Here is a 57,671-nt window from a genome sequence, read left to right as displayed (position 1 = left end):
GGATGGCGTACGTGCTGGAATTTGTTGACGAAATGAACGATGACGACATCGTTTTTGAAAACAAAGGCGTTAAGGTGATCATTGACGGCAAGAGCCTGGTCTACCTTGACGGCACCGAGCTTGATTTCGTTAAGGAAGGCCTGAACGAAGGCTTCAAGTTCAACAACCCCAATGTCTCAAGCGAGTGCGGCTGCGGCGAAAGTTTCAACGTCTGACAGTCCGTCAAGCTCCCCCGCCGGCGCGGGGGAACTTCATCCGATAAAGCCCAGAGCACGCTATGGATTACTTTACTTTATTCGGGCTGCCAGTTCGCTATCTCGTGGACGGCAGCCTGCTTGCATCTCGCTATCAGGATCTGCAACGCCAATTCCATCCCGATCGCAATGCTCTCCAGCCGGAACGCGAACGCCTGATGGCGTTGCAACAGGCGGCGACTATCAATGAAGCCTACCAAACGCTGAAGCACCCATTAAAATGCGCAGAGTATATGTTATCTTTGCACGGTTTTGATTTGGGCAACGAGCAGCATACCCTGCGGGATACCGCTTTCCTGATGGAACAGCTGGAATTGCGTGAAGAGCTCGACGCCATTGAGCGCAAAGCGGAGGCGGAAAGCCTGCTGGCCGACTTTGGCGCGCGGGTGAACGAAACGGTCAAACAGCGCACTGCGCTGATGGTGCAGCAGCTGGATAACCAGCAGTGGCCCGAGGCCGCCGATACCGTGCGTAAGCTGCGCTTTTTGGACAAACTCCAGCAACAGGTTGAACAACTCGAAGAAAAACTGCTGGGTTTTGAGTAATTCTTTTCATTTATACCCAAAATAATTGGAGTTGCTTGTAGGCGGCAACTGAGTGAATCCCCAGGAGCTTACTCAAGTAAGAGACTGGGGTGAGTGAAGGCAGCCAACACCCAAGCAGCTTCAAGTATGAAGGATATGGGAAGCTTCAATATGGCCTTATTACAAATTAGTGAGCCCGGCCTCAGCGCCGCGCCGCACCAGCGCCGACTGGCTGCCGGTATTGATTTAGGCACCACCAACTCTCTGGTCGCCACGGTGCGCAGCGGGCAGGCGGAAACGCTGGCCGATGCTCAGGGGCGCGATTTACTGCCCTCGGTGGTGCACTACCAGGCTGACACCTTGCGTGTCGGTTGGGATGCGTGCCAGCAGGCCGCACAGGATCCCGCTAACACCATCAGCTCAATCAAACGCATGATGGGTCGCTCTCTGGCCGACGTACAGCAGCGTTACCCGAACCTGCCGTACCAGTTCCAGGCCAGTGAAAACGGCTTGCCGATGATCCTGACCGCCGCCGGACCGGTTAACCCGGTAGGCGTTTCCGCCGATATCCTCAAAGCGCTTGCCGCGCGTGCGCAAACCGCGCTGGAAGGGGATTTAGACGGCGTGGTGATCACCGTTCCCGCATATTTTGACGATGCACAGCGCCAGGGCACCAAGGACGCTGCGCGTCTGGCCGGGCTGCACGTGCTGCGCCTGCTGAACGAACCTACGGCGGCAGCGATTGCCTATGGCCTGGATTCCGGGCAGGAAGGCATCATCGCGGTTTACGATTTGGGCGGCGGCACCTTTGATATTTCCATTCTGCGGCTGAGCCGCGGCGTGTTCGAAGTGTTGGCCACCGGCGGCGATTCCGCGTTGGGCGGCGACGACTTTGACCACCTGCTGGCCGATTGGCTGCGGGAACAGGCCGGCGTGGCCGACCGTAGCGATCACGGGGTTCAGCGTCAACTGCTGGACGCGGCCATTGCCGCCAAGATAGCTCTGAGCGATGCCGACAGCGTGAGCGTGGAAGTTGCCGGTTGGCAGGGCGAAGTGACGCGTGCGCAGTTCGACGCTTTGATCGCCACACTGGTTAAACGCACCCTGATGGCCTGTCGCCGTGCGCTGAAAGACGCCGGCGTCAATGCTGAAGACGTGTTGGAAGTGGTGATGGTTGGCGGTTCCACTCGCGTACCTTTGGTGCGTGAGCAGGTAGGCGCGTTTTTTGGCCGCACGCCGCTGACTTCGATTGATCCCGATAAAGTGGTCGCTATCGGTGCCGCCATTCAGGCCGATATTCTGGTGGGCAACAAGCCGGACAGCGACATGCTGCTGCTGGACGTGATCCCGCTGTCGCTGGGTCTGGAAACCATGGGTGGTCTGGTCGAAAAAGTGATCCCGCGCAACACCACCATTCCGGTGGCGCGTGCCCAGGAATTCACCACTTTCAAAGACGGCCAAAGCGCGATGATGATCCACGTGCTGCAGGGTGAGCGTGAGCTGGTGCAGGATTGCCGCTCGCTGGCGCGTTTCTCGCTGCGTGGCTTACCGCCGCTGCCTGCCGGTGGCGCGCATATTCGCGTCACCTTCCAGGTGGATGCCGACGGCCTGTTGAGCGTTACCGCGATGGAGAAATCCACCGGCGTTGAGGCTTCGATTCAGGTTAAACCTTCGTATGGCCTTTCTGACGCCGAAATCGCCGGTATGATCAAAGACTCGATGGCCAATGCGCAGAGCGATGTTGGCGCACGCAAACTGGCAGAACAGCGGGTAGAGGCGTCTCGGGTGCTGGAAAGTCTGCAGGGCGCACTGGCAAGCGATGCTGCTTTACTGAGCGAGGCCGAAAGTACGGCGATCGCCGCTGCGGTGGACGCTTTGCAACAGGCGACGCAGGGCACCGATCCTGCCGCTATCGAAGCCGCAATAAAAACATTAGATGCACAAACGCAAGACTTTGCCGCGCGCCGCATGGATGCTTCCATTCGCCGTGCGCTGGCTGGCCATTCTGTGGATGAGGTTTAATCATGCCTAAAATTGTTTTCCTGCCCCATCAAGATTTATGCCCGGAGGGGGCGGTACTGGAAGCTGAGCAAGGGGAGTCAATCCTCAACGTTGCACTGCGCAACGGTATCGAAATTGAGCACGCCTGCGAGAAATCCTGCGCCTGCACCACCTGTCACTGCATCGTGCGCGAAGGCTTTGACTCTCTTGAAGAGAGCAGTGAGCTGGAAGACGACATGCTGGACAAGGCCTGGGGTCTGGAGCCGGAAAGCCGCCTGAGCTGCCAGGCGCTGGTGGCCGACGAAGATTTGGTGGTCGAAATGCCGCGTTATACCGTTAACCATGCGCGTGAGCATTAATTGCTAGCCGCGGCGCAGAGCTGGAGATAATAATGGGACTGAAGTGGACCGATAGCCGTGAAATCGGCGAAGCCCTGTACGACCAATACCCGGATACCGATCCGAAAACCGTACGTTTTACCGACATGCATCAGTGGATTTGCGATCTGGAAGATTTTGACGACGATCCACAGGCTTCCAATGAGAAAATACTGGAAGCGATCCTGCTGGTCTGGTTAGATGAAGCGGAGTAAATAGCGTAACGGGCTGCCATAGGCGGCCCGTTTATTTTGTATCCGACACGATTAATAAAAGAATAATCCGGAGTAAGAAGGCTATGACAACTGAATTCATGCAGGTAACGCTGTCGAACCAACCTGCCGACGCTCGCTGGGGCGAAAAAGCGCTGCTGAGCACTGATGATCGAGGAATGACCATTCACCTGACCGGCAACGATAAGCTGGGGGGCATCCAGCGTGCTGCCCGCAAGATTGACGGCCAAGGTGTCAAAAACGTCAAACTGGCCGGCGATGGCTGGGATCTGGAGAACAGCTGGGCGTTCTGGCAAGGTTTCCGCGGGCCAAAAGGCAAGCGCAGCGTCGAATGGGCAGAGCTGCCGGAAGCGGAACGCAAAGAGCTGGAACAGCGTCTGAAGATTGTTGACTGGGTACGCGACACCATCAATATGCCGGCGGAAGAGCTGGGGCCGGAACAACTGGCTACGCGCGCGGTTGATCTGATGTGTGACGTTGGCTGCGATGCCGTCAGCTATCGTATTACCAAGGGTGAAGATCTGCGCGAGCAAAACTACGCCGGTATTCACACCGTGGGCCGGGGTTCCGATCGTTCACCGGTGCTGTTGGCACTGGACTTCAACCCGACCGGCAACCCGGAAGCGCCGGTATTTGCTTGCCTGGTGGGCAAAGGCATCACCTTTGACACCGGTGGCTACAGCCTGAAGCAAAGTGCATTTATGGATTCCATGAAAGCGGATATGGGCGGGGCGGCCACCATTACCGGCGCACTGGCGCTGGCGGCGGCACGTGGTCTGAAACAGCGCGTGAAACTCTATCTGTGCTGCGCCGATAACATGGTTAGCGGCAACGCCTTCAAACTGGGTGACATCATCCGTTATCGTAACGGCAAAACCGTTGAGGTTATGAACACCGATGCGGAAGGGCGCCTGGTACTGGCTGACGGACTGATCGATGCTTCTGCACAAAACCCTGAGTTGATCATCGACTGCGCCACCCTGACTGGTGCGGCGAAAACCGCGGTGGGTAACGATTACCATGCGTTGTTCAGCTTCGATGATGCTTTGGCACAGGAACTGCTGACCAGCGCGGCTGCCGAGCAAGAGCCTTTCTGGCGCCTGCCGTTGGCTGAGTTCCACCGCAGCCAACTGCCGTCCAACTTTGCTGAACTGAACAATATTGCCGGTCCGGCCTACACTGCCGGTGCCAGCACCGCGGCTGCATTCCTGTCGCATTTTGTGCAGAATTATCAGAAAGGCTGGTTGCACATTGACTGCTCCGCCACTTACCGTAAGGGCGCGGTGGATCAATGGTCTGCCGGTGCGACCGGTCTGGGTGTGCGTGCCCTGGCCAACCTGTTGCTGAGCAAAGCCAAATAATGGCATGCCCGCCTTGGCGGGCGGCTTGAACGTCGTTTTATTGTCGGGGCCCAGCATGCTGGGCCCCGTTATTTGATTGCTGGAGTTTGTCATGAGTTCTCACCATCACGATACCGCCACAGGCGAAAACGAACTTGAACGCCTGCTGAAGCTGGCGGTGACGGAGCCGGCCCATCGTCCGGCGTTTTTCCGTGAGTTGCTCGACGCGACGGTGTTGATCCTCGGTGACAGCGAACAGGTACAGCATGGCGGTGACATCACGCTGAACGCCGATACGCCGGTGAATATTCAGCACTGGGAAAAACAGGACGGCGGCAGCATCATTCCGTTTTTTAGCTCGGTAGAAGCGCTGCAAAAGGCCGTTGAAGACGAACAGCCGTTTATCGCCATGCCGGCGCGGGTATTGTTCGAAATCACTCAGGGCGCGGATCTGTTTCTCAACCCTAAGGCCGAGTACGGCAAAGAGTTTTATCCTGAAGAAGTGGCAATGCTGCTGGCTACCGGTGGCGTAGCCAAACCGGCGGAACGTTATATCGACAAGGATACCCAGATCCTGTTGGGTCAGCCGGAGGAGTACCCGTCGGCGATGGTCGATGCCTTGACCACGCTTTTCAGTCAACGCAAGCCGGTACGCCGTGCGTTTTTGGCGCTGATGCACGATCAGGCGGTCGACGAAAAACCAAATCTGTTGGTCGGACTGGAAGTGGACGGTGAGCCGGCGGAAATTGAAGCGCTGATCAACGAAGCAGGAAGCGTTGCCAGCGAAACTGCGCCCAACGACGAGCCGGTAGATTTTTGTCTGGTCTCTGAAAAGGAGCGTGGGGTCAGCCATTACCTGATCACCCATACCCAACCCTTCTACCAGCGCCGCTGGGGCAGTTGGCTGCGTAATATCATTCCTTCGACCGATAAAACCCAGTAATCCTGCTTTTCGCTACCGGCGCGCATTCTGCCGGTAGCGCTTGCTTTTTCCTGCTGATCAAAGCGACGGTTTTAATCGCGCGAGCCCTGCAATGGCGCTTTCAAGATATTGACGCGGGCAGCCGAGATTGAGGCGGATAAATCCTTTTCCCTGTTCGCCAAAGCTGACGCCCATGGAGGCAGCAATTTTTGACTGGTGGATCAGCGCCTGTTGAAGCGCATTGTCATCCAGGCCCAAAGCGCGACAATCCAGCCAGGCAAGATAGGTGCCTTCGGCCCGGGTCATTTTGCACCAGGGGGCGGCATAGGCTAAGGCCTGTTCAAACCAGCGCCGGTTGTCTGCCAGATATTGCTGCAGAGCATCAAGCCAGGTTTCCCCTTGCTGATAGGCGGCCGTGGCGGCGGTCATCGACAGCGCATTGAAGACATCCAACCCATGGGCATTGAGGCGTTCGACAAACGCATTTCGGGTTTGATCGTTGGGGATCAGGAAGTTTGAGATGCGCAGTGACGACAGGCCAAAGCTCTTGCTGGCGGAAGTCGCAGAAATCACATGGTCTTGCCAGCTCTCGTCCAGATGCAGCACGGAGGTGAAGGTCTCGCCAGGCAGCAGCAGATCGGCCCAGATTTCATCGGAGATAACCGTTACGCCATAGCGGCTGCACAGCGTCATCAACTGCGTCAGTTCGTCGCGGGTCCAGCACCGGCCCGTTGGGTTATGCGGATTGCACAGCAGCAGCAACGGGGGCTTGCGCTGTTCAAAACACGCCTCCAGATGATCGAAGTCGAATTGATAGCCTTGCGGGCCGAAGGCTAAAGGATTTTCAAGCACCTCTCTGCCGTTCAGGGTAACGATCTTGGCAAAAGATCCGTAGTACGGCCCCTGGATCACGATCGGATCTCCGGGCTGGCTTAGCAGTTGGATCAGGATCGCCAGACCGGGAACCACGCCTTCGATGGAGGTGAACCACTCCCGCTGCAAAGGCAACTGATGCCGTTTTGAGAACCAATCCATCACCGCCTGGTAATACTGGTCATCGCGTTCGCTGTAACCGAATATGCCGTGTTCAACGCGGTGATGCAGCGCCTGTCGGACTTCCAGCGGACACTGAAAGTCAAAATCGGACACCCACATCGGCAAAAGATCGGTTTCATCGAGCTGCAGATAGCGGTCGATAAAGTCCCATTTCACCGAGCCGGTGTGGTGGCGGTTGATGATCTGGTTAAAATCGGTTTGTTTCACGTCAGGCTTCCTTACGCTGTAAATCTTGCTGTGGCTGTATCTTGGCAATGCCGAAACCGGTAAATCCGTAAATCAGGGCGAATACCACGGCGGCGTAGCATTGAATGGCCCAGGGCAGTAAATCCAGCGTGCTGACCCCCAGGGTGGTCGCCATATAAATGCCTGCGGCGGTCCACGGAATTAACGGTTCGATGACGGTGCCTGCATCTTCTACGGTCCGCGACAGGTTTTTATTGTCCAGGCCCATGCGGCGATAGGCGCCTTTGAAGAGTTCAGCGGGGATCAGCAGCGCCAATTTGCCGTCGCTGGTGGCGCCGGTGACCAGAATGGTGGTTGCAACCGTTGCGGCGATCAGTTGGCCGGTAGTGTGAACCACTTTCAGCAGCCGATTGATGATGACGGTCAATGCCCCGGTCAGGGTTAATGCGCCCGCAAAGGAAAAGGCGCAGAAGACCAGCAGGATGGTGCTCATCATCGAAAACATACCGCCCCGGTTGAGCAGGCGAGGCACATCTTCGACGATACCGTTGATGCCGTGCCCTTGAGTGGCAAACATTGAAAGGTTAAAACCATCCATCAGCGCATTTAAGCCTTGTTGCAGACTGAACCCCTGCAGAAGTACGCCGATGGCGATAGCCAGCGCACAGGCTGCCAGCATGACCGGGATCACCGGGCGTTTGGTCACCGCGCCCCACAGCACCAAAACCGGGGGCAGGATTAGCAACAGGTTGAAGTGATAAAGGCTCTCTAGCGCCGTCACGATCTCGGTGACTTTTTCTGGTGTAGCCACGCTGCCGACGGCGCTGGTGTGTCCGGCAATAAGATACACCACCGCCGCTAAAATGAAGCTCGGAAGCGTCGTATACATCAGGTGCTGGATATGGCTGTAAAGGTCGGTGTCCGCAACGATGGCCGCGAAATTGGTTGAGTCAGACAATGGGGAGATTTTGTCGCCAAAATAGGCCCCGGAAACGACGGCGCCCGCGGCGGCGGCCAATGGCACATCCAGCCCGGCGGCTACGCCCATCAGCGCGACCCCGACGGTGCCTGCTGCCCCCCAGGATGTACCGGTACACACGGAAATCACGCTGGTAATGAAGAACGCGGCGATCAGGATATATTGAGGGCTGATCAGTTTGAGCCCCCAATAAACCATATAAGGAATGGTACCGCTGAACATCCAGGTGCCGATCAGCCCGCCCACACAAATCAATATCATAATCACCGGCATGGCTTTGGCCAGCTTGGCGACGATGGAATCAATGATGTCGTCCCAGCGATAGCCCTGCCAGTAGGCCAGCGCAGCGGCAATGCCGGCGGAAGCCAGCAGCAGCGGTTCGATCCGCAGACCCAGTTGGCCATAGCCTATGATAAGCAGCAACAGCATGGCCACAATGGGGAGCATCGCTAACCCCAGGTTGAGCTTCTTTTTGTCATTCATTTACAACTCCGGTTAAGGATGGGGAAGTGACGCAAGCCTAATGAATTTGCAGTGAATGAGGTGTGAGCGCGGGCCATTGGCGATGTAATCGATTACATGAAGGCGCGTTATGTGAGTGATCTCTCACTTGGCGGCCTTGTTTTCTTCAAATGGGGGATTTTTTTCCATAAAGGCCACCGAGTCCCGCAGGATCAGCTCAGCGGAAAACCGATTGTTCTGCGGCGTAACGGCGGTGCCTGAATTGAGTTGCAGCGCCAAATTGGCCGCGCGTCGGGCCATTTTCTCAATCGGATAATGCACGGTAGTCAACGGCGGGTGGAGGTATTTTGCCAGGGCTACGTCATCGAAGCCGACAATCGAGATATCTTCGGGCAGGTTCATCCGCCGCTGGCGAAAGGTGCGCATCATGCCGGCGGCCATTACGTCGTTGAATGTCAGCGCGGCGGTAAAAGCCTGCTTACTGGCGAGGATTTTCTCTGCCGCTGCTTCGCCCCCTTGCTCATTGAAGGGGACGCTGATGATCCAGTCACCCGGCACCGCAATCCCGGCTTCGGCCATCGCGGTTCGATATCCCTCGAGACGCTGTTTGCGGTCATCGATCGGCAGATCTGTGGTGATGCAGGCAATGTTGCGGTGTCCGCGCTCGATGAGCATTCGGGTGGCAGCCTGAGAAGCGCTTACGTTGTCCAGCCAGATGCAGCGATTGGCGATGGCGGGCAAATAACGGTTGATCACCACCATCGCCGGAGTGTGGGCGGCATAGCGCAGAATATCGGCATCGCTCATGCGGGTGACGTGGGCAACAATCGATTCGCAGCCTTGATTGATCAGAAAATCCAGGCCGTTTTTCTCCAGTTCGGCCTGATGGCCACCGCTGCAGACCATCAATTTTACACCGTCTTTGCGCGTGATATCTTCCACGCCTCGGGCCAGTCGCGAGAAAAACGGATCGTCGAGGTTACCGGTCAGCAACCCCAGCATATTGCCGCTGCGTTTCGCCAGCGCCAGCGCGGCGGCATTTCGATGATAGTTAAACTCGCGCATGGCTTTTTCAACGCGTTCACGGGTGACGGGTTCAACATAAGCGGTGCTGTTGATCACCCTGCTGACGGTGGCGGTGGAAACGCCAGCGCGTCGGGCAACGTCTTTCATGGTGGCCATATCATTTCCTGCTGGTTTCGCGGCTGCCGAAATGGGCGGGGCCAAGTCTGGATGATTTTTATTATCTTTTTGTTTTAAAAGAATATAGTCATAAACTCAACCCAGAGTGTCACGCACTGTGATCGGCATGGCAGTTCGTTGTGAAGCAGGGAAGGGTCGGTAACGGCAGCGCGTTTTGAGACTCGGTCCGTATGAGTTCGTACAACCTGTGCTCTGGGCCGCAAAGTGAAGAATCAGGATAATAATTTTTTAATGAAATGTTGATTTTCCCGTAGGCAAGCGTTAACGGCACACATATAATCTGCGCCACTTGAGAAGGCCGGCACCTGTTTTCAGACCGGCCTGTTTTGGAAGTTATACAGAGGCCATCATGACCGTAGAACGTACCTTTTCCATCATTAAACCAAACGCTGTAGCTAACAACGACATCGGCGCAATCTATGCTCGCTTTGAGCGTGCCGGTTTCAAAATCATCGCATCCAAAATGCTGCGTCTGACTCGCGAACAAGCCGAAGGCTTCTACGCTGAGCACAAAGGCCGCCCATTCTTCGATGGTCTGGTTGAATTCATGACCTCTGGCCCGATCGTGGTTCAGGTTCTGGAAGCGGAAAATGCAGTACAGCGCAACCGTGACATCATGGGCGCAACCAACCCAGACAACGCTCTGGCCGGCACCCTGCGTGCTGACTACGCGGACAGCTTCACTGCCAACGCCGTACACGGTTCTGACGCAGTAGAATCTGCTCAGCGCGAAATCGCTTACTTCTTCAACGAAAGCGAAATCTGCACGCGTTAATTGCTGTCATTTCGACGCTGAAGTATGGCATTCACTGGCTGAAACAATAAAAATGCCCTGAATGCCTTTCAGACGTGGAAAGCTACTACTAAAATTTGTACAATGCCGCGCCCCTGATGAGTCATCTTGTCAGGGGCGCGCTTTTAGCGCCGTCGCCCGATTTTTATGGGCTGAGCGACGCACTTACTTTCCACTCTTTCGCGCCATAAAGTGTAACAACGAGGCCAGAGATCAATTATGTTAGAACCCATCACGTCCGAGCACATCGTGTCTGAAAATAATTCGCTGACTACTCAATCCGTTAACGCGGAAAAACCGGCTGTGGCCAAAATTAATCTGCTGGATCTGAACCGTCAGCAAATGCGTGAGTTTTTCGCCAAAATGGGCGAGAAACCCTTCCGTGCCGATCAGGTGATGAAGTGGATGTACCACTACTGCTGCGATGATTTTGAGCAGATGACCGATATCAACAAGGTCCTGCGCAATAAATTGCAAAGCGTCGCCGAAATCCGTGCGCCAGAAGTGGCGGAAGAACAACGCTCAGCCGACGGCACCATTAAATGGGCTATCAAGGTGGGCGATCAGCAGGTCGAAACCGTGTATATCCCGGACGGCGACCGTGCGACCCTGTGTGTTTCTTCCCAGGTGGGTTGCGCGCTGGAATGCAAATTCTGTTCGACCGCTCAGCAGGGCTTTAACCGCAACCTGCGCGTGTCGGAAATCATCGGCCAGGTGTGGCGTGCGGCGAAAATCATCGGTGCACTGAAAGTCACCGGCGAGCGCCCGATCACCAACGTGGTGATGATGGGCATGGGTGAGCCCTTGCTCAACCTGACCAACGTGGTGCCGGCGATGGAAATCATGCTGGATGATTTCGGTTTTGGCTTGTCAAAACGCCGCGTGACCCTGTCGACCTCGGGCGTAGTGCCTGCGCTGGACAAGCTGGGTGATATGATCGACGTCGCGCTGGCGATCTCGCTGCATGCGCCGAACGACAAGATCCGCGATGACATCGTGCCGATCAACCGCAAATACAACATTGAGACCTTCCTGGCTGCGGTACGCCGCTATCTGGAAAAATCCAACGCCAATCAGGGCAGGGTGACGGTCGAGTACGTGATGCTGGATCATATCAACGACAGCACCGACGACGCACACCAGCTGGCGGAAGTCCTCAAGGACACGCCATGCAAGATCAACCTGATCCCATGGAACCCGTTCCCGGGCGCACCTTACGGCCGCAGCTCCAACAGCCGCGTGGATCGTTTTTCCAAAGTGTTGATGGAATACGGCTTTACGACTATTGTTCGTAAAACCCGTGGTGACGATATCGATGCCGCCTGCGGGCAACTGGCGGGTGAAGTGATCGACCGCACCAAGCGTACCCTGAAAAAGAAAATGGCCGGGGAACCTATCACCGTGCGTGCGGTCTGAATCCTATAGCATGATTTTTGTTATCTTACAGTCTGTTATGTGAAAAGACGTCAAGGTAACATCTGACAAGGAAATGAATGCAGGCATGAAGCTGATTCTGTGGGGTACGTTGCTGGCGGCCGGGTTACTGGCCGGTTGTTCCGGTTCAGCGCCGGAAGAAAAAGACGCGCTGCCTGAAGCCGGTCAGACGCGATTGCAACTGGGGCTGGAATATCTGAAGCAGGGCGATTTAAACGCCGCGCGCCAGAATCTGGAGAAAGCGGCAGACGCCGCCCCACAGGATTACCGTACCCAATTGGGTATGGCGCTCTATGAGCAGCGGATTGGCGAGAACAGCGCGGCTGAACAGCGTTATCAGCAGGCGCTCAAACTTGCGCCGAACAATGGCACGGTGCTGAATAATTACGGTGCGTTTCTTTGCAGTTTAGGGCAGTATGTACCGGCACAACAGCAGTTTAGCGCAGCAGCCGTGGCACCGGATTACGGTCAGGTTGCCGACAGCCTGGAAAACGCAGGTTACTGTTTTCTCAAAGCCGGACAAAACGACGAGGCACGTATTTTGTTAACACGTGCTTTGAAGATCGATCCGGACAAGGGCACTCCACTGTTGGTGGAGGCGGAAAAGCAATTTGGAGAAGGGAAGCGCGCACAGTCGCAACTTTTATTGGATAGTTATCAACATGTTCTGCCGGCCAGCGCCGACAGCTTATGGTTACAGATTCGTTTCGCCGCGTTAGCCGGGCGCCAAGATAGCGTGCAACGTTATGGCAAGCAGTTATCGCGAAGTTTTCCACAATCCAAACAGTACCAGCAGTTCTTAGCTAATGAATACTGAAGCCTCCCAAGATAAAACCGTATCAATGACGACAGGCGAACGTCTGCGTCAGGCCCGTGAACAACTCGGGTTGAGTCAACAGGCCGTTGCAGAACGCCTGTGCCTCAAAATGTCTACCGTGCGCGATATTGAAGAAGACAATCTGTCCGCAGACCTGGCTTCAACCTTCGTGCGTGGTTATATCCGCTCTTATGCCAAGCTGGTGCGTTTGCCAGAGGATGAACTGCTGCCGATGCTGGCCAAGCAGGCACCGTTGAAGGTCGCGAAAGTGGCTCCGATGCAAAGCTTCTCTCTGGGCAAGCGCCGTAAAAAACGCGACGGCTGGCTGATGAGCTTCACCTGGTTGATCGTATTCGTGGTGGTCGGCTTGACCGGTGCCTGGTGGTGGCAAAATCACAAGGCCCAACAGGAAGAGATCGCCACGATGGCCGATCAATCTTCTGCCCAGCTTTCACAAAACAATGAAGGCCAATCCGTACCGTTGACCGACAGCAATGCCGACAACAGCGCACCTTTGGCCGACAATGGCTCCACACCGGTTGACACCGGTGCGGGCGCAGCAGCACAGCAATCACAGACTCCGGCCGTGACCGGCAGTGCAACCGCGCAGCAGCCTGCGGTGGTTTCACCAAGCCAAACCACGTTGCCTGAGACAACGCCTGCGGCGCCAACCGCACCGTTGCCGACGGCAGATGCGGGCGTAGCTGCACCGGCGGTTGATCCTAATGCGCTGGTGATGAACTTCACCGCCGACTGCTGGTTGCAGGTGACTGACGCCAGCGGCAAAACGCTGTACAGCGGTAGCCAGAAGAACGGCGGTAAGCTGAGCCTGGCGGGCACCGCGCCTTATAAACTGACCATTGGCGCACCGGCCGCAGTACAGATTCAATATCAAGGTAAGCCGGTTGATTTAAGCCGGTTTGTTAAGTCAAACCGTGTTGCTCGTCTGACCGTTGCCGCGCAGTAATTGCGCGGCCATTGTCGTTAAGTCAGAGCAACAATGGAGAGTAAGTAATGCATAACCAATCGCCCATCATCCGTCGAAAATCAACGCGAATTTACGTCGGCAATGTGCCTATTGGTGATGGTGCGCCGATTGCTGTGCAGTCGATGACTAACACCCGTACTACCGATGTCGAAGCCACGGTCAATCAGATTAAAGCGCTGGAGCGCGTCGGCGTCGATATCGTCCGCGTTTCAGTCCCCACCATGGATGCCGCCGAGGCATTCAAGCTGATCAAGCAACAGGTCAACGTGCCGCTGGTCGCCGATATCCACTTCGATTACCGCATTGCGCTGCAGGTGGCTGAATACGGCGTAGACTGCCTGCGTATCAACCCGGGCAATATCGGTAACGAGTCGCGTATCCGTTCAGTTGTGGACTGCGCACGCGATAAAAATATCCCAATCCGTATCGGGGTAAACGGCGGCTCGCTGGAGAAAGACATCCAGGAAAAGTACGGTGAACCTACGCCGGAAGCCCTGCTTGAATCCGCCATGCGCCACGTTGATATCCTCGATCGCCTCAACTTCGACCAGTTCAAGGTCAGCGTCAAGGCTTCCGATGTGTTCCTGGCGGTGCAATCCTACCGGCTGCTGGCGGCGCGTATCGATCAGCCGCTGCATCTCGGCATTACCGAAGCCGGTGGCGCACGCAGTGGTTCGGTCAAGTCGGCGATTGGCCTGGGTCTGCTGCTGTCGGAAGGCATTGGCGATACCCTGCGTATCTCGCTGGCGGCCGATCCGGTGGAAGAGGTTAAGGTCGGTTTCGACATTCTGAAGTCACTGCGTATCCGCGCTCGCGGCATTAACTTCATCGCGTGCCCGACCTGTTCACGTCAGGAGTTTGACGTTATCGGTACGGTGAACGCGCTGGAACAGCGCCTGGAAGATATCATCACGCCGATGGACATTTCGATTATCGGCTGCGTGGTCAATGGGCCGGGCGAAGCGCTGGTGTCCACGCTGGGCGTTACCGGCGGCCATAAAAAGAGCGGCTTCTACGAAGACGGCGTGCGCCAGAAAGATCGTTTCGATAACGAGCAGATGATTGACCAGTTGGAAGCCAAAATTCGCGCCAAGGCGTCGATGATGGATGAGAGCAATCGCATCTCGGTCAACCTGCTGGAAAAATAAGCATTATACCGATACGGCGGGCTTTTTAGCCCGCTTGTTTATGAACCCGGGAGCAGAACTCTGCATTCGCGTTGAATACGGGACGGCAAAGTCCCTATAATCGGGTTCATTTTTATAGACAACGGACAGAGAACTCACGTGGCAAAGAACATTCAAGCCATTCGCGGCATGAACGACTACCTGCCGGAAGAAACGGCATTATGGCAGCGTATTGAAGGCATCCTCAAGCAGGTGCTGAGCGGCTACGGTTACAGCGAAATCCGCTTGCCGATTGTAGAGCAGACCCCGTTATTCAAACGCGCGATCGGCGAAGTGACCGACGTCGTAGAAAAAGAGATGTATACCTTCGACGATCGCAATGGCGAAAGCCTGACGCTGCGTCCGGAAGGGACCGCTGGTTGCGTTCGCGCCGGCATCGAACATGGTCTGCTGTACAATCAGGAGCAGCGTCTTTGGTACGTCGGTCCGATGTTCCGCTACGAGCGTCCGCAAAAAGGCCGCTACCGTCAATTCCACCAACTGGGTGCCGAAGTGTTTGGCCTGCAGGGCCCGGATATCGACGCCGAGCTGATCCTGCTGAGCGCCCGCTGGTGGAAAGCGCTGGGCATCGCTGATCACGTTAAGCTGGAGCTGAATTCCATCGGCTCACTGGAAGCTCGCGCCAATTACCGTGATGCTTTGGTGGCGTTCCTGGAACAGCATCAAGACAAGCTGGACGAAGATTGCAAACGCCGTATGTACAGCAACCCGCTGCGCGTGCTGGACTCCAAAAACCCGGAAGTGCAAGCGTTGTTGAACGATGCGCCGCGCCTGTCCGAGTATCTGGATGAAGAATCCAAAGCCCACTTCGAAGGTCTGTGTGAACTTTTGGCCCAGGCAGGTATCCCATATACCATCAATGAACGCCTGGTGCGCGGTCTGGACTATTACAACCGTACGGTATTCGAATGGGTGACCACCAGTCTGGGCGCTCAGGGGACGGTGTGCGCCGGTGGCCGTTATGACGGTCTGGTCGAGCAACTGGGCGGGCGTGCAACGCCGGCAGTCGGTTTCGCGATGGGCCTGGAGCGTTTGGTGCTGCTGGTTCAGGCGGTCAACCCAGAGTTTAAAGCTCCGGCGACCATTGACGTGTACGTGATCTCTTCCGGTGCCGGTACGCAGAGCGCGGCGATGCAGTTGGCTGAACGCGTTCGCGATGCCGCGCCGCAGTTGAAACTGATGACCAACTACGGCGGCGGTAACTTTAAGAAGCAGATCACCCGTGCGGATAAATGGGGCGCGCGCGTTGCCTTGATCCTGGGCGAGAACGAAGTCGCAGCCGAGCAGGTGGTCGTCAAGGACCTGCGCAGTGGTGAACAAGAAACGCTGGCGCAGAGCGAAGTCGCTGTGCGTCTGGCTTTGATGTTAGGTTAAGGAGAAGGACACCGTGGAAGTCTATACCACTGAAAACGAACAAGTCGACGCCGTGCGTCGGTTCTTTGCCGAAAACGGCAAAGCGCTGGCAGTGGGCGTGGTGCTCGGAATTGGTGCCCTGGTCGGCTGGCGTTACTGGCAGAGCCACGAGAACTCCAACATGATGATTGCGTCCCAATCTTATCAGGAAGCCAGCGATCGTCTGGCGGTCGGTAAACCGGACGACGTGGCCGCTGCGGAGAAGTTCGCCCAGGCCAACAGCAACAGCTACGGCGTGCTGGCCTCGCTGGAACTGGCGAAGCATTTTGTTGAGCAGAACGACTTTGCCAAAGCGGACCAACAGCTGGTGCTGGCTCAGGGCCAGACCAAAGATGAAAACCTGCTTTCGATGATTAACCTGCGTCTGGCCCGTGTGCAGTTGCAGGAGAAAAAGCTGGATGAAGCGCTGAAAACGCTGGATGGCGTGAAAGGCGAAGGCTGGGCGGCGATGGCGCAGGATACGCGCGGCGACGTGCTGTTGGCCAAAGGCGACACCAAAGGTGCGCGCGAGGCGTACAGCAAAGGCATTGAGTCTAACGCTTCTCAGGCGCTGCAGGTTCTGCTGCGCATGAAATTGAATAACTTGTCCAGCTAAGGGGAATTCCCATGCAATTGCGTAAAACACTCTTGGTCGGACTGGTTTCCGTTGCCTTGTTGAGTGGTTGCTCACTGTTTAACAGTGAAGAAGACGTGGTTACCATGTCGCCGCTGCCGAAAGTTGAAAATCAGTTCACGCCAAGCAAGGCGTGGAGTACCTCGGTCGGCGACGGCGTCGGTGAGTTCTATTCTCACCTGCGTCCTGCTTTCCAGGACAACACCATTTATGCTGCCGATCGCCACGGTCTCGTGAAAGCGATGGATGCCGACAGCGGTAACGAAAAGTGGAAGGTTGATCTCTCCGAGAAGACCGGCTTCTTCTCCAGCAACCTGCCGGCGCTGCTGTCGGGCGGTATGGCTGTTGCGGGCGACAAAGTTTATGTCGGCAGCGAGAAAGCCGTCGTTTACGCTCTGAACACCGCTGACGGTAAGGTAGCCTGGCAGACCAAGGTGGCCGGTGAAGCGATTTCGCGTCCGGTAATCAGCGACGGCATGGTACTGATCCATACCTCCAACGGTCAATTGCAGGCGCTGAATGAATCTGATGGCGCAGTGAAGTGGACGGTTAACCTGGATATGCCTTCGCTGTCGTTGCGCGGCGAGTCTGCTCCGGCCGTTGCCTTTGGCGCAGCCATTGTCGGCGGTGATAACGGCCGCGTCAGTGCCGTGCTGATGCAGCAAGGTCAGTTGATCTGGCAGCAGCGTATTTCCCAGCCGAGCGGCGCGACCGAAATCGATCGTCTGAACGATGTCGACACTACGCCGGTGATTGTTGAAGGCGTTGTCTACGCATTAGGTTACAATGGCAACCTGACGGCGCTGGATCTGCGTTCCGGCCAGATCTTGTGGAAGCGTGAACTGGGCTCGGTAAACGACTTTATCGTTGATGCAGGCCGCATTTACCTGGTCGATCAGAACGATCGCGTGGTCGCGCTGAGCACCGAAGGTGGCGTCACCGTATGGACGCAGAGCGAGCTGTTGCACCGCAACCTGACCCCGCCAGTGATGTATAATGGTTACCTGGTGACCGGTGACTCCGAAGGTTACCTGCACTGGATTAACACCACGGACGGCCGTTTTGTTGCCCAGCAGGAAGTGGATAGCTCCGGCTTCCTGTCTGCGCCGATGGTAGCCGGCGATAAGCTGGTCATCCAGGCGAAGGGCGGAAAAGTTTACGCTTTCACCCGCTAACGCCGCTCGTCGTGACCCTTCTTGCACCCGAAAGCTTTCGGGTTGCAGCCAGGCGGCAAGCGCATGAGTCCTCGGGAGCTTAGTGAACTAAGTGACCGGGGCGAAGGTGCGCAGACAACGCCGCTGTGGCGCGAAAGATGAAGGGGAAAACGGCTCCTGAGTGTTCAGGGGCCGTTTCGTATTTTATAAGCTGCACTTCTGGTGTCTATCCATAGTGCAGTAACGCATTGATTATTAAGTAATGAGGCTTCACAATGATACCTGTCGTCGCGCTAGTTGGGCGCCCGAATGTGGGTAAATCCACCTTGTTTAACCGTTTAACACATACGCGCGATGCGCTGGTGGCGGATTTCCCCGGGCTAACGCGAGACCGCAAGTATGGTCGTGCAGAAGTTGAGGGCAATGAATTCATCATCGTCGATACCGGGGGTATTGACGGTACCGAAGACGGCGTTGAAACCCGCATGGCTGGCCAGTCGCTATTGGCGATCGAAGAAGCAGACATCGTGCTGTTTATGGTCGATGCCCGCGCCGGTCTGATGCCTGCCGATCAGGGCATCGCCCAGCATCTGCGCAACCGCCAGAAAGCCACCTTCCTGGTCGCCAACAAAACCGACGGCATGGATCCAGACATGGCCACCGCCGATTTCTACTCGCTGGGGCTGGGTGACGTGCATGCGATTGCCGCTTCACACGGTCGTGGCGTGGCGCAGCTGATCGAACACGTGCTGGTGCCGTTTGTCGGTGAAAAACCGGAAGAAGTCGAGCTGACCGAAGAAGAGGCTAACGCTGCTTATTGGGCCGAGCAAGAAGGTGAACTGCCTGAAGACGAGGAAGAAGAGCCGGAAGACGACTTCAACCCGCAAGATTTGCCGATCAAGCTGGCAATCGTTGGCCGTCCTAACGTTGGTAAGTCCACACTGACTAACCGTATCCTCGGCGAGGAGCGTGTGGTGGTGTACGACATGCCGGGCACCACCCGTGACAGCATTTATATCCCGATGGTCCGCGACGAGCGCGAATACGTGCTGATCGACACCGCCGGGGTGCGTAAACGCGGCAAGGTAACGGAAACCGTAGAGAAATTCTCGGTAATCAAAACCCTGCAGGCGATCGAAGACGCAAACGTCGTGCTGCTGGTCGTCGATGCGCGCGAAGGCATTTCCGATCAGGATCTCTCGCTGCTCGGCTTTATCCTCAATAGTGGGCGCTCACTGGTGATTGCGGTCAACAAGTGGGATGGCATGAGCGAAGAAGATCGCGAGCACGTCAAAGAGATGCTCGATCTGCGCCTGGGCTTTGTCGACTTCGCCCGTGTGCACTTCATTTCCGCTTTGCACGGCAGCGGCGTGGGTAACCTGTTCGAATCGGTACAGGAAGCTTACGAGTGCGCGACGCGTCGCGTGAACACCTCGATGCTGACCAAAATCATGCAGATGGCTGCCGATGACCACCAGCCACCGTTGGTGCGTGGCCGCCGCGTGAAGCTGAAATACGCGCACGCCGGTGGGTACAACCCGCCGATTGTGGTGATCCACGGCAACCAGGTAACCGATCTGGCCGACTCGTACAAACGCTATCTGATGAACTACTTCCGTCGTTCTCTGAAGGTGATGGGTACGCCAATTCGCATCCAGTTCAAAGAGGGTGAAAACCCGTTCGCCGGCAAGCGCAACCTGCTGACGCCGAACCAGATGCGTAAACGTAAACGCCTGATGAGCCACCTGAAGAAAAGCAAATAATCAGTACGAGGGGCGCGGTAACCATACCGCGCCCCTTTTTTATTGCGCCAAAATCGTTTTATTATCTGAAGATTACCGCCGTCAGCCTGAAGGAACACCATGTCCTGGGAAACCTGGAGTTTTGCGTTCAGCGTCACCGTACCCAATCTGTTAATGATGTTGCTGGGCGTGCTGCTACGCCACTGGCGGATGATGGACGACCGCTTTATTGATGGCGCCACGCGGTTGGTGTTCAATCTGGCGCTGCCTTGCTTGCTGTTCTTCAGCATTGCCACCAATCATCCGCAGCTGCTGGGTAACCTGTCGCTGGTGATTTACGGTGCGGTCGGCACCGTCGCCACTTTCCTGTTGCTGGAGATAGCCGCCGTCTGGCTGGTGAAAGAACCGCGTGAGCGCGGCGTCTTTGTTCAGGGTGGTTTCCGTGCCAATACCGCCATCGTCGGCCTGGCTTATGCCATGACCGCTTATGGCAGCGAAGGGGTTGCGTTGGGGTCGTTATACCTGACGGTCACGGTGATCCTGTTTAACGTATTGTCGGTGGTGACCCTGACCCGCAGCCTGCAGGGTGGAGAGGGTAAGAAGATCAGTCGGCTGTCGCTGTTGCGCAGTATCGTCACTAACCCGCTGATTATCGGCCTGGTGTGTGGGTTGCTGTTCGCCCAGACCGGGCTGGAAATCCCACAGGTTATCCGGCAAACCGGCAGCTATATCTCAGGGTTGTCGTTGCCACTGGCGCTGCTGTGCACCGGTGCCAGCCTGGATTTGCGCGCCATGTTCCGCTCGTCCAATGTGGCGGCGCTGTCCTCCAGCGCCAAACTGTTTCTGGTGCCGATATTGATGACGTTGGGTGGCTGGCTATGCGGTTTCCAGGGCGCGGCATTGGGGATTATCTTCCTGTTCTCGGCCACGCCAACCGCCTCCGGCAGTTATGTCATGACGCGCGCCATGGGCGGCAATGCCACGCTGGCGGCGAACATTATCGCCATCACCACCGTCGGGTCGTTTTTCACCACCGCGCTGGGGATCTATTTCTTACGCTCATGGGGCGTAATTTAACTCGGGAGAGTCTATGGAAGCACTATGTCCGCAATGTCACCAGGCAATGCAGTGGGTGAAGGGTCACTATCATTGCGAAGCCTGTCACAGCGATTATCGCCAGTTGGCCGAGTGTCCGGAATGCCGGCAGCCGCTGCAAGAATTGAAGGCCTGCGGCGCGGTAGATTATCTGTGCCAAAATGGCCATGGGCTGATATCGAAAAAGCGTGTGTTGTTCAGCTATACACCTTGGGTAGAGGGCGAATAAATTCGCCCCGATTAACTCGCCGTTGCGTCCCTCACTTTAGAACGGTTCACTCATCGACCTGACCGGTTTTCCAAAGGTCGATCAATGCCTGCGGGGCGCCTTCCCAGGAAAAACCACCCAGTGCGGCGGCCTCAGATAGGAGGCGCGCTTTGGAATGCCGGAGTTAAGTTGTACGCCGCCGTTATCCTCTTTGGTCTTTAAATCAGTCTACAGGTCTACGTTGTTGGTTGGCTTAGCAAGCACATAAAGCCGAGTCGGTGGCTGATTGATAGGAACCGCTGTGAGAAGTTTGGGTGCCCAATCAGGCAGTCGCCTTACGGCCTCTTGATCCCTCATGATTGATAAAAAATAAACTACTAGACTTTTACTGACAAATATTTACACTTTGCAACCATTACAATTTAATGGTAGTGAGTCTCATTTGCATATCAACAAGGAATGTTGGTTATTGGTTACCTGGCTCGGGCTGTCTGGCCTGGCCCAGGCGGCATCAACCCTTAACCCTGCCGACCAGGATATTATCGAGCGCCGACAGAAGAATTTGTTGGAGCAGGCGCAGCAGCAGCGTGACGACCTGCAAAATACCACCGACCTGCCGACTCTCCCTCTGCCCGTGCCGGAGATGGAAGATAAAACTTGCCATCACGTCAACCGCATCGTCTTTCAGGGCGCCGAACATCTGTCCTGGTCGGTGAAAGATAAACTGGCGTCTTTCTATCAGGGCCGCTGCCTGACGCTATTGCGCATCAATAATCTGGTTCGGGAGACCACCAACGCCTATATCACGCGAGGCTATGTCACGTCGCAGGCCTGGCTGCCGGAACAGGATATCGCCGGTGGTGAACTGACCGTCGCCGTCAGTGAGGGGCGCGTTGAAGGTATCAGTCTGGACGGACAGGAAACGCTGGCACTGAAAATGGCGTTCCCCGGACTGGTCGGCTACGTGCTTAACCTGCGTGATATCGAACAGGGCATGGAGCAGCTCAACCGGTTGCCCTCGCAGCAGGTCGCCATCGACATTCAGCCAGGCAAACGGCCGGGCTATTCCTCGGTGGCGCTGCGCCGGACGTCGACACGTTTGCCCGTCTCGGTGTCCTTCGGCGCCGACAACGGCGGCCAGAAAAGCACCGGAACCGGGCAAATGAATGCCGGCGTGGTGCTGGACAACCCGCTGCGCCTGGCCGACCAGTGGTCGCTGTCAGCCTCACGGGATGATGCATTTCATCATGACCGCCGCAGCCGCAGTCTGAGTGGCGGCGTCACGTTGCCTTACGGTTACTGGCTGTTCAGCTATCAGGCCGCCTGGAACGACTTTTATCAGCACATTCCCATTCAGGATGCACGCTATCGCTATGCGGGCAACGCCGTGGTGCAGCGCCTGGGCGTTAACCGCACCCTGTTGCGCGACGGCCGGCAGAAGCTGGCACTGGACCTGGGGGTATCGCGCCGGCGCACCGAGAACAAGCTGGCCGGGCAGCGCCTGACCAACAGCAGCGTGACGGTGGCCAGCCTGTCCGCTGGCCTCAACTACAGCCGCACGCTGAGCGGCGGTTACCTGACGTTGAACCCGACTGTGTCGCACGGCCTGAGTGGGTTGGGTGCAAGCCGGGACGACCCCGCAGCTCCTTACGCCGCGCGCAGCAAATTTCGCAAACTCAGTCTCAGCGCCAGCTACTTTTATCCGCTGACGCCGTCGCTCTATTACCTGACCTCCGCTTACGGGCAGACCAGCGCCGACAACCTGTACAGCGGTGAGCGCATTTCCCTTGGCGGGCAGTATTCGGTGCGCGGCTTCAAGGAGCAGTACCTCACTGGCAACCGCGGCGCTTACTGGCGCAACGAACTCAACTGGCAACTCGGCCCCGTGCCGGTTATAGGCGACGTATCGTTGACCGCCGCGCTGGACGGTGGCTGGCTGCGCAGCGAGACGCACCAGGTGGACGGCGGCAGCGTGGCCGGTGCCGCTCTGGGGTTGGCGATCAACAACAGGTGGTTCAACCAGGCGTTCACCGTCGGTAAACCGTTGGCACACCCGAACAGCCTGCAACCGGACCGCTGGGTGGCTTACTGGCAGGCCGGTATCACCCTGTAAGGTAAACGATTTATTGCAGTAACCGACACACGGCACGGACGTCAGTGCGCGACTGAATTTTATATTAAGAGAACGGACCTTCCTATGGACAAGCCTCTTCATCCGCTGGCGCGCGCCGTCAGCTACCTGCTGATTTACACCACGGCGCTGACGCCGCTGCATCCGGCCTTCGCTGCCGGCATCAACGCCGCCAACGGCAACACCCAGGTGCACATGAAACCTGGCAACGTGCCGGTGGTGAATATTGCCACGCCGAACAGTGCGGGAATTTCGCACAACGTCTATAAGGACTTCAACGTCGGCACGCCAGGCGCTGTGCTCAACAATGCCACCCAAGGTGGCAAGACCCAACTGGGCGTAATTATAGAGAATGCCAAAGGCAACCCGAATCTGAAGGGGAAGGCGGCGGAGCTCATCATCAATGAAGTCACCGGCGGTAGTCGCTCTGAGCTGCAGGGTAAACTCGAGGTGTTCGGCAACAAGGCCAACGTGATGATTGCCAACCCCAATGGCATCACCTGCGACGGCTGTGGTTTTATCAATGCCCCGGGCGTGACGTTGACCACCGGCAAGCCGCAGTTCGACAAGCAGGGCGCACTGGAGGCGTTGGAGGTCAAAAAAGGCGGCGTCACCATCGGGGGCAAGGGACTCGATGGTAGTGGCGCCGACTACGTCGACATCCTCAGCCGTGCCACTGAACTCAACGGCAAAATCAACGCCAAAAACCTATCGCTGACTCAGGGGACCAACCGCATCAGTTTTAAAGACGGCACGGTAAAACCCATTGCCGGCGACGGGGCCAAACCGCAACTGGCGGTCGATACCAAGGCGCTGGGTGGCATGTACGCCAACAAAATTCGCCTGGTGGCCACCGAGGACGGTGTCGGGGTGAACCTGAAAGACCTCACCAGCCAGCAACGCGACATCACGCTCAGCGTCAACGGCAAGATTGCACTTAACGGCACCACCCACAGCAAAACCGACCTCAACGTTAGCGCCCGGGAATTGCATATTACGCCAGGCTCGGTGGTACAGGCAGACGGCAACGCTACGCTGGCCGCCACCAAACTGGTGAACGATGGGCAAACCAGCACCAGCGGCGACATGCGTATTTTCAGCGACCATGTGCGCAACGCGGGTAGCAACGCCAAACTTCACGCCAACAAAAACCTCTGGATACAAAAGGATGCGCAGGGCAACAAGGCCAACTACGTCGAGAACCGCTCAGCCACCATCAAAACCAACAGCGGCGACCTGGTCATTCGTACTAACAAACTCGATAACGTGCGTCAACAGTTCGCCATTTCCTCGACCAAGGCACCGAAAGACAACAAAGATATTGATCGTTGGCTTGCTGACGGCGTTTATCAGGACCAATTCGACTACCGATTCTTTGACTACCTGGCCGAGTTCGAAGACAAGAGCTTCACATGGCTGGGGCATATCGATTTCAAAAAAACGCCCTGGGTCAACAGTGAACGCGCACTTTTTACCGTGGTGAGCGACAGCAAACCGGCTGAAATCATTTCAGGTAAGAGCGCCTATATCAATGCGTCGGAGCTTTGGAACCACGTCAGTACAATAAAAACGGCCAACGATCTGATTTTAACTGGCAATAATCTAAGCGTCCGTAGTGAGACCATTGGCAACCTGAATGATTTCGCCTTGCTCGAACAGAAAACCCCCAATCCGAACATCGTACTGGGGCATAAATGGCAGGATGCAAAAACAACGACGCCGGAATACATCCTCTACGTCAGGAAAGGCACACAGAAAAGTTGGACTACAGAAGGATACCCTTCGTCTTTGCTGCAGGCTGGCGGCAACTTGGTGGCTGATGTCAAAAAACAGATTGAAATCAAAACGCCAACGCCCAACGAAAGTCAGCTCAATGACGTCAAAACGACCGGTCGCCCGGAAACTGTCAGGGCGCAGAATGTGCTGCTGCACGCGGCCAATATCGTCGATACCGATGCCATAAACGCGACAGGCAACATCACCGCCATTGCTGAAGACCGCATTGTGCTGGGGCAGGGTATTTTGTCCGCCGGCAAAGAGCTGAGTTTGAGCGCTGGGAATACTATCGATGCCTGGCAGAGCAAACTAAAAGGGCAGGATGTTACTCTGACCGCCCGTACCGGCGAAATAAAGGTGCACACCAGCGAGAAACCCCACTATTACCATCCTGACGGGGTGCGCTGGCTGGGCAGCCTGGAAGCCTCGCGCGACTTGACGCTGACGGCGGGCAGCACTATAACCCTGGTCAATACACTGCTAGCGCAGAGTCGTAATATCAGCATGACCGCCCCCGGCAGCATCGGCATCATCAATAATGATGCTGTTTTGGTACGTAACCGTCCCGGCGAAATTCTGTCGGCAGAGAAGCGGTTGCAGTACTTCAACAACCTGCTCCAGGCAGACACCGTGAACGCGACCGGGTCGATAACGATGAACAGCGGCAGCGGCCTGTCGCTGAACGGCATCAAAATGACGGCAGGGGGGAATATCAACCTTAACGCCGCACAGAATATCGACCTTAACATGCGCCCCCTGGGTGATGCCTACCGTTCACTGTTTGTGGCGACCCGCACACCCGAATTACGCAGCCAGGTCAAGGCGAACGGCAACCTGCTGATTAACTCGGGGCGCGATATCGGCCTGCAGGGCAGTGAGGTGTGGGCAGGCAGCAATGCGACGCTGATTGCGGGACAGACACTGTGGCTGGCAGCTGTAGGTTATTCCGCTATCAATGCGGCCAATGACAACAACAAGGACGACCGCCAGTGGGCCACGCGCCTTCACGGTGGTAAGTCACTGACCCTGTCCGCCAATCGCGATATTCTGACCTATGGCTCACACCTTTCGTCTGACGGCAATATGACCCTGACCTCTGGCAGGGACATGCGTTTCGAGGCGGTGCAGAACCACACCTATCGCGAGGGCGGCAACGAGTTCACCGAAACGCACTCCCAGCAGGGCACAGAATTGAACGCCGGCGGCCTGATGACGGTGATTGCCGGTGGCAGCATTCTGTTCCAGGCGACCAAATTGGTGGTCAAGGGGCTGGGTGCCAACTGGAAGCCGCCGGTCGCGGTGACGGACTGGGGCGGCCGCATCGCCGTTGCCGAGCAGCAACTTCAAAATGCGCAGCAGCGTATCAATCAGGCCCAGCAGGATAAGAATCGTGCTGAACAAGCGAAAAACGGTAAAAGCAATGAGTTAAATACGCTGCAGCGTGATATTAACGCGCTAAAACAAAGACAGGCAGAGAACCTCAGGAAGGTTCAGGAGTTTTCCGCCAAGCATGGCAAGTTGATGGAAATTCGCGATTGGGGGTTGTGGCAACAAAGTGCTGACCTCGCTGCAGAAGGTATCGGCATCACCCATGAACTCCTGGAAAAAGAAAATCGCGCAAACCCACTGCCTAATGAAATCAACGTAGAGCAGGCGGCATACAATGATGCGCAACAGCGTTTGTCGCTAGCCACTAGTGATAGAGATGGCGCACAAACTCGCCTTACTGTCGCCCGCCAAGAAGCTCAGAGCAAGGGGGCGGACGAGGCCAAACAAAAGGCCCAGGTCGACGCTCATAATCAGGCTGAAGCCATGCGTGCCGGCAATATGGATATCGCCGCCAAGGGCGGTTATCTCTACGCCCAGGCAATGGAAGAGTCCAGCCACTACGAGAAAACCGAGAAGAAACGCAAATGGTGGGGCAAAAAAACCGAGGTCAAGCAAACCCGCCATGACGTGACCAACAAGGTCACCGAATTTAGCGCCGCCGGCAACATCACCCTGATGAGCCGTGACGACAGCACCTATGAGGCGAGCAAGATTGAGGCCGGCAAGAATGCGAAGCTGACCAGCACCCATGGTCAAGTCAACTTCAAAGCGGTGAAGAACACCAGCTTCGAGCAGACCGTCACTAATTCAAAAGGCTTCTTCATCAAGCAGGCCAATAAAGGGTACGAAGACAACAAATGGGTGCTGCCGAGCATTCATGCCGGCGGAGCATTGACGGTCGATGCCGCCAAAGGCGTCAGCGCCGACGTGAAGGTGAAAAACGGCCAGGTGCTGCAAAGCGCCATCGATGCACTGGGTAACACGGCGGGCACCACCTGGGTCAAAGATCTGAACAAGCGCAATGACGTGCAGTGGAATAAGGTCAAGGACGCCTACGACAGCTGGGATTACAAGAGCCAGCATCTGAACCCGGCGGTGGCGGCAGTGATTGCCATCGCGGCAGCCGCAGTGACGGCGGGCAGTTCGCTAACGGCGCTGGCGGCCAGTAATGTCGCCGGGGCCATCGGCGGCGGCGCCGTTACCAGCGGCGCGGTCACGGCTGGTATGTCATCGTTGGCCTCTCAGGCGGCGGTGGCGCTGGTCGAAAACAGAGGCAATCTGTCAAAAACCCTGAAAGTGCTGGGCAGTAGCGAGAGCGTGAAGGCGACGGCCACGGCAATGGCAGTGGGGGGCGCGCTCAACGGCTTCGACAGTGCGATGGGCTGGAGCAAGGACGCGGCGGGCAAACCGCTCAACCCGAACAACGTCAAGCTGCCACAGCTGAGCAATGGCGACTGGAGCAAGGTGGCGCAGCGTGTGGCTGGGCAATCGGTCATCAGCTCTAGCCTGAATACGACCATCAATGGCGGCAGCTTCAAAGACAATTTGACCAATGCGCTGCTGGTGAATATTGGCAGCCAGGTTCAGGCTGAGGGTGCCAACCTGATAGGGGATAACGGTCAGGTTCTCGGTGTACCGGGCCGGGCCGTGAGTCATGTGGTGCTAGCGGGAATCAGCGCGGAAATCGGCAGAGGAGACGGTAAAGGGGCCGCTGCCGGCGCATTGGCGGCGGAACTGGCCGGGGTGATCATCAACGATAACCTGGTAAAAACCGAAGGATGGCAGGAGCGTCAGTCACAAATCAGCCGTGTTGCAGGTGCCTTCGCGGGAGCTATAGCTACCGGCAAAGCCTCGGGTACCAACAGCGGTGCAAACGCGGGTGAATTTGTTGAACGCTTCAATCGCCAGCTGCATCAGGAAGAACTCAACGCTATTAAAGTGCTGTCGAAGGGCGACAAGGAAAAAGAAGCGCGTCTGATGGCAGCATCTTGCCGAAAAGTAGCCTGTACTACGCAGGAAGCGTTAAACTCGGAAGAGCGCAAGCAGTTTGAAGACCTGATGAAGAAATACCCGTCAACGCGGGACGAAGATGGGCTTATTGCCAACTACTGGGTGCAAAAAGAGCGTCAGCGCTTCGGCAACTACCCGGCGTTTGCCGGTTATGACAGTGAAAAGTTATTCACGTATGACTTGGGTGACCAGATAACCGACGGCCAGCTGTTTGCACGAAACCAACAGATAGAGCAAATCAGCAAGCTGACCGGGTGGTCACCGAACTGGGTGAATGCCTCGGTGATGGCAGTTTCTATCGCCAGTACGTTTGCCGGTATGGGTAAAGCAAATGTCGGCAACCAGTATCTGTCATCAAAACTGGTCGGGCCAACCAACGCCTGGAAAGGGTATTTGGTCAATGAGAAGACCATTCAGCAGGCGGCTACCTTCAGACAGCAGGTGTTGGATGCCAGGGCGCCGTTTTCACAAAATATCAGGAAGACGGGGAATGCCGCCGTTGCAAAAATCGATGTTCCTGGTATGCCGAAAACACTCGCTGCACACAGCCGTGTCGACGTAGCAGACAAAGGCTTTATAGGGAAAGGTAGCGGCAATTTTAAATTTAACACCATCAACAATTCAAAGGGTGAACCAATACCTCGAAATACAGACTCGGAGTACAAAATCCTGGACAACCTGGCTGATAAACTGGGTAACAATGTGGCAGCCAAGGGAAAAGTCACCATTTTTACTGAACGTACTGCATGTGGGAGTTGTTTGGGCGTCGTGGATCAATTTCAGAAAAAATACCCCGGGATCAAAATAGATGTCCTTGACAACAACAATGTAATGTTAATTCCTGGGAGGTTGAAGTAATGGACGAAGAACGTATGACTTACGGTGAAATACGAGAAATGATATTAGGATGTTTCTATGATTGCTGTAGAAACATACTTTACATTAATAAAAAGACTGGTGAAAAATCATCTTATGATGGCCTGGAAATTGGGTATGCAAGCTATCAATGCGAAAATACCCCTTTTTCGCCGATAGAAAAGCTAATGTTCGAGGTATTTACTCTAATTTTAAGGGCCGGAAGAGGGCCGAAGAAAGCAGAAGACATCACTCGTGATGGTATCTATTTGATTATAAACGAAACGCCTTTGAGTATTCTCATTAAAGACATCTCTGATGACGAAAAAAGGGACTTGCTTTATGATATGGAGTTGCTTGGATTGCTTGAGAAGCCTGAGTAACTCCCTGTTCCCAAAAGTATGAGATTAAGCACGTTTTGCGCATGCTGGTGCTAGCGAAGGTAACCAAGTAACACTGCAGGCCAGGATTGTCGTAAATCTAACGTCCTTACGAACGGCTCTTTGGAGCCGTTTTTCTTGATTTTGTATTCCACATAAACGTCGACATATCTCACCGAGCGATGGCCATCCTCGGGTAGCTGGCGCACCAACTGGAAATTTACTCTATCCATGAAGCCTTTTTGTGGCCTTACCGGCGTCCCCGCTGCGCAGTTGAGGCCTCGTCTGCCAGCTGCGTGATGAAGTACGGTACCGCGCCTCCTTCGCAGACTCTGTACGTGGCTTAGGGTGAGTTTTGGCGAATACAAACCTAAACATTATTACTGCCGTTATCCATTAGTTCACGCCAATACGCGATGAACCAAAAAATTGCCCTCAATAAATGAACGGGGTGCCACTAAGTGTAGTTCAGACATCGTAAAGGCGGTGGTCATGGGTGCTGACCGCCGGGCTGGTTTTATGGGGACTGATGCGTTTGACCGAGGCGCGTACCGCCAGTTTGCCGTGCAGCAGCAGGTTACAAGGCGGTGCATCGGCGCGCAGCATGCGGCGTTGCAGCAGTTGGATCGCCTCATAACCCAGTTCGTCGCGCGGTACCTGCACCGAGGTGAGCGGCACGTCGTGAATTTCCGCCAGATTGAAGCCGTCGGTGCTCATCACCGAGATATCGCCCGGCACGCTCAGCTGCAGTTTATTCAGCGCCTTGACTGCGCCGACCGCCATGTAGTCGCCACCGGCAAGAATGGCCGTTGGCAGCTGCGAGCGGTGGCTCACCCGGTTGATAAAGGTGGTAAGCGCCTGTTCGGCCTCTTCGCTGCCGAAGCCGGAAGTAGTCACCAGATGGCGGCCGTCGTCAAAGGCGATATTGTGCCGCGCATAGGCTTGTTTAATACCCGCCAGCCGCAGTTCCATGGTGTGGCGGCGCAGGCATTGCAGATTCAAAATATGGCTGTGCCCTTGTTGCATCAGATAGTTGGCGGAGAACTCGCCAATCAGTTGGTGATCGGGTGACACGCTGTCGAGCCGCATCTGGCGGTCGGTGCAGTTAATCAGTACGCAGGGTTTATTCAGGTCGGCGGCCAACTGGTGAATGTGTTCGTCGTCGATGCCGATAATCAGCGCCGCCTGAGTTTGCGGATCGCTCATTTTTTCCAGAAACAACGCGCCGTCGCTGTGCAGTTCTTCCAGCCCACAATAGCGGATCCGAACTTCATGCTCAGCTAATGCGGCGGAGATCCCCTGGATCACCTTGTAGTAGAAGATATCGGTGCGCACATCAAAAGCGCGCTGGGGGGCGAAGACCATCACGTTATTGAGCATCAGCCTGCCGCTGGAAATGCCCTGCAGAATGCCGTTCTGTTGAGCGCAGGCCAACACCTTTTGGCGAGCTTCGACGCTGGTATTGGACTTACCGGCTAATACACGTGAAACGGTGCTGATCGACAGCCCGGTTTGCCGGGCAATTTCCTGTATTTTCAGCTTTCCGTTCATTCTGTGATCTCCTTCAAATTCGGTAATGAAAATATTTTCACGGTGTTTTTTCATCGTACTGTCAGGCTTCTGTCGCCATTATGGCGAGCTTTTATTCTATGCATGAGAATTTTTGCAAAAAACCTCGTTTCGCTCACGCTTCCGGCTGGTTAGTCTGAATTGGTATATCAACTTTATAGATTTATCAGTCCAATTAATGGACTGAATTATAAATAAAACGAAAATAAATCATGTGGTTGTGATCGTGATGCGTTGGTCTTTGTCAGACATACCGCAGTTTTCCACGGCCCATACCTTCGATACCAAAACGTACCCTACCAAAAGGCGCGCTGTTGCACCGGGCAGCCGTCGTGGAGAGAAGACAGATGAGTGTTGAAATTAATCAAAGGGTCGCCGATACCGGCCGGCGCAAGTTCAAATCGCTGCGCTGGTGGATGTTGGCGCTGTTTTTACTGGGCGTAACGGTCAACTACATCACCCGTAATTCGTTGGGCATTCTGGCACCTGAACTGAAAACCAGCCTCAACATGACCACCGAGCAGTACTCCTGGGTGGTGGCGTCGTTCCAACTGGCCTATACGGTATTTCAGCCGATCTGCGGCTGGCTGATCGACGTTATTGGCCTGAAGATGGGTTTTCTGATCTGCGCCAGTATCTGGGCGGTTGTTTGCATGCTGCATGCCGGCGCGGGCAGTTGGCTTCAACTGGCTATCCTGCGGTTCTTTATGGGCGGGGCGGAAGCGGCGGCCACGCCGGCCAACGCCAAGGCGATTTCCGACTGGTTCCCTAAAAAGGAGCGGCCGATCGCCGCCGGTTGGGCGGGCGTCGGTTTCTCTATTGGCGCCATGCTGGCTCCGCCCATTATCGTGATTGCCCACGTTTCCTTTGGCTGGCAGGGCGCTTTTTTGTTCTCCGGCGCGCTGGCGTTGATCTGGGTAGTGTTGTGGTGGTTGTTCTATCACTCGCCGCAGCAGCACCCCAATCTGAGCCAGCAGGAACTGGATCTGATCCGCGAAGACAATGAGCCGGAACTGCCCAGATTGCCGTTTCTCAAGTCGCTGGCGATTTTGTGCCGCAACAAAAAGTTCTATGGCATCGCCATTCCGGCCTTTCTCGCTGAACCGGCCTGGGCGGTGTTCAGTTTCTGGGTGCCGTTGTACCTGGCCACCGAGCGCGGCATGGACTTAAAGCACATCGCCATGTTTGCCTGGCTGCCGTTTTTGGCGGCGGACATCGGCAGCATCGCCAGCGGCTATCTCACCACCCTGTACCGCAAATGGTTCGGCTGCAGCCGCGTCAACTCGGTGGTCGCCAGCTCGGTGACGGGCGCCTTTATGATGGTTTCGCTGGCGTTTGTGGCGATCACCAAAGATCCCTACGTGGCGATCGCCCTGATCTCGATCGGTGGCTTCGGGCACCAGGTGATCTCCTGCATGCTCAGCGCGCTGGTGGTGGAGTCGTTCGATAAAAACCAAATGGCGACCGTCAACGGCATGCGCGGCTCCAGCGCCTGGATCGCCAGCTTCCTGTTTACGTTGCTGATCGGTGCGGTCTCCGACACCGTCGGTTTTAACCCCTTATTCATCGCCATGGGCTTCTTCGACCTGATCGGTGCCCTGTTCCTGATTGCTTTGATCGCCGAACGCGGCGGTAAAAAAACACTCAATAGTTAAGTTGGATGCCTATGAAAACCTTAAAAAACTGGACGCTGGCAGGACAGTATGCCGATCGTATTGAACTGTTGGTCGATGAACGCCATCTGTTTTGCCTGTACGTGTTGGAAAACCACCTGTGTCGCGTGTTGATCAAGCGCAGCGGAGAGCTGGCGCTGGACCGCACCTGGAGCATTGCGCCACAGACCGACGTGCCCTGGGAAGGGCGCGACCGGCTGAGCGTCGCCGGTTTCAGCCTGCCGGGTTACCACTTGCAGCAGCATGAGGATCGGTTGGTGCTGACCACCTCTACGCTGCGCGTGACCGTGCATCAGCCGCTGTGGCTGGAATGGGAACACTGTAACGCCGCCGGTGAATGGCGTCCGCTGGCAGCCGATCGGCCCACCAGCGCCTATTTGCTTAACCCGCACGGTGACGGCGTGGCCCATTATCAACGTCGCCATGCCGCCGAGCGCTATTATGGACTAGGCGAGAAGGCCGGTGATCTGGAACGCAGCGGCCGCCGTTTTGAAATGCGCAATCTGGATGCAATGGGTTACAACGCCGCCAGCACTGACCCGTTGTACAAGCACATTCCTTTCACCATCACCCGTGGAGAAGAGGCCAGCTTTGGGCTGTTTTACGACAACCTGAGCAGTTGCTGGCTGGATTTGGGTAACGAGATCGACAATTACCACCTGGCCTATCGCCGCTATCAGGCCGAGGCGGGGGATTTGGATTATTACCTGTTCCTCGGGCCAAAGGTGCTGGATGTCACCAAGGCGTTTGTGCGCCTGACCGGCAAGACACACTTCGGGCCAAAATGGAGCCTGGGCTACAGCGGATCCACCATGCATTACACCGACGCGCCGGATGCTCAACAGCAGCTACGGCAGTTTATTGAGCTTTGTCACCAACATGACATTCCCTGTGACTCCTTCCAGCTGTCCTCGGGTTATACCTCGATCGGCAACAAGCGTTACGTGTTCAACTGGAACTACGACAAGGTGCCGCAACCCAAGCAGCTGAGTCAGGCTTTCCACGATGCCGGATTGAAATTGGCGGCCAACATCAAGCCGTGCTTGTTGCAGGATCATCCGCAGTATCAACAGGCGGCGCAGTTAGGGCTGTTTATCCGCGATTCAGAAAGCGATAGGCCGGAGCGCTCCAGCTTTTGGGACGACGAAGGCTCACATCTGGACTTCACCAACCCGGCGGCAGTGCACTGGTGGCAGCAGGGCGTGACTCAGCAACTGCTGGAGATGGGCATCGATTCCACCTGGAATGACAATAACGAATATGAAGTGTGGGACGGCGAGGCGCGTTGCCACGGTTTTGGCCAGCCGATCGCCATCAAACATATTCGTCCGGTGATGCCGTTGCTGATGATGCGCGCCTCGATGGAGGCGCAGCAGCGCTTTGCCCCTGAGCTGCGGCCGTACCTGATTTCACGCTCCGGCTGTGCCGGTATGCAACGTTATGTGCAGACCTGGAGCGGCGATAACCGTACCAGTTGGCAAACCCTGCGTTACAACATTCGCATGGGGCTGGGCATGAGCCTGTCCGGTTTGTACAACCTCGGGCATGACGTGGGTGGTTTCTCCGGCGACAGGCCGGACGCCGAACTGCTGGTGCGTTGGGTGCAAAATGGCGTGATGCATCCGCGTTTCACCATCCACTCCTGGAACGACGACGCCACGGTTAACGAACCCTGGATGTACCCTGCGGTGACGCCGGCAGTGCGCGAGGCGATTGCTTTGCGTTATCGGCTGATGCCGTATTTCTACACCTTGCTGTGGCAGGCCTGCGTCGACGACGAACCGATGCTGCGCCCGACCTTCCTCGACCACGAGCATGATGAGCGCACGCTGAACGAAACCGATGATTTTATGATGGGTCGCGATCTGCTGGTGGCCAGCGTGGTGGAGCAGGGGCAGCGTCAGCGGCCGGTGTATCTGCCGGATAACGGCGACGGCTGGTACTGCTTCTACAGCGGCCAATGGTTCAGCGGCGGCCAGGAGGTGCTGCTGGAAGCACCGCTGGAGCGCTTGCCGCTGCTGGTACGTGCCGGTGCCGCGATACCTTTGTCGTCGCGATTGGCGCATGTTGACGTGACGGCGGACGATCGGCGCGAGCTGAAGCTGTATCCGCTCAAAGGCTGTGGCAGCGCTTCTGGGCTGTTATTCGAAGATGACGGGGAAAGTTATGGCTGGCAGCAGGGCGATGCGCTGTGGCTGCGCTGGGAGATGCTCAGCGACACTCAACGCATCATGCTGAACATCACTGCCGAAGGCCGGTTCAAACCGGCGTGGCAGACGTTGGCCTGCAGTTTGCCAACTGGAGAGACGCGAGAACTGTGGATTAACGGCGTACCGGGCAGCCGTTTTACGCTGGAGTAGTAAAAGTTATACCCTAAATAATTGGGGGGGTATCAAGGCGGCAAGAACGCTCATCCCGACGAGCTTACTCAGGTAAGTGATTCGGGTGAGCGGGTGAAGCCAACACAGATGCGGCTTCAAGTATGACGGGATTATTCGGCCGCGCGTTTCTTGCGCGGCTTCTTGGCCACGGTGATGGTTTTCACCTCGCTTTCCACCCAACCATCCTGCAGGCGGGTTTTCAGCAGTTCGCCAACCTGAGCCTGCTTAGTGGTTTTCAGCAGTTCGCCGCGCGGGGTTTGCGTCACGCTGTAGCCTCGGGCCAGCGTCGCCAGCGGGCTGACGGCCTCGAGTTGGCTGCAGGCGACGCCGAAGCGCTGGCGCAGGCCGTTAAGCTGGCGATCCCATGCCTGCTGCAAACGGTATTCCTGTTGCTGCACGCGTTGTTGGTAGCGGTGAATACGCGCCTGCGGTTGCATCTGCGCCAGCCGTTGCTGAACCCGCTCGCTGCGACGCGAAGACAGACGCAGTTGGTTTTGCATGCCGTCTTCCAACCGACGTTGCAGTTTGAACAACAGCGTTTGTTGGCGCGCCAGACGCAGGTGCGGGTGCTGCTGCTGCAAACGGTGGTTGATGCGGGTGAACTGCTGCTGGCGCTGCGCCAGGTAGTAGTCCATCGCCATTTCCATCCGCTGTTGCTGTGATTGCAACTGACGCAGCAGTTCCAACTGATTGCGACTGACCAGTTCGGCAGCGGCAGAAGGGGTTGGCGCACGCAGATCGGCGACAAAGTCGGCAATGGTGACGTCGGTTTCGTGGCCGACGGCGCTGACAATCGGAATGCGGCTGGCGAAAATCGCCCGCGCAACGCGTTCGTCGTTAAAGCTCCACAGGTCTTCCAGCGAACCCCCGCCACGGCCGACGATCAGCACGTCGCACTCGTCACGGCGGTTGGCCGTTTCGATGGCACGTACAATCTGCAGGGGGGCTTCCGCGCCCTGCACCGAAGTAGGGTAGATAACGATGGGCAATGAAGGATCGCGCCGTTGCAGCACCTGCAGCACATCGTGCAGCGCCGCGCCGCTGGCGGAGGTGACCACCCCGACGCGTTTGGCCGGGCTGGGCAGCGGCTGTTTGAACTGTTGGTCGAAAAGGCCTTCGGCGCTCAGTCGCTGTTTTAACTGATCGAACTGCTGTTGCAACAGGCCGTCGCCGGCGGGCTGCATGCTTTCGGCGATCAGCTGATAGTCGCCGCGCGGCTCATACAGCGTGATGCTGGCGCGCACCAGCACCTGTTGGCCATTTTGCGGGCGGAAGGTAGTACGACGGTTAGTGTTGCGGAACATCGCGCAACGCACCTGCGCGCGGTCGTCTTTCAGTGTGAAATACCAATGACCTGAAGACGGCTGGGAGAAGTTGGAGATCTCGGCGGAGAGCCAAATCTGGCCCATTTCCATTTCCAGCAGCTGTCGAACCGTCTGATTCAGGCGGCTTACGGTAAAAATGGAAGGCGAAACAGGTATCGACATGTGACCCAGATCAAATTTCAAAACAAGCACTTAATTGGTCGATACTACATGGCTGAAAAAGGTAATCAAGAGTTTTTGTGAGAAAGTGCTGGAGGCAACCGATTACGCTCTGTATAATGCCGCGGCAATATTTTATCTTTTTCACAGCCCACTCTGGTGAGATATTGCCCATGCTACGTATCGCGAAAGAAGCACTAACGTTTGACGACGTTCTCCTGGTTCCAGCTCACTCTACGGTTCTGCCTAATACCGCTGAGCTCGGCACCCAACTGACCAAAAATATCCGCCTGAATATCCCTATGCTGTCCGCAGCCATGGATACCGTTACCGAATCCGGCCTGGCCATCGCGCTGGCGCAGGAAGGCGGTCTGGGCTTCATTCACAAAAACATGTCTATCGAGCGTCAGGCAGAAGAAGTCCGCCGCGTGAAAAAACATGAAAGCGGCGTGGTAACCGATCCACAAGCCGTAACCCCTGCCACAACCCTGAAAGAAGTGAAAGAGCTGACCGCACGTAACGGCTTCGCCGGTTACCCTGTCGTCACCGAAGAGAACGAACTGGTCGGTATCATTACCGGCCGCGACGTCCGCTTCGTCACCGATCTGAACCAGCCTGTTACCGCCGTGATGACGCCGAAAGAGCGTCTGGTTACGGTGAAAGAAGGCGAAGCGCGTGAAGTCGTGCTGCAGAAAATGCACGAAAAACGCGTTGAGAAAGCGCTGGTAGTGGACGACAGCTTCCACCTGCTGGGCATGATCACCGTAAAAGACTTCCAGAAAGCGGAACGCAAGCCAAACGCCTGTAAAGACGAGCATGGCCGTCTGCGCGTTGGCGCAGCGGTGGGTGCAGGTGCAGGTAACGAAGAGCGCGTTGATGCGCTGGTCGCCGCCGGCGTTGACGTGCTGCTGATCGACTCTTCGCATGGCCATTCCGAAGGCGTATTGCAGCGTATTCGCGAAACGCGCGCCAAATACCCGGATCTGCAGATCGTGGGCGGCAACGTGGCTACCGCAGCCGGTGCCAAAGCGCTGGCTGACGCCGGCGTCAGCGCGGTCAAAGTAGGTATCGGCCCTGGCTCCATCTGTACTACTCGTATCGTAACCGGCGTAGGTGTACCGCAGATCACCGCCATCGCCGATGCGGTTGAAGCGCTGGAAGGGACAGGTATCCCGGTCATCGCCGACGGCGGCATTCGCTTCTCCGGTGACATCGCCAAAGCTATCGCGGCCGGCGCATCCTGCGTAATGGTCGGCTCCATGCTGGCGGGTACCGAAGAATCACCGGGCGAAATCGAGCTGTATCAGGGCCGTTCGTTCAAATCCTACCGTGGTATGGGTTCACTGGGCGCGATGTCCAAAGGCTCTTCCGACCGTTACTTCCAGACCGATAACGCCGCCGACAAACTGGTGCCGGAAGGTATCGAAGGCCGCGTGGCTTACAAAGGCATGCTGAAAGCGATCGTACATCAGCAAATGGGCGGCCTGCGTTCTTGCATGGGCCTGACCGGCTGCGCCACCATCGACGACCTGCGTACCAAGGCTGAATTTGTTCGCATCAGCGGCGCCGGTATTCAGGAAAGCCACGTGCATGACGTGACCATCACCAAAGAGTCACCGAACTACCGCATGGGTTAATTTCAGGGGCTGCGGCCGGCGCATTTGTTCGCCGTCCGCTGCTCGCATTGCTCATTGACTTTATGTCAACTGCGCATGCTGTGCTGCGGGCGACCACCAACTGTTTGGCCTCGCCGACTGAAACTGTCCTAACGTTTTAGATTTTCCTTTTTCTCTGTTGCTGGAATTCGCCTCACATGACAAAAAATATCCATAAGCATCGCATTCTGATTCTGGACTTTGGTTCGCAATACACCCAACTGGTCGCCCGCCGCGTGCGCGAAATCGGCGTTTACTGCGAGCTGTGGGCCTGGGACGTTAGCGAAGAGCAAATCCGCGAATTCAATCCGAGCGGCATCATCCTGTCCGGCGGCCCGGAAAGCACCACCGAAACCAACAGCCCGCGTGCGCCAGAATACGTGTTCACCGCCGGTGTACCTGTGCTGGGCGTATGCTACGGCATGCAGACCATGGCAATGCAGCTGGGCGGCCATGTGCAAGGTTCCAACGAGCGTGAATTCGGTTACGCGCAGGTGGAAATTACCACCGACAGCGCACTGGTTCGCGGCATCGAAGACGCGCTGAGCCCAACCGGTAAACCGCTGCTCGACGTGTGGATGAGCCACGGCGACAAAGTGACCGCTATCCCGTCCGACTTCGTGACCGTTGCCAGCACCGATACCTGCCCGTTTGCCATTATGGCCAACGAAGAAAAACGCTTCTACGGCGTGCAGTTCCACCCGGAAGTGACCCACACCCGTCAGGGCCAGCGCATGCTGGAGCGTTTCGTGCTGGATATCTGCCAGTGTGAAGCCCTGTGGACCCCGGCGACCATCATCGAAGATGCGGTAGAGCGCATTCGTGAGCAGGTGGGCGAAGATCACGTGATCCTCGGCCTGTCCGGCGGCGTCGACTCTTCCGTGACCGCAATGCTGCTGCATCGCGCCATCGGTAAACGCCTGACCTGCGTGTTCGTCGATAACGGCCTGCTGCGTCTGAATGAAGCAGACCAGGTGCTGGAAATGTTTGGCGACCACTTCGGCCTGAACATCGTTCACGTGGCGGCGGAAGATCGCTTCCTGAGCGCGTTAGCCGGCGTTGACGAACCGGAAGCCAAGCGCAAGATCATCGGCCGCGTGTTCGTGGAACTGTTCGACGAAGAAGCCTGCAAGCAGACTGAAGTGAAATGGCTGGCGCAGGGCACCATCTACCCGGACGTGATCGAATCCGCCGCTTCCGCCACCGGCAAAGCACACGTGATCAAATCGCACCACAACGTGGGTGGTCTGCCGAAAGAGATGAAGCTTGGCCTGGTCGAGCCGCTGAAAGAGCTGTTCAAAGACGAAGTGCGCAAAATCGGTCTGGAACTGGGCCTGCCGTACGACATGCTTTACCGTCACCCGTTCCCGGGCCCAGGTTTGGGCGTGCGCGTACTGGGTGAAGTGAAGAAAGAGTACTGCGATCTGCTGCGCCGTGCCGATGCAATCTTCATCGAAGAGCTGCACAAAGCCGATCTCTACAACAAAGTCAGCCAGGCATTCACCGTGTTCCTGCCGGTGCGTTCGGTTGGCGTGATGGGCGATGGCCGTAAATATGACTGGGTTGTTTCACTGCGCGCAGTGGAAACCATCGACTTTATGACCGCACATTGGGCGCACCTGCCGTACGATTTCCTCGGCCGCGTCTCCAACCGCATCATCAACGAAGTCAACGGCATTTCCCGTGTGGTTTATGACATCAGCGGTAAGCCACCGGCTACCATTGAGTGGGAATAATGAACCGCTAATCACTGACTATCAGTGATGATTTTAAAACCCCCGTTGCGGCTATGCTGTACGGGGGTTTTCTTTTTTCCGACGCCCACGAAATATTCCCTTTGCGCACCTCCTTGTATTCATTTTGGTTATACCAAAGATCCCTTTTTTGATTATTCCCTGATATCAGCACAGCCCTATACTCGGTCAATCCCTGCTCTCTGGAAAACCTGCCCCTGCAGCGCTACCCAGTAAAACACCAGGGTATGCATAAGCTTCGGAACTGGCAGAAGGTAAATTATTACTAATCAGTATGTTGATGCCATTTCATTCACCGGTTAATCCCGGGCCGTGCTGCCGGTGGTGGCGTGCTTTTCATGATGCAAGGTAATACAAAAACAAGAAAAGAGGATTTTTGCCATGAACAAACAATCCGTCACCGACATTGTCGATCAAAGCCCGCTTGGCGGTTTGCAGATAATGACGCTGCTCTTGTGTTTTATTGTATTAATGATTAATGGTCTGGATGCCAGCGCGATGGGTTATATCGCCCCTGAATTGGCTCAAGAATGGGGGGTTGATCGCGCCGAGTTGGGCCCGGCTTTCGCTGCAGGTCTGTTCGGCATGTTACTCGGCAGTTTTATTTGTGGCCCCGCGGCGGACCGTTATGGGCGCAAAACGGTGTTGCTGATCTGCTCGGTTATCGTCGCTTTAGGCACCCTGGGTTATGCCTTTTCCTCATCGATTAGCGTGCTTGTGGCACTGCGGTTACTGACTGGCATGGGACTAGGCGGCGTATTGCCCGGTTGCATTACTCTGGTGTCAGAGTATTCGCCCATTCGCTGGCGCATGTTGCTGGTCACCTTGAGCTTTTCCGGTTTTACCTTGGGTATGGCGCTCGGCGGCTGGGTGGCCGACTTGCTGCTGCCGGTGCTGGGCTGGAGAGGCCTGCTCTTTGTGGGCAGTATCGCTCCTTTGGTGATGCTGCCAGTGCTGTATTTCATGCTCCCTGAGTCGATCTGTTTCCTGGCCAACAGGCCGCAACAGAGAGCTAAATTACTGCGGATCGTCGAGCGGATTGGCGGCCATAGGAAGTGGCAGGACGTAATCTTTACCGACGGTATGGACAGAAAGCCCGGCGAAAAAAACCTGCAGCTGTCTCCCGTGGCGGCGCTATTTTCTGAAGGGCGAACCGAGCGTACGCTGCTACTCTGGCTGACCTTTTTCTGCTGCTTATTCTCGTTCTACCTGTTGAGCAATTGGCTACCCACGGTATTGCGCAGCAGCGGCTTTGACGCTCGGATGGCCTTACATGTTGCCGCAATGCTGCCGCTGGGGGGCATGATCGGTGGCATCATCACCGCACTTCTCATCGATCGAATCGGTATCGCCAAAATACTCCCTCCTTTAGCCTTATTGGCCTCGGTCGCGCTGCTGGTTACCGGCAGCCAGCTCGGCAGTTCTACCCGTTTATTGGTTTGCGTTTTTTTCGTGGGTTTTACCCTCACGGGAGCATTGAACAACATCAGTATTTTGAGCGCTGGCCTTTATCCCACCACGGCACGTGCGACCGGAGTGTCATGGGGGATCGGCGTGGGTCATGTGGGTTCCATCACGGGGGCTTATCTTGGCTCTTGGCTGTATACCGTGGTTGGTGATTTGCAGAATTTTTTCTACTGGATGGCGATTCCCGCATTAATTGCCGCTTTGGCGTTGTTCTGCATGACCAGGAGAAAGGATCTGTTTGCGGTACAGGCGGGTTCTTAACGACGGGTACGATCAAAACAAACGGGGCTGAGGAGAGGGTATGAAGCAACTGCATGCAGAAATTGCTGGGGCAGGTATCGCCGGGCTTACGGCGGCGGCGGCGCTGGCTCAGCGTGGCTGGAGCGTGAGAGTGCATGAGCGTTCGGCAAACCTGCGCACCTTTGGTGCGGGCATCTATATCTGGAGTAATGGGCTGCGTGTGCTCGAGGCGATTGGAGCCTATGACGAAGCTATGGTGGGGGCACACGAAGGGGCCGTATTCCAGACCCGGGATCACGGCAACGCAACGATGGAGGATATTCCGATCAACAGCAGCGGTGCCCCACGTCTGGTTACCATCCTGCGCGAGCGGCTGCTGCTGTCTTTGCTCAATGCGGCTCGCCGCGCCGGTGCTGAAATTGTCAGCGATTCCGAGGCGGTGGGGGCGACACCGGATGGAAAGCTGCTGATGGCGGACAAGCGAATGCTGTCAGCCGATTTGGTGATCGGCGCTGACGGTATCAACTCGCGGGTGAGAGAATCTCTGGACCTGCTGATGTACCGCAAGCCGCTGCACTATGGCGCGGTCAGAATGATGTTGAAGCGTGATGACGATGACGTACCGCCTGCAGATCGTTCGAACTACATTGAGTACTTTTCAGGCACGAGGCGGATCCTTTATACGCCCGCCAGCGCGACCGATCTTTATGTTGCACTGTGCTGCGCTGAGGACGATGTGGGTGCCTATCAGCTTCCGATTGCCCCGGAACTTTGGCGCAAATCCTTCCCACACCTTTCCGGCCTGATCGCACGTTTTGGCGAGGCCGGCCGCTGGGATGCGTTTGAGGTGCTGAAACTCAAGGCCTGGAGCAAAGGGCAGGTGGCGATCCTCGGCGATGCAGCCCATGCGATGCCGCCTTACCTCGGCCAAGGGGGCGGTTGCGCACTGATGAATGCTCTTGGATTGGCGGTCAGTCTGGAAAATAACCGGGATATTCCGGCGGCGCTGGCAGCCTGGGAAGCGCAGGAAAGGCCGTTGACCGAACATACCCAAGACACGGCGGAACGCATGGGGCATATGAACCTGTGGCCAGACGACGTTCGATCGGCCGTTTTGCGTATCACCGGACGTTGCGAGCAGATCGGCGCAGAGCGTATGAAAACGGCATTAAGCCTGCCGACGGGCACTTTGGCCTGATCATTGCTCCGGCCCGAGAAACGGGGCCGGGAGTAACCACTTTTTTAGTCCGCAGCCGCTGGGATAAGGCGGTGTTCATCAGGGAGGTTGAAAAATGACGCTTTTGGCAGACGAAGTGTTTATGGATCCGGCACGCCTCAATGAGGATTACGATGCACGCGCTACGGTAGGTGTCGACGGCTTCGCCAAAGAAATGGCGCGTTATCGCTCGCAGTCTGAAAAGATGAAACAGGCTTATGGCCTCCATTTTGATATCACCTATTGCCAGAAAAGTGGCCAGGCTCTGGATATTTATGGGCCAACGGTGAATGGAAACGGGCCGCTGCTGCCCGTTTTTCTTTTTATTCACGGGGGATACTGGCGAGCGCTGTCGAAAGAAGATTCCGCGATGATGGCGGGCACATTGGCGGCAAATGGCATTGCCACGGTGGTTATAGATTATCCACTCGCGCCGGCAGCCGGCATCGGTGACATCGTCCATGCCGTACGCAGTGCGGTGGCGTTCATTTGGCGGCGGGGACATGAGTTTGGGCTGGATCCGCAACGGATCTCGCTGGGTGGCAGTTCTGCTGGTGGCCATTTGCTAGCAACGCTATTAGCACCAGGCTGGCATGCTGCCTTTGGCGTGCCGACCGATGTGGTGAAGTTTGCTTTTCCCATCAGCGGGCTTTTTGAACTCGCACCTTTGATGAAGACGCCCGTGCAGGCATGGCTGGCACTCTCCGACACCAGCGTGGCCGATTACAGCCCGATGCGTCACATCCCTGCGCCGGGGTGCCCCATCACCGTTGCCTGGGCTGAAGGCGATCCCCCCGGCTTCAAGCGGCAGTCCGAAGCCTTTGCCGCTTTGTATAAAGCGGCCGGTGCGGAAACGGATCTGCTCGAGGTGCCCCATTGCAACCATTTCGATGTGCTGATGGAGTGGGCTGACCCGACTTCTCTGCTTTCCAGAATGCTGATCTCGGGAATATTCCGCAACCTCTGATCGCCTCCCACTCATTTCTAGAGTTTCGGTTATCGCCGGGTGATTACTGGATGTACGCGGCCATTCATCGCAAGGAAAAGTGAGGCAGGAGCCTCACTGTTCAAGCTGCTGGTTTTGCTCATCATATCTGCGCCGGCAGTCCTGAATAGCCTCCATATTCCCCATCGTCCACTCAAACAGAATAGAGAACGGCCCTTGCAATGACTGGCCGAGCGGCGTCAGCGAATACTCGACGCCGAGCACCCGCCCATCCAAAACCTTGCGGTTCACCATGCCGTTACGCTCCAGCTTGCGCAGCGTCTGGGTGAGCACACGTTGAGTGACGCCATCAAGGCGACGCTTGATCGCATTGAAGCGCCTCGGCTCACGCAGCACCTCCAGCACCATCATTGACCATTTGTCCGCGATCTGGTCGAGAATGATTCGGCTCGGGCAGTCGGCGCGGTAGACAGTTTCATTCGTCTCCATCGGTATCCTCCAGCATCCCTGGGATGCTTCAAGTGCGTAATTGACGCCAGGTATGCAAAGTATACCATTCGATCGGCGGCGCGAAAGTCCAGCGCCGATACCCTGACAAACAAGGACATCGACATGAAAGATACCGATTTCAGCAAACTCAGCTTGTCTCACGCAAAGGGGGTCATGACGACCACCCTCAATAATCCGCCGGTCAACGTGCTTGATGTGGCTTTGATGTCGGAAATCAGCCGCTTACTGCGTGCCGTGCGTGACGACCCGGATACTCGCGTGCTGGTTTTCCAGAGTGCGGATCCGGAGTTCTTCATCGCTCATGTCGACATGACCTTAATCGATGAACCGCACGCTTTTGATGAGCTGGCGCGTAATGCGCCGGAAGGGCTCAACCCGTTCCAGGCATTCGGTGAGTTGCTGCGCAGCCAGCCCCAGGTGACTATCGTTAAGCTTGCCGGGCTGGCGCGTGGGGGCGGTGCAGAATTCGTTGCGGCGGCCGACATGGCTTTTGCCGCCGAAGGGCGGGCAGGGCTGGCCCAATGCGAAGCCTTGATGGGCATTACGCCCGGTGGCGGCGCGACGCAATACCTGACGAACCGCATGACGCGTGGTCGCGCGCTTGAAGTGGTCCTGGGAGCCGATCTTATCGACGCGGCGACCGCAGAGCGCTATGGCTGGATTAACCGCGCCTTGCCCGCATCCGAACTCGACGACTTTGTCGAACGCCTGGCGCACAACATTGCGGCACTGCCCGAAGGGGTTATCGCGGCGGCCAAGCAGGCGATGCCGGCGGCAGATCTGCGGGAAGGTTTTTATCGTGAGCATGAGGCCTGGGCGGGGCTTTTTGAACGTCCCGCAGCGGAGAGACTCATTCGGGGCGGACTGAAGGCGGGCGCCCAAACCAAAGTGGGTGAGCGCAACCTCGAAGGCCTGCTGCGCAATCTTGGTGCCTAAGCGGCAGTCTCAGCCGCAATCTTGCCGATGCCGGAAATGCAACGTCGGCAGGGTACAGCCCCGAACAGGCCTGGCGCCGGCTAGCAGGATGACCACTGCGACAGCAAGGCATGCAGCTTCGCGGGTTCCAGCGGCTTTCTTAATACCAGATAACCTTCCTGTTCGGCCTCTTGCAAAATGGGGGAGTTAAATTCCCCGCTGACCATGGCGCCGCTGGTGTCCGGCAGGCGTTCGAACAGCGCTTTCAATATATCGAAGCCGCTTTCACCGGAGCGGAGCCGTTGATCGCAAAGTACGGCGAAGGGGGTGAAGCCTGCGTCGATAATCGCAAAAGCCTCCTCGGCGGAAGCGGCGCAACGCACGGTGATCCCCCAGGTACTCATCAAACTCGACCAGGCGGAGGTGACCAGCGGATCATCATCCACCACCAGGCAGGCGCCACTCAATGACTCATAGCGGGTAGGGATCTGGCTGTGGGTATAGGCGTTGAGGTTTTCTGGCGTTTTGACTTCGCCGGTATAGAGGGCAAAACGCATCCAGAAATGCGATCCCTTGCCCTCCACGGAGCGCATGCCGTATTTCACCTTCATCAATTTGGCGCAGCGGGCCACTACCGCAAGGCCTAACCCATGACCGGCGCTATCGATTTTCCACGCCAGTTCGGGACGATAGTAGGGGGAGAAGATTTTGCCTTTCTCTTCGTCGGCGATGCCCACGCCGGTGTCCCAGACTTCGATCAGGCATTCTCCCTTTTGTGGGCGGATGGCAATCAATACGCCGCCTTTCTGGGTGTAGCGCAGCGCATTTTGTATCAGGTTAATCAGTGATTGTCGGATGAGCAATTGATCGCCCATCACGGCAATGCGTCGCTTGGGGCGCCATGTCCGCAGGGATAATCCCCGGCTGTTCGCTTCTTCACGGAACAGGGTAATCACCGAGTCAAGCAGGGTTCCAATATCGACATGGGTGGTCGCCGTACTGACGTTGCCGGACTCAATCTTGCTGAGATCGAGCAAAGAATTGAACATCAGGTGCACGGAGCGCACGCTCTGCTGCAGATCCAACAGCTGGGGGGTTAAAGAGGCATCGCGATTTTTATGGATGATGGCCTCGATCAGGAAACCCATGGCATGTACCGGTTGGCGCAAGTCGTGACTGGCGGTGGTCAGAAACTGGTTTTTATCGAGCAGGGCTTGTTCCGCCTCCTCTTTGGCCTGGCGGAATTGCTCCGCAAGGCGAGAGCTCTTCTCTTCGAGACGGGCTTGCTGAATAAAAAACTGATGAGAACTCAATGCGTGGCGGTAGATGGCGAACCCGTAAAGCAGGTTGAGCATCAACACAATGAGCATGACGTCGTTTAAACGCCAAATGATGCCAACGTTAAGCATGCCCCAGCAGGCAAAGAAAAACAGGGTAAAGGTACTGATGATGGGCGTCAAATGGGTCGCATTCGCCGCGACGATGGCCGCGATGCTGATATTTAATAACAGGAAAAAATCGAAATTATTTATTTGTGGGGTTATTAAATATAATGAGGATATACCTATCCCATGTACGAAGGCGACTTTGTTGATATGTGGGAGCCAGCGGTTAAGAATAACGCCCGCATCCTCTTTCTCCGCTTCGCGTTGATATCTTTGGTGCCATAATCGGATAGCCAAAGCGCAGAATAAATACACTATTATCCAGCTGATTATCGGCCACAGCGGTTCACCCAGTAAATAAATCCAAATAGCAAAGGGGATACCGACGCAGGGCACAGCACTGAAACTAAAGACCAATCGAATAAACGTATTGTTCAATAATCGGATTTGCGCGTGCGACGAAATGCCATCATCTTGTAAAGATTGAAGTAGTTTCATTCGGACGGCCCCTGCCTGCCATGCAGTAACGTAATAGCTTCTACCCGACTGTTTACGCCTATTTTTTTAAGGATGTTGCTGATGTGCTCTTTAACCGTAGGTTCGGAAATAGCAAGCTGAGAGGCTATTCTCTTATTGGGAAAACCGCGCATCATCATGGTCAAAACGTCAATTTGTCGCGGCGTTAAATTGAAGTTTTGAAGATGGTTTTTGGCACTGGAAGCCTCCAGTAGATTATCCATAGGAAACCAGCTTTGATTTTCTAACAGCGCAGCAACGGCTTTGGCGAATAATTCTGGCGGCTCATTTTTGAGCACGAAACCATGGCCTCCGGCATCACGTACCTTTTGGCCTATTTCATTATTTTCATCGCCGCTGACCACTAATAATCTTACCTGTGGGTAAAGCTGTCTGAGCTCTTTGAGTAATTTTAATGCCGTGCCGTCGGATAACCAAAAGTCGATGACGATTAAACGCGGGGCGCCATTTTCCAGAATATGTCGATAACAACTCTCCTCGTTTGTCATCACGTAGGCGTGTTTAAATCGACAGTGCGTATTCAGGAAATTGGCGATGCCACTTGCCACCAACGGATGGTCATCAACGACCAACGCATAATCCTGCCCCAAGGGTATCTCCTTTTGCTAAAACCTATCAGATTGGTCTGACGACTTGTTATTTTCTACCCTCCCTACTTTAGGAGGGTTTTTTCGGTTAGGAAAGGGAAATATATTATTCAGGGATTTTGATAAGGTAAAACATAAAGCCATTCAGCATTTGGAACTGTTTGGTTACAAAGGACAATTTATGAGAAAACCACTTATCGCATTAACCGTTACGCTTCTGGTAGCTGGCTGTTCCACATTGAAAACCGATCAGGCAATACCGTTGCTGCAGGCGGAAACGGCCAAAATGCTGGGCCTGGGTTCATCGGATGAAATTACCGTCACCAATGTTAATGGTGCCCAACCCGACGCCCTTGGCGGGCAAAAACTTTCTTACCGTGCCACTACGGAGAAAGGACGAATCTTTGACTGTTCCTCGATGATGATGCCGGGTATTTTAGGTTCGGCCCCGTCGTTAAGCACACCAAGCTGTACCCCGGTCGTTACGCATAAATAATTCACCTGACGCGTTTAGCGAGGGTGGATGATCAATACCGATCCGCAGTCCCCATAATTTTGGCATCGAGACGTTAGCGCTGGGGGGCAATAAGCTAGTGTCTCGATGACAAATCAGCCTGTGTTCTCGCAAAACGCGCCGCGCATCCTCTAATGCATTGAGTTTTTCATATAAATAATAACTTTGATGGCATCAAGATAATTGGGCCGGAGAGAAAACATGAAAGATAAAACATCGCATAACTTAGCGGTAAGAAAACCGCTTTCGAAAGTTTACCTCGCACTTTTTTCCGCACCGTTGATATTGATTGGCCCAGCCGACGTGGCGCGTGCCGATGATGCTATTTTTGATGGTGAATCACGTATTACCGAATCTTTGACTTACACCGGGGATGTTTACGTCGGCCGTAATCAAAGCGGAAAGCTGTTGATCGATAATGGCCAAATCAATGCCTATAACGTCAATATTGGCCGTCGTGCTAATGGCCAGATATACGAAAGCCTGGTCACGGTCAAAGGGCCGAATGCCGTATTAAATGCGATCAATGACCAATCCGTTATGCACGGCAGTCTGAATCTGGGACTGGGGACGTTACGGGTAGAAGAGGGCGGATTGGCGACGGCGGAAGAGATTATCGTCGGCACCACCGGGGGGTATGACAGCCATCTTAATGTCAAAGGGGCCGGTTCCCAGGTGATCAGTGAGAGACTCGGTCTCGGCTTCGGACAGGGCGCACGTTCAACCTTGCTGATTGAAGATGGCGGGGGAGTGACCACCACGGCCGCCGCCAGAATCGACAGCGGTTTTCGCCCCGACGAGGCTGACAAGCTCAACCCCAAAGCCACGGTGACCGGCAATAACTCTCTGTGGAATATCACCCAGTCGCTCACCGCCAATGGCGATGTGGACGTGCTGAACGGCGGTGCGGTCAACGTTGGTAGCGCGGAGATTGCCGGTGTTTCAGGCTCAAGAAAAACCGCAGAGCTTTACATCGCCGGCAACGGCTCACGCTTTACCAGTGCGGGCAATGTCAACGTAGGGGATTATGGCAACGGGGTGCTGTCGGTTGTTGATGGCGGCTCATTCTCTGCCGGCAGCAACGAATTGCGGCTGGGGGATACCGGGTCCGGCTCTAACCGCGGCGCGTTGATTATCGGCAGCCGCGGCAACATGGATACCGGCACCGGCTTGACCGAACCTACGCTCGGCGCGGCGGGTGGTGCGGGTACTGTCGATGCCCAAACGGTGGTCAATCTGCGTGGCGGGTTGTTCGGCAGCTACGTTTACTTTAATCACAACTCAGATAACTACGACTTCCGCAACAAGATGGTCGGCGAAGGCGAAGTCATCAACACGGCCGGCCAGACGACGTTGAGCGGCGACCTGACTCAACTCCAGGCGAATGTCACCGCACGCGGCGGCAAAATCACCATCGCCAGCGACATCAATACGCAGCAAGAAGACAACGTTTTCGATGTGCAGACGCTGAGCGCCGAGAATGGCGGCACGCTGATCCTGAACGCCACTGCCGGTTCTGACGTCAGCAATGGTCTGGGTTACAGCAGCGCCGCGTCAATCAAAGCCGGCGGGACGCTGGGCGGCAACGGCACCTTGGGGCAGACTGAAATCCAGTCCGGCGGCCATATTTCCCCTGGCGACGGCAACATAGGTACCCTGACGCTGAAACGCTATCTGAATTTCCTGGGTGAATCCTTCTATGATGTCGATATCGCCGGTGATGGCAGCAGCGACAAACTGGTCGTTTCAGGCAAAACCACCATCAGCGATCAGGCCAAGGTGCAGGTGACCGCGTTGGATCCGCAAACCAGCTATCAAACCGGCCAAAGCTATCGCATTTTGACCTCGGATGGCGGGATTGACGGTCGGTTTGCTGAAGCCGTCTCAAAATCTGCATTTTTGGACGTTGCGCTTAACCACAGCACCAACGCCGTGGATCTGACGATTGCACAAAAGGACGGCAACCCAGGTGAGGGCGGCAACCCAGGTGAGGGCGGTAACCCAGGTGAGGGGGGTAACCCAGGTGAGGGCGGTAACCCAGGTGAGGGCGGCAACCCAGGTGAGGGCGGCAACCCAGGTGAGGGCGGCAACCCAGGTGAGGGCGGCAACCCAGGTGAGGGCGGTAACCCAGGCGAGGGCGGCAACCCAGGCGAGGGCGGCAAGCCCGGTATTTTCCAAACGGTCGCGCAAAGTAGCAATCAGTGGAATACCGCCGGTGCGCTATCGACGTTAACGCAAAGCGGTCCTTCGCTGGCCTTGTATAACTCTGTGCTGCTGTTGAGCGCACCGGAAGCGCGCGAGGCGTTCAATCAACTGTCCGGTGAAGTTTATCCGTCCATTCAGTCTAACCTGATCGCCGGCAGTAGCATGCTGCTCAACGTGTTGAATCAGCGCATGCTTCGCGTATTTGATAATGATGCGCTGCCTGTTCCACCGATGGCGATGACGTTGGTTCAACCGGCTCAGGCTGAAAATAACGGCGTTTGGGGGCAGACGTTCGGCTCCTGGATGAGAAACAGCGGTAACGATAACGTTGGGAAATTGGACGGCCACACCAGCGGTTTCCTGTTGGGCGCCGATCGTAAACTCGCTGACCACAGTATCCGCGTTGGGGGATACGTAGGCTATAGCCGTGGCGACTATGATGTCGATAGCCGTCGCTCCAGTTCCGACAGCGATAATTACCACCTGGGTCTTTACGCTGCTGGGCAGCAGGATGCCTTCTCCCTGCGCGGTGCGCTGGGCTATACCTGGCACCGGCTCGAAAATGAGCGCAACGTTAATTTCGGCAATTACTCGGATCGGCTCAAGGCGGACTATGACGCAGACTCGCTGCTGGCGTTCACCGAAGCAGGTTACCGTTTTGGTCAGTTGGATGCGAATATCGAGCCATTCGTCAACCTGAGTTATATCCGTTTGCATACCGATAACTTCCAGGAGAAAGGCGGGGCAGCGGCGCTGAGCGTCCGTAATGAAACGATGAATACGTTCTATTCAACGTTGGGCGTGCGGGGATCTACCGAACTGCCGAAAAACGTCAGCCTTTACGGTTCATTAGGCTGGCAGCACGCTTACGGCGATAAAAATACGTCATCGCGCATGGCATTTGCCGGCAGCGACGCATTTATCACGCAGGGACAGGCGGTAGATGACAATCTGCTGGTGGCGGATGTGGGGGTGAGCGTGAAGCTGTCGCGTTCCACTACGTTGGCTCTCGGTTATCAGGGGCAGTACGGTTCTGATACCCAGGTCAATTCGGTCAATGCCAATATCAGATGGTCGTTCTGATTCACTGAGGAAAAGGGCCTTTGGTCTTGAGATGTCGTTGGGCAACTTGCAGTTTTACCTGGTTGCCTGGCGATATCTCTGCTCCAGAAAACCTTCACTCCGTGTCGAGATTTTCGCTGACATCAGGCGCTAGCGAAACGGGCAGGCGAACATCCTCGCAAGATGAGTGCTCAATCAGCTTAAACAGCACGTTCTTTTCGTCACCGGTCAAATCTCGCCATTCGCCCAGCGGCAATCCTGTCAAATCGACGTTCATAATGCGCACACGCTCAAGTTTGGTGACGTGATAACCAAAGTATTTGCTCATACGGCGGATTTGGCGGTTAAGGCCCTGAACCAGCGTGATGCGAAACATCTGCGGCGCGATTTTCTCCACCCGGCACTTTTTCGTCACCGTATCCAGGATGGGGACACCGGCGCTCATCCCCTGAATAAACGCGTCGGTCAGCGGCTTATCGACGGTAACCAGATACTCTTTTTCGTGGTTATTGCCGGCACGAAGGATCTTATTGACCAGTTCGCCGTGATTGGTCAGGAAAATCAGCCCCTGGGAATCTTTGTCCAGACGGCCTATAGGAAAGGTGCGCTTGCTGTGATTGACGAAATCACCGATGTTATTTTGCACGTGCTTTCCCATGCTGGTGATGATGCCCACCGGCTTGTTCAGCGCGATAAGCACCAAATCTTCCGCATTACGTGGCTCAATCCGCTGGCCGTTAACTTGCACTACGTCCCCGACAAATACCTGAGCGGCCACGGCGGCTACGTTGCCGTTGATGAAAACGTTGCCCTGTTTGATATGACGATCGGCACTGCGGCGTGAACAGATGCCGCTGTCGCTAATGTATTTATTAAGGCGAATGGATGATTGAGTCAGCATGATTTCCCCGTAAAACGCGGACTATACAGTAACCCTTAAGGCCTTGCGAAGGGGCATATGGGGTAATGCGTAAACCGAAAGATCGCCCCCAATAAAATCGTGTGAATAATTTTTGCTCAAGAAATCGAATGAGCGAATCGAACGATTCAGTCGAAAGGTAATGAAAATGCATATTCTGACAGCCAATGAAGCCAAAACCCAGTTTGGCGATTTGCTGCTTAAGGCTCAGCGTGAACCGGTACAAATCACCCGTAATGGCAAGCCCGTTGCGGTTGTGGTGTCTGCCGAAGATTACGAGCAAATTGAAGCGATGAAACTCCAACTGTTACAAATGAAGATTCAGCGTTCCCAGCATGATATGGCGATCGGCAATGCCGTTGATGGCGAGACGTTTTTCTCTGAACTGCTGGAGCAGGATAAAGGATAAAGGATAAATGGCCAGTTACCGACTGACCGGTGAGGCGCAAAACGATATCCGGGAGATTCGCGACTACACATTGAGCAACTGGGGCATGCAGCAATCCAGAGATTACCTCGTAAGACTGCGCCAAGTATTAACCAACCTGACGGAAATGCCAGGCATTGGGCAGCATCGAGTCGAGGATCCAGGGAACGGTGTTTATAGCTTTCCCTACCTCAGCCATATGATTTATTACGCTACAGCAAACAGCGAAATTACCATTTTTGCAGTTTTGCTCCAAAGCCGCGTTCCAGCCAAACATCTGCCTCAGCGGCTGTAGGTTCAACTAATGTGATTTTACTCTTCACCCACCTTTACCACCCGGGTATTCAGCGGTGTGAGCGTTTGCCCGACGCTGCCGGTCGGCGTCATGCGCGGGATCGGTTGGCCGCTGTCGCTTTCGACTAAGGTTGAATGCGCCTCTTGCTCGGCAAACAGATGGTCTTCCCCCCATTGGCGCAAGCCGACGATCACCGGGAACAGGGCTCGGCCCTTGTCTGTGAGAATATACTCCTGATAGGCGCTGCCGTCTGAGGCCGGTGCGATCTCCAGAATGCCCTGTGCCACCAGGGTGCGCAGACGGGTGGAAAGGATATTTTTCGCCATCCCCAGCCCCTTTTGGAATTCACTGAAGCGGCGCACGCCGTCGAACGCGTCGCGCACAATCAACAGTGACCACCAGTCGCCAATCACATCCAAAGTGCGTGCCACCGGGCACGGTGCATCTTCCAGGCTTTTACGTTTCACGTTATCCCTCCTGCCACACTATCTGGTTGCATTATAAAACCTCTACGCGTAATGTCCATTGGGTTTAATAATGAAACCACTTTGGAGAAAACGATGAGTGACAAAACGCTGGATCCGATCTGCGTATCTCAGGCGAGGGGACTGAGTCGGCTGCCGGCTTCGCTGGTGTTGTTGCTGGCCGGCGCCAGCGCTTTTAGCGTGGCTAATGTCTATTACGCCCAGCCGTTGTTGGATGCCATAGCCCAGGAATTTGCTATCAGCGTGGCGTCGGTGGGTATGGTGATCACTGCCACCCAGCTTGGTTGCGCGTTGGCGCTGTTATTGGTAGTACCGCTGGGGGATCGCATTAATCGCCATCGGCTGTTAGCGGTACAGCAACTGTTGTTGATTGCCGCATTGTGCATGGTCGGTTGGGCAAACAGCAGCCTGCTTATGCTGATCGGCATGTTGCTGGTGGGATTATTGGGCACCGCCATGACGCAAGGACTCATCGCTTTTGCCGCCACGCTGGCGGCACCTCATGAGCGTGGGCGGGTCGTGGGGGCGGCGCAGGGCGGTGTGGTGCTGGGTCTGCTATTGGCGAGAACCCTGTCCGGCGCGTTGGCAGACGCAGGAGGTTGGCGCACGGTGTATTTTTTTTCCGCCGGAGTGACGCTGATCTTGCTGCCGATTCTGGCACGTTTGCTGCCTGCACCGAGCACGCCGCCTTCAACGCTTAGCTACACCGCCTTGCTGCGTTCGATGCTGACGCTGTTGCTGCGCGATCGCACGTTGCAAATTCGCGGCATGCTGGCGCTGTTGATGTTTGCGGCATTCAGCATCTTCTGGAGCGCATTGGTGCTGCCGCTGAGTCAGGCACCGTTCAACTTTTCGCATGCGGTGATTGGCGCCTTTGGCCTGGTGGGCGCGGTGGGGGCGCTGGCGGCGGTAAGAGCAGGGCACCTGGCGGACCGCGGCTTGGCGCAGGTGGCGAGCGGTATCTGCCTGCTGCTGTTGGTGCTGGCCTGGCTGCCGCTCGGCATGCTGGGTTATGGCCTAGGGTGGTTGATTATCGGCATTGTATTGCTCGATTTGGCAGGCCAAGCCATTCATGTGTTGAATCAGAGCCTGATTTTCAGCGCACATCCGCAGGCGCATAGCCGGTTAGTGGGCGTCTACATGCTGTTCTATGCCATTGGCAGTGGGCTCGGCGCTTTTGCCAGCACTCACGTATTCGCCCTGGCAGGTTGGCAGGGGGTGTGCTGGCTGGGGGCGGGCGTCAGCTTTATTGCCCTGGTGTTCTGGGGGCTGACGCTGCGTGCGATGCCGACGGCGCCGGGAAAATGACGGCGTTCTTGATTCTGCCTGGCCCCTTGCTTAATCCGCAGTAAGAGAGGACCGGAGGGGGGATCTTGCCCAAGGTTGCCAAGATCCCTTCTGTTCTGGGACCGAAGTCACACATAAAATCCAATACCCCCATTGTTTGTCATAATTCACCGCGATACTGTTGTGCAATCTGGTTTAAACCAATTAGGTGTGGATATGGAAAACAGCTCAACCGTTGAATTGGCAAAGGCCAGGTTGAATGACTGGCTGAGCCAGGGGGCAATCGCCCCCGGTGACAAGCTTCCTTCGGAGCGAGAACTGGGAGAATTGCTGAACATCAAACGCATGACGTTACGTCAGGCGCTGTTGTTCCTGGAAAGCGAATCGAGGATCTTCCGCAAGGATCGACGGGGTTGGTTTGCGGCACTGCCGCGTTTTAACTACAACCCCAATTCCTCTACCAGTTTCAAACAGGCGGCTATCGAGCAGGGCCGTTGTCCCTCCTGGGACTATATGACCAAAGAGTGCGTATTGGCAGCTCCGGGGTTTATCAAAGAGTTATTGCAGGTCGACGCGGCGAGCGAGATCTACAAGATTTCTGGTTGGGGAGCGCTGGATCATCACATCGTGTTTTATCACGAAACCTTTATCAGCCCGCGAGTGGCACCCGGTTTTATCGAACGCCTGGGTGAGAACTCGTTTGCCGAGGTCTGGGAACAGGCTTATGGCACTTCCACGCGAACCCGTCATCTGGCCTTTAAACCCACCCGGTTATCCGGAGAGGCCTGCAAGGTGATGGGCGGAAATGCCAGCACGCCTGCGATTTTGGTCGAAAAGCATCGTGCCGATGCCGAACGCCGTATCGTGCAGGTGGATATCGAGCACTGGCGCTTCGAGTCGGTAGATTTCTTTATTAACTTATAGGTGAATATCATGGATCGCTTAACGGCGGAGAAAGTCCTTCTACGGGCACATAACTTGCCCCTTTACCTGCATGCTTACGCCTTTCATCTCAATATGCGTATGGAGAAGATCCTGCCAGAGGATTTGCTGATCATCGCCCATCAGCAGCGGCTGCGAGGGGTGAAGCTGCATGTGCTGGATGGGGAAAGTCAGGCGCTTTGCCATGCTGATGATGCCCGGCTGCGCCGGTTTGGCGAACAGGCTCGGCGCTATGGATTGGATATTCATATCGAAACCAGTGCCTCCGACTCGCAAACTATCGATCAGGCGGTGAATATCGCGCTGAAATGTGGGGCCAGCTCAGTGCGTTTTTATCCGCGCTATCAGGGCCCTTTGCTAGAGGTGTTGGCGCGCATCGGTACGGATATTCAGTACATCAAACAGCGTTATCAACACAGCGGCCTGAGTTTTACTCTGGAACAGCATGAAGATCTCAAGAGCCATGAATTGGTCGGCCTGGTCCGGGCGGCAGATTTCCCTCAGCTTTCCCTGCTGTTTGATTTCGCCAACATGATTAACGCCAATGAAGAGCCGCTGCCGGCACTGGCGGCAATGAGTGGGGAAATCACCCAGGTGCACATCAAGGACGCAATTATTGTGCGAGAGAACAAGGGGATGGGGCATCGCGCCTGTATTTCCGGACAGGGAGATCTGCCATTCCGAGAACTGTTATTGGGGCTGATCTGTCTGGGTGAAGATCAACCGCAGGTCACCGCCTACGGGCTGGAGGAAGAGGTGGATTATTACGCACCGCCGTTTCGTTTCAGCGACGAAGGGAATAATCCTCCCATTCCATGGCGAGAAATGAGTGAAACAGCGTTACCGGAGCAAGGGTTGGAAGCGCGATTAAAGAAAGAAACTCAGGATGCTTTAAATCAAATTCACTATGTTCGCACCATCATTGACAGTTTAACGCAGCAAGCTCAGGAACTGCTAAATCCGGAATAATATAAAAATAAATCTATAAATCACATATTCTCGCTGATGAGCGATCAACGCTCGCCTCATTATCGGGTAAACAACACCGCTTATTAATTATTGGCTGTGAGGGGACTATGTTAACTAAAAAAAGATGGGCATTATTTAGCTTGTTGGTTTTATGTGGAGGGACAATCTATAAATTGCCTTCCCTTAAAGATGCTTTTTATGTTCCGATGCAACAATATTTTCACTTGAGTAACGGCGAAATAGGCAATGCCATGTCGGTTAACTCGATTGTGACGACCATTGGCTTCTTCTTATCAATCTATTTTTCCGATCGTCTGCCGCGACGTTTTACCATGTCGTTTTCGCTGATTGCTACTGGCTTGCTTGGTATTTACCTGTCCAGCATGCCGGGGTACTGGGGCATACTGTTTGTCTGGGCGCTGTTCGGCGTGACCTGTGACATGCTGAATTGGCCGGTGCTGCTCAAATCGGTGAGTATGCTGGGGGATAATACTCAGCAGGGGCGTTTGTTCGGCTTTTTTGAAACCGGGCGCGGGGTTGTCGACACGGTGGTGGCCTTTTCTGCGCTGGCGCTGTTTACCGCATTTGGTAGCGGCTACCTGGGTTTTAAAGTCGGCATATTGTTTTATTCGGCCATCGCTATTTGCGTAGGGGTTATTATTCTGTTGGTGATGAAAGAAAGCCCAGAGGAAAAATTACCCGCTAAAGAACAACCCCTCGTCAATAAAAAGCCTGGCATGGGCAGCGTATTGAAAAACAAAACGGTATGGCTGATTGCCTTCAGC

47 protein-coding genes and 1 pseudogene (2 of these 48 cut by a window edge) are annotated in these 57,671 nt (G+C 55.7%); 37 read left to right on the top strand and 11 right to left on the bottom strand.

Annotated elements, in window-relative coordinates:
• From iscA to sseB, 7 genes are all read left to right on the top strand, one after another.
• Nucleotides 1–215: the 3' portion of an iron-sulfur cluster assembly protein IscA gene (gene iscA / locus H0S68_RS18525; protein ID WP_004952089.1), read on the top strand. It extends 109 nt beyond the left edge of the window; only the last 215 of its 324 coding nucleotides appear in the window; the start codon falls outside the window, past its left edge; the stop codon is at nucleotides 213–215.
• Nucleotides 216–277: 62 nt separating this feature from the next.
• On the top strand, nucleotides 278–799 hold the full coding sequence (gene hscB, locus H0S68_RS18520) for a co-chaperone HscB (protein ID WP_410528908.1): 522 nt from the start codon (nucleotides 278–280) through the stop codon (nucleotides 797–799).
• Nucleotides 800–949: 150 nt separating this feature from the next.
• A complete protein-coding gene (gene hscA, locus H0S68_RS18515) occupies nucleotides 950–2,800 on the top strand; it encodes a Fe-S protein assembly chaperone HscA (RefSeq protein ID WP_410528907.1) in 1,851 nt (616 codons plus the stop codon).
• A gap of 2 nt (nucleotides 2,801–2,802) precedes the next feature.
• Entirely contained in the window at nucleotides 2,803–3,138 is a 336-nt protein-coding gene (gene fdx, locus H0S68_RS18510) for an ISC system 2Fe-2S type ferredoxin (protein ID WP_004952086.1), read from the top strand.
• A gap of 32 nt (nucleotides 3,139–3,170) precedes the next feature.
• Entirely contained in the window at nucleotides 3,171–3,371 is a 201-nt protein-coding gene (gene iscX / locus H0S68_RS18505) for a Fe-S cluster assembly protein IscX (RefSeq protein ID WP_020828161.1), read from the top strand.
• A gap of 83 nt (nucleotides 3,372–3,454) precedes the next feature.
• On the top strand, nucleotides 3,455–4,750 hold the full coding sequence (gene pepB, locus H0S68_RS18500) for an aminopeptidase PepB (protein WP_044554573.1): 1,296 nt from the start codon (nucleotides 3,455–3,457) through the stop codon (nucleotides 4,748–4,750).
• A gap of 91 nt (nucleotides 4,751–4,841) precedes the next feature.
• On the top strand, nucleotides 4,842–5,672 hold the full coding sequence (gene sseB, locus H0S68_RS18495; RefSeq protein WP_020828159.1) for an enhanced serine sensitivity protein SseB: 831 nt from the start codon (nucleotides 4,842–4,844) through the stop codon (nucleotides 5,670–5,672).
• Nucleotides 5,673–5,729: 57 nt separating this feature from the next.
• Here sseB and H0S68_RS18490 read toward each other — a convergent pair whose 3' ends face one another.
• From H0S68_RS18490 to H0S68_RS18480, 3 genes are all read right to left on the bottom strand, one after another.
• Nucleotides 5,730–6,914: a MalY/PatB family protein gene (locus H0S68_RS18490; RefSeq protein WP_128865085.1), complete on the bottom strand. Its 1,185-nt coding sequence runs from the start codon at nucleotides 6,912–6,914 to the stop codon at nucleotides 5,730–5,732.
• A gap of 1 nt (nucleotide 6,915) precedes the next feature.
• Nucleotides 6,916–8,355: a Na+/H+ antiporter NhaC gene (gene nhaC / locus H0S68_RS18485; protein ID WP_020828157.1), complete on the bottom strand. Its 1,440-nt coding sequence runs from the start codon at nucleotides 8,353–8,355 to the stop codon at nucleotides 6,916–6,918.
• A 123-nt stretch (nucleotides 8,356–8,478) separates the two neighbouring features.
• Complete coding sequence (locus H0S68_RS18480; protein WP_046372901.1) at nucleotides 8,479–9,516, bottom strand: LacI family DNA-binding transcriptional regulator; 1,038 nt, start codon at nucleotides 9,514–9,516, stop codon at nucleotides 8,479–8,481.
• A gap of 370 nt (nucleotides 9,517–9,886) precedes the next feature.
• Between H0S68_RS18480 and ndk the strand changes: the two genes are divergently transcribed.
• The 11 genes from ndk to H0S68_RS18425 all read left to right on the top strand — a co-directional run bounded on the left by ndk (nucleotide 9,887) and on the right by H0S68_RS18425 (nucleotide 21,002).
• Nucleotides 9,887–10,312, top strand: a complete 426-nt coding sequence (ndk, locus tag H0S68_RS18475; protein ID WP_410528906.1) for a nucleoside-diphosphate kinase — start codon at nucleotides 9,887–9,889, stop codon at nucleotides 10,310–10,312.
• Nucleotides 10,313–10,549: 237 nt separating this feature from the next.
• The gene (locus H0S68_RS18470) at nucleotides 10,550–11,746 is read left to right on the top strand and encodes a bifunctional tRNA (adenosine(37)-C2)-methyltransferase TrmG/ribosomal RNA large subunit methyltransferase RlmN (protein WP_020828155.1); all 1,197 of its coding nucleotides are present in this window, start codon (nucleotides 10,550–10,552) and stop codon (nucleotides 11,744–11,746) included.
• Between the two features lie 85 nt (nucleotides 11,747–11,831).
• Nucleotides 11,832–12,581, top strand: coding sequence for a type IV pilus biogenesis/stability protein PilW (pilW, locus tag H0S68_RS18465; RefSeq protein WP_046372902.1), 750 nt, complete (start codon nucleotides 11,832–11,834; stop codon nucleotides 12,579–12,581).
• Nucleotides 12,571–13,548, top strand: a complete 978-nt coding sequence (gene rodZ, locus H0S68_RS18460) for a cytoskeleton protein RodZ (protein WP_020828153.1) — start codon at nucleotides 12,571–12,573, stop codon at nucleotides 13,546–13,548. The genes pilW and rodZ overlap by 11 nt, the downstream gene beginning before the upstream one ends.
• A 47-nt stretch (nucleotides 13,549–13,595) precedes the next feature.
• Nucleotides 13,596–14,717: a flavodoxin-dependent (E)-4-hydroxy-3-methylbut-2-enyl-diphosphate synthase gene (gene ispG, locus H0S68_RS18455; RefSeq protein ID WP_020828152.1), complete on the top strand. Its 1,122-nt coding sequence runs from the start codon at nucleotides 13,596–13,598 to the stop codon at nucleotides 14,715–14,717.
• Between the two features lie 138 nt (nucleotides 14,718–14,855).
• Nucleotides 14,856–16,130, top strand: a complete 1,275-nt coding sequence (gene hisS, locus H0S68_RS18450) for a histidine--tRNA ligase (protein ID WP_020828151.1) — start codon at nucleotides 14,856–14,858, stop codon at nucleotides 16,128–16,130.
• 13 nt (nucleotides 16,131–16,143) lie between these two features.
• Nucleotides 16,144–16,764, top strand: a complete 621-nt coding sequence (locus H0S68_RS18445; protein ID WP_046372904.1) for a YfgM family protein — start codon at nucleotides 16,144–16,146, stop codon at nucleotides 16,762–16,764.
• A gap of 11 nt (nucleotides 16,765–16,775) precedes the next feature.
• Nucleotides 16,776–17,957: an outer membrane protein assembly factor BamB gene (gene bamB, locus H0S68_RS18440; RefSeq protein WP_046372905.1), complete on the top strand. Its 1,182-nt coding sequence runs from the start codon at nucleotides 16,776–16,778 to the stop codon at nucleotides 17,955–17,957.
• Between the two features lie 254 nt (nucleotides 17,958–18,211).
• Entirely contained in the window at nucleotides 18,212–19,699 is a 1,488-nt protein-coding gene (der, locus tag H0S68_RS18435; RefSeq protein ID WP_020828148.1) for a ribosome biogenesis GTPase Der, read from the top strand.
• Between the two features lie 99 nt (nucleotides 19,700–19,798).
• Nucleotides 19,799–20,755, top strand: a complete 957-nt coding sequence (locus H0S68_RS18430) for an AEC family transporter (protein ID WP_020828147.1) — start codon at nucleotides 19,799–19,801, stop codon at nucleotides 20,753–20,755.
• 13 nt (nucleotides 20,756–20,768) lie between these two features.
• The gene (locus H0S68_RS18425) at nucleotides 20,769–21,002 is read left to right on the top strand and encodes a zinc ribbon domain-containing protein (RefSeq protein WP_046372906.1); all 234 of its coding nucleotides are present in this window, start codon (nucleotides 20,769–20,771) and stop codon (nucleotides 21,000–21,002) included.
• A gap of 76 nt (nucleotides 21,003–21,078) precedes the next feature.
• Here the strand turns inward: H0S68_RS18425 and H0S68_RS18420 are convergent.
• A pseudogene (locus H0S68_RS18420) lies at nucleotides 21,079–21,203 on the bottom strand (peptidase M4 family protein); the annotation flags it as partial.
• A 247-nt stretch (nucleotides 21,204–21,450) separates the two neighbouring features.
• On the opposite strand from H0S68_RS18420, the gene H0S68_RS18415 reads away from it, so the two are divergent.
• The 3 genes from H0S68_RS18415 (at nucleotide 21,451) to H0S68_RS18405 (ending at nucleotide 29,465) form a co-directional block, all read left to right on the top strand.
• Nucleotides 21,451–23,094, top strand: a complete 1,644-nt coding sequence (locus H0S68_RS18415; protein WP_260679808.1) for a ShlB/FhaC/HecB family hemolysin secretion/activation protein — start codon at nucleotides 21,451–21,453, stop codon at nucleotides 23,092–23,094.
• An 84-nt stretch (nucleotides 23,095–23,178) separates the two neighbouring features.
• Entirely contained in the window at nucleotides 23,179–29,085 is a 5,907-nt protein-coding gene (locus tag H0S68_RS18410; RefSeq protein WP_410528905.1) for a DUF637 domain-containing protein, read from the top strand.
• Nucleotides 29,085–29,465: a hypothetical protein gene (locus tag H0S68_RS18405; protein WP_020828143.1), complete on the top strand. Its 381-nt coding sequence runs from the start codon at nucleotides 29,085–29,087 to the stop codon at nucleotides 29,463–29,465. The genes H0S68_RS18410 and H0S68_RS18405 overlap by 1 nt, the downstream gene beginning before the upstream one ends.
• 465 nt (nucleotides 29,466–29,930) lie before the next feature.
• On the opposite strand, the gene H0S68_RS18400 is transcribed toward H0S68_RS18405, so the two are convergent.
• On the bottom strand, nucleotides 29,931–31,013 hold the full coding sequence (locus H0S68_RS18400) for a LacI family DNA-binding transcriptional regulator (protein ID WP_020828142.1): 1,083 nt from the start codon (nucleotides 31,011–31,013) through the stop codon (nucleotides 29,931–29,933).
• A gap of 365 nt (nucleotides 31,014–31,378) precedes the next feature.
• On the opposite strand from H0S68_RS18400, the gene H0S68_RS18395 reads away from it, so the two are divergent.
• Together H0S68_RS18395 and H0S68_RS18390 are read left to right on the top strand one after the other, a co-directional pair.
• Nucleotides 31,379–32,686 (top strand): MFS transporter, encoded by a 1,308-nt coding sequence (locus tag H0S68_RS18395; RefSeq protein WP_410528904.1) that lies wholly within the window; start codon nucleotides 31,379–31,381, stop codon nucleotides 32,684–32,686.
• Between the two features lie 11 nt (nucleotides 32,687–32,697).
• A complete protein-coding gene (locus H0S68_RS18390) occupies nucleotides 32,698–35,064 on the top strand; it encodes a TIM-barrel domain-containing protein (RefSeq protein ID WP_410528903.1) in 2,367 nt (788 codons plus the stop codon).
• Nucleotides 35,065–35,195: 131 nt separating this feature from the next.
• Here the strand turns inward: H0S68_RS18390 and xseA are convergent, their stop codons facing one another.
• The gene (gene xseA, locus H0S68_RS18385) at nucleotides 35,196–36,572 is read right to left on the bottom strand and encodes an exodeoxyribonuclease VII large subunit (RefSeq protein WP_020828139.1); all 1,377 of its coding nucleotides are present in this window, start codon (nucleotides 36,570–36,572) and stop codon (nucleotides 35,196–35,198) included.
• Between the two features lie 170 nt (nucleotides 36,573–36,742).
• Here xseA and guaB point away from each other — a divergent pair, with 170 nt between their 5' ends.
• The 5 genes from guaB to H0S68_RS18360 all read left to right on the top strand — a co-directional run bounded on the left by guaB (nucleotide 36,743) and on the right by H0S68_RS18360 (nucleotide 43,868).
• The gene (guaB, locus tag H0S68_RS18380; protein ID WP_020828138.1) at nucleotides 36,743–38,206 is read left to right on the top strand and encodes an IMP dehydrogenase; all 1,464 of its coding nucleotides are present in this window, start codon (nucleotides 36,743–36,745) and stop codon (nucleotides 38,204–38,206) included.
• 176 nt (nucleotides 38,207–38,382) lie between these two features.
• Nucleotides 38,383–39,960: a glutamine-hydrolyzing GMP synthase gene (gene guaA / locus H0S68_RS18375; protein ID WP_020828137.1), complete on the top strand. Its 1,578-nt coding sequence runs from the start codon at nucleotides 38,383–38,385 to the stop codon at nucleotides 39,958–39,960.
• 399 nt (nucleotides 39,961–40,359) lie between these two features.
• The gene (locus tag H0S68_RS18370) at nucleotides 40,360–41,706 is read left to right on the top strand and encodes an MFS transporter (RefSeq protein ID WP_410528902.1); all 1,347 of its coding nucleotides are present in this window, start codon (nucleotides 40,360–40,362) and stop codon (nucleotides 41,704–41,706) included.
• Nucleotides 41,707–41,746: 40 nt separating this feature from the next.
• Nucleotides 41,747–42,883, top strand: a complete 1,137-nt coding sequence (locus H0S68_RS18365; protein ID WP_259218257.1) for an FAD-dependent oxidoreductase — start codon at nucleotides 41,747–41,749, stop codon at nucleotides 42,881–42,883.
• Between the two features lie 94 nt (nucleotides 42,884–42,977).
• A complete protein-coding gene (locus H0S68_RS18360) occupies nucleotides 42,978–43,868 on the top strand; it encodes an alpha/beta hydrolase (protein WP_142814641.1) in 891 nt (296 codons plus the stop codon).
• Nucleotides 43,869–43,961: 93 nt separating this feature from the next.
• On the opposite strand, the gene H0S68_RS18355 is transcribed toward H0S68_RS18360, so the two are convergent.
• On the bottom strand, nucleotides 43,962–44,336 hold the full coding sequence (locus H0S68_RS18355; RefSeq protein WP_020828133.1) for a winged helix-turn-helix transcriptional regulator: 375 nt from the start codon (nucleotides 44,334–44,336) through the stop codon (nucleotides 43,962–43,964).
• 123 nt (nucleotides 44,337–44,459) lie between these two features.
• Here H0S68_RS18355 and H0S68_RS18350 point away from each other — a divergent pair, with 123 nt between their 5' ends.
• Nucleotides 44,460–45,293, top strand: coding sequence for an enoyl-CoA hydratase/isomerase family protein (locus tag H0S68_RS18350; RefSeq protein WP_201896091.1), 834 nt, complete (start codon nucleotides 44,460–44,462; stop codon nucleotides 45,291–45,293).
• Between the two features lie 80 nt (nucleotides 45,294–45,373).
• Here the strand turns inward: H0S68_RS18350 and H0S68_RS18345 are convergent, their stop codons facing one another.
• Nucleotides 45,374–47,155 (bottom strand): ATP-binding protein, encoded by a 1,782-nt coding sequence (locus H0S68_RS18345; protein WP_410528901.1) that lies wholly within the window; start codon nucleotides 47,153–47,155, stop codon nucleotides 45,374–45,376.
• Entirely contained in the window at nucleotides 47,152–47,784 is a 633-nt protein-coding gene (locus H0S68_RS18340; protein WP_410528900.1) for a LuxR C-terminal-related transcriptional regulator, read from the bottom strand. Before H0S68_RS18340 ends, H0S68_RS18345 begins: the two co-directional genes overlap by 4 nt.
• A gap of 178 nt (nucleotides 47,785–47,962) precedes the next feature.
• Here H0S68_RS18340 and H0S68_RS18335 point away from each other — a divergent pair, with 178 nt between their 5' ends.
• Together H0S68_RS18335 and H0S68_RS18330 are read left to right on the top strand one after the other, a co-directional pair.
• Nucleotides 47,963–48,277 (top strand): lipoprotein, encoded by a 315-nt coding sequence (locus H0S68_RS18335; protein ID WP_041414827.1) that lies wholly within the window; start codon nucleotides 47,963–47,965, stop codon nucleotides 48,275–48,277.
• A 219-nt stretch (nucleotides 48,278–48,496) separates the two neighbouring features.
• Complete coding sequence (locus H0S68_RS18330; protein ID WP_410528899.1) at nucleotides 48,497–51,583, top strand: autotransporter domain-containing protein; 3,087 nt, start codon at nucleotides 48,497–48,499, stop codon at nucleotides 51,581–51,583.
• A gap of 94 nt (nucleotides 51,584–51,677) precedes the next feature.
• Here the strand turns inward: H0S68_RS18330 and rluF are convergent, their stop codons facing one another.
• Nucleotides 51,678–52,463 (bottom strand): 23S rRNA pseudouridine(2604) synthase RluF, encoded by a 786-nt coding sequence (gene rluF, locus H0S68_RS18325; protein ID WP_115058273.1) that lies wholly within the window; start codon nucleotides 52,461–52,463, stop codon nucleotides 51,678–51,680.
• 166 nt (nucleotides 52,464–52,629) lie between these two features.
• On the opposite strand from rluF, the gene H0S68_RS18320 reads away from it, so the two are divergent.
• Nucleotides 52,630–52,890, top strand: coding sequence for a type II toxin-antitoxin system Phd/YefM family antitoxin (locus H0S68_RS18320; protein WP_142814646.1), 261 nt, complete (start codon nucleotides 52,630–52,632; stop codon nucleotides 52,888–52,890).
• Between the two features lie 7 nt (nucleotides 52,891–52,897).
• On the top strand, nucleotides 52,898–53,203 hold the full coding sequence (locus H0S68_RS18315; protein WP_185959377.1) for a type II toxin-antitoxin system RelE/ParE family toxin: 306 nt from the start codon (nucleotides 52,898–52,900) through the stop codon (nucleotides 53,201–53,203).
• A 17-nt stretch (nucleotides 53,204–53,220) separates the two neighbouring features.
• Here the strand turns inward: H0S68_RS18315 and H0S68_RS18310 are convergent, their stop codons facing one another.
• The gene (locus H0S68_RS18310; protein WP_020828124.1) at nucleotides 53,221–53,670 is read right to left on the bottom strand and encodes a winged helix-turn-helix transcriptional regulator; all 450 of its coding nucleotides are present in this window, start codon (nucleotides 53,668–53,670) and stop codon (nucleotides 53,221–53,223) included.
• 93 nt (nucleotides 53,671–53,763) lie between these two features.
• Here H0S68_RS18310 and H0S68_RS18305 point away from each other — a divergent pair, with 93 nt between their 5' ends.
• The 4 genes from H0S68_RS18305 to H0S68_RS18290 all read left to right on the top strand — a co-directional run.
• Nucleotides 53,764–54,996 (top strand): MFS transporter, encoded by a 1,233-nt coding sequence (locus H0S68_RS18305; protein ID WP_128865071.1) that lies wholly within the window; start codon nucleotides 53,764–53,766, stop codon nucleotides 54,994–54,996.
• A 195-nt stretch (nucleotides 54,997–55,191) separates the two neighbouring features.
• Nucleotides 55,192–55,899, top strand: a complete 708-nt coding sequence (locus H0S68_RS18300) for a GntR family transcriptional regulator (RefSeq protein WP_115058275.1) — start codon at nucleotides 55,192–55,194, stop codon at nucleotides 55,897–55,899.
• Nucleotides 55,900–55,908: 9 nt separating this feature from the next.
• The gene (locus H0S68_RS18295; RefSeq protein WP_410528898.1) at nucleotides 55,909–56,886 is read left to right on the top strand and encodes a sugar phosphate isomerase/epimerase family protein; all 978 of its coding nucleotides are present in this window, start codon (nucleotides 55,909–55,911) and stop codon (nucleotides 56,884–56,886) included.
• Nucleotides 56,887–56,993: 107 nt separating this feature from the next.
• Nucleotides 56,994–57,671 carry the 5' portion of an MFS transporter gene (locus H0S68_RS18290; RefSeq protein ID WP_128865069.1) on the top strand. 588 nt of this gene lie beyond the right edge of the window, so only the first 678 of its 1,266 coding nucleotides appear in the window; it begins with the start codon at nucleotides 56,994–56,996; its stop codon lies beyond the right edge, outside the window.

Origin of the sequence: Serratia sp. AXJ-M (assembly GCF_046531865.1) — a bacterium.
Classification (GTDB): domain Bacteria; phylum Pseudomonadota; class Gammaproteobacteria; order Enterobacterales; family Enterobacteriaceae; genus Serratia; species Serratia liquefaciens.
The sequence above is the reverse complement of the archived record's forward strand: the minus strand, read 5'-3'. Positions and strand labels throughout refer to the sequence as shown.

Bases quoted from the DNA above. Each gene is read 5' to 3' on its own strand.
- H0S68_RS18355 (WP_020828133.1), bottom strand. From the start codon at position 44,336: ATGGAGACGAATGAAACTGTCTACCGCGCCGACTGCCCGAGCCGAATC.
- H0S68_RS18470 (WP_020828155.1), top strand. From the start codon at position 10,550: ATGTTAGAACCCATCACGTCCGAGCACATCGTGTCTGAAAATAATTCG.
- pepB (WP_044554573.1), top strand. From the start codon at position 3,455: ATGACAACTGAATTCATGCAGGTAACGCTGTCGAACCAACCTGCCGAC.
- bamB (WP_046372905.1), top strand. From the start codon at position 16,776: ATGCAATTGCGTAAAACACTCTTGGTCGGACTGGTTTCCGTTGCCTTG.
- iscX (WP_020828161.1), top strand. From the start codon at position 3,171: ATGGGACTGAAGTGGACCGATAGCCGTGAAATCGGCGAAGCCCTGTAC.
- hscA (WP_410528907.1), top strand. From the start codon at position 950: ATGGCCTTATTACAAATTAGTGAGCCCGGCCTCAGCGCCGCGCCGCAC.
- H0S68_RS18335 (WP_041414827.1), top strand. From the start codon at position 47,963: ATGAGAAAACCACTTATCGCATTAACCGTTACGCTTCTGGTAGCTGGC.
- H0S68_RS18365 (WP_259218257.1), top strand. From the start codon at position 41,747: ATGAAGCAACTGCATGCAGAAATTGCTGGGGCAGGTATCGCCGGGCTT.
- H0S68_RS18300 (WP_115058275.1), top strand. From the start codon at position 55,192: ATGGAAAACAGCTCAACCGTTGAATTGGCAAAGGCCAGGTTGAATGAC.
- fdx (WP_004952086.1), top strand. From the start codon at position 2,803: ATGCCTAAAATTGTTTTCCTGCCCCATCAAGATTTATGCCCGGAGGGG.
- ndk (WP_410528906.1), top strand. From the start codon at position 9,887: ATGACCGTAGAACGTACCTTTTCCATCATTAAACCAAACGCTGTAGCT.
- H0S68_RS18370 (WP_410528902.1), top strand. From the start codon at position 40,360: ATGAACAAACAATCCGTCACCGACATTGTCGATCAAAGCCCGCTTGGC.
- rodZ (WP_020828153.1), top strand. From the start codon at position 12,571: ATGAATACTGAAGCCTCCCAAGATAAAACCGTATCAATGACGACAGGC.
- H0S68_RS18360 (WP_142814641.1), top strand. From the start codon at position 42,978: ATGACGCTTTTGGCAGACGAAGTGTTTATGGATCCGGCACGCCTCAAT.
- H0S68_RS18425 (WP_046372906.1), top strand. From the start codon at position 20,769: ATGGAAGCACTATGTCCGCAATGTCACCAGGCAATGCAGTGGGTGAAG.
- der (WP_020828148.1), top strand. From the start codon at position 18,212: ATGATACCTGTCGTCGCGCTAGTTGGGCGCCCGAATGTGGGTAAATCC.
- H0S68_RS18390 (WP_410528903.1), top strand. From the start codon at position 32,698: ATGAAAACCTTAAAAAACTGGACGCTGGCAGGACAGTATGCCGATCGT.
- H0S68_RS18405 (WP_020828143.1), top strand. From the start codon at position 29,085: ATGGACGAAGAACGTATGACTTACGGTGAAATACGAGAAATGATATTA.
- H0S68_RS18305 (WP_128865071.1), top strand. From the start codon at position 53,764: ATGAGTGACAAAACGCTGGATCCGATCTGCGTATCTCAGGCGAGGGGA.
- nhaC (WP_020828157.1), bottom strand. From the start codon at position 8,355: ATGAATGACAAAAAGAAGCTCAACCTGGGGTTAGCGATGCTCCCCATT.
- H0S68_RS18430 (WP_020828147.1), top strand. From the start codon at position 19,799: ATGTCCTGGGAAACCTGGAGTTTTGCGTTCAGCGTCACCGTACCCAAT.
- guaB (WP_020828138.1), top strand. From the start codon at position 36,743: ATGCTACGTATCGCGAAAGAAGCACTAACGTTTGACGACGTTCTCCTG.
- pilW (WP_046372902.1), top strand. From the start codon at position 11,832: ATGAAGCTGATTCTGTGGGGTACGTTGCTGGCGGCCGGGTTACTGGCC.
- H0S68_RS18295 (WP_410528898.1), top strand. From the start codon at position 55,909: ATGGATCGCTTAACGGCGGAGAAAGTCCTTCTACGGGCACATAACTTG.
- sseB (WP_020828159.1), top strand. From the start codon at position 4,842: ATGAGTTCTCACCATCACGATACCGCCACAGGCGAAAACGAACTTGAA.
- H0S68_RS18330 (WP_410528899.1), top strand. From the start codon at position 48,497: ATGAAAGATAAAACATCGCATAACTTAGCGGTAAGAAAACCGCTTTCG.
- H0S68_RS18410 (WP_410528905.1), top strand. From the start codon at position 23,179: ATGGACAAGCCTCTTCATCCGCTGGCGCGCGCCGTCAGCTACCTGCTG.
- H0S68_RS18345 (WP_410528901.1), bottom strand. From the start codon at position 47,155: ATGAAACTACTTCAATCTTTACAAGATGATGGCATTTCGTCGCACGCG.
- H0S68_RS18395 (WP_410528904.1), top strand. From the start codon at position 31,379: ATGAGTGTTGAAATTAATCAAAGGGTCGCCGATACCGGCCGGCGCAAG.
- H0S68_RS18480 (WP_046372901.1), bottom strand. From the start codon at position 9,516: ATGGCCACCATGAAAGACGTTGCCCGACGCGCTGGCGTTTCCACCGCC.
- H0S68_RS18400 (WP_020828142.1), bottom strand. From the start codon at position 31,013: ATGAACGGAAAGCTGAAAATACAGGAAATTGCCCGGCAAACCGGGCTG.
- xseA (WP_020828139.1), bottom strand. From the start codon at position 36,572: ATGTCGATACCTGTTTCGCCTTCCATTTTTACCGTAAGCCGCCTGAAT.
- rluF (WP_115058273.1), bottom strand. From the start codon at position 52,463: ATGCTGACTCAATCATCCATTCGCCTTAATAAATACATTAGCGACAGC.
- H0S68_RS18350 (WP_201896091.1), top strand. From the start codon at position 44,460: ATGAAAGATACCGATTTCAGCAAACTCAGCTTGTCTCACGCAAAGGGG.
- H0S68_RS18315 (WP_185959377.1), top strand. From the start codon at position 52,898: ATGGCCAGTTACCGACTGACCGGTGAGGCGCAAAACGATATCCGGGAG.
- guaA (WP_020828137.1), top strand. From the start codon at position 38,383: ATGACAAAAAATATCCATAAGCATCGCATTCTGATTCTGGACTTTGGT.
- H0S68_RS18320 (WP_142814646.1), top strand. From the start codon at position 52,630: ATGCATATTCTGACAGCCAATGAAGCCAAAACCCAGTTTGGCGATTTG.
- ispG (WP_020828152.1), top strand. From the start codon at position 13,596: ATGCATAACCAATCGCCCATCATCCGTCGAAAATCAACGCGAATTTAC.
- hscB (WP_410528908.1), top strand. From the start codon at position 278: ATGGATTACTTTACTTTATTCGGGCTGCCAGTTCGCTATCTCGTGGAC.